Here is a 57,671-nt window from a genome sequence, read left to right on the forward strand (position 1 = left end):
TGCTCGCTTTGAAATCTTATCGACAGACCAAACGGCACAATCTAGTATTGTGCAGTTGACGATCCACGAAGGTCGCAATCATCAAGTCAAAAACATGCTAAAAGCAGTTGGTTTGCCTGTGCAAAAACTAAAACGGGAAAACTATGGTCCGTTAGATTTAAAAGGTCTTCGTCCAGGGGAATACCGAGAGTTGTCGAAGAAAGAAGTCAGCCAGCTGAAAAACAGTGCAAAATAGTTGAAAAGTATCTGAAAACGTAACTATTGTTAATTTTTAGATTTTGTGTATAATAGAACATGTAATAAATAGAATAAAGGTTCGTCTTCAGGGGCAGGGTGCAATTCCCGACCGGTGGTTATAGTCCACGACCTATTTCTTCGGAAATAGCTGAATCGGTGAAATTCCGATACCGACAGTACAGTCTGGATAAAGAAGATAGAGCGTATTTGATTTGCTTATGGCTATTTCGAATGCCCTCTTTTTTCCCTGTGGAAAAAAGAGGGCATTTTTTGTCTGGCGCCGACAAGAAAGCCGAGGAAATTTAATAGGTTCGTTTGAAGAGGAATCCTGAACTTAGGAGGATTTATACTGATGAACAACAAAACAAGAAAAATGGTGACGATCGCCATGTGTGCTGCTATGGGAACAATTTTGCAATTTATCGCTTTTCCAATTTTTCCGGCATTCAGCTTTTTAAAGATCGATTTTAGTGATATTCCCGTGATGATCATGATGTTTTTATTTGGTCCTTGGAGTGGGGTAGTGACTGCCTTCATTCGTTCGGTCCTGCATTTGTTCTTATCTGGTTTTTCACCTGCTGATATGGTGGGAGATACGGCAAGCTTTTTAGCATCATGTGCCTTTACTTTGCCAATGTACTACTTTTTCCGCAAAGGTATCCACACCAAAAACAAAATGGTTGGTGTCATCAGCGGTATCTTGTCGGTAACGATTTTTATGAGTGTGGCGAACCTATTTGTGATCACACCGCTTTATCTACGCTTTTTCGGGGTCACAGCCGATCAATTTTTAGGGATGTCTTTGCCGCAATATGTGGCGATCGGGATTTTACCCTTCAATTTGGTTAAAGGAGCGATCGTCAGTGCCGTCTTTTTAGCACTACATGCCAAACTGCTCCCATGGTTGGCTCGTAAGCAGCCCCATCATTCTGCTATAGGAAAATAAAAAATGAGCCGACTTGCTGTGGCAGACGAAAGGTCTGTTAATGGCAGGTCGACTTTTTTATTTTTCTATAAGGATCGCTCTGGTGGGGCATTTGCGATAAGCAGTTTTGACTTTTTCTTGTTGTTCTTCTATGATAAACTGTTGCCGTGCACTCGGTTCTTGGGCAAATAAAACGATCCCATCTTCATCATAATCGAAGATCTCGGGAGCATAGATCGCACATAGTCCACAAGCAATGCAGCGCTCAGGAACAATTTTACAGCGTTGTGACATTTTTTAGTCCTTTCTGGGAGGAAGATATGGATTCTTTTATTTTAGCGCTGTTTTCTGATACTGACAAGTTGCGTCCATCGACACTTTATCAAATTCTCATTGGTAAGCGCACTAGCTCTGTCTTGAGTTATGCCTTTTTTTATGATCGATTAGGTCTTTTTCAAGCGTTGCCACAGTTGAATGAGAGGGAGTATCAACAGACGATCGCTGACTTGATCCAACAAGGGATGCTAAGTCGAGATTCAGATGGTCTGCTGCTCAAAAGGACCGCTGCAAATTATGAACAGTCAAGAGAAATGTTGTTGCATCATACGGATTATTTTCGGTATGGACGAACGACGGAGGAGGCGTGGCGTTTTGTCCGACTGCTGGTTCAAGCAGCTGCATATCAAGAGGTGACGAATCAGTATATTCCTGTTGAGAACACGCCTTTATATACAGAACCTGTGCGTCGACTGATCCATCAATACCCTGAAATCAAAAAGATCACTCATCGAGAACTTTCGGCAGTTTTTGCCCAACTTCCCGCAGAAGTCGCAGATTTTTTAGCGGGTACCTTATCTGGTCCTGATCTTCTGGGGCAGGCGTTTTTCCAACTTTTGCCAGAATCTGTACAAGGTAAGCCTTGGGACAATCTTTATGTAGGAGCTGCGATCCATCAATTTTTAGCCTTGGTTGAAAAAGAGTCTCAGATGGTTCTGTTTCAAGGATTGTCGCCTTTTCTAAATAGGAATCTGAATCAAAGTATGCTGGAAAGTCGTGCATTGTTCTTGCAAGGAGCTTCTGTTGAGCAGATCATGGAAAAAAGAAGGATCAAACGAGGAACCGTTAATGATCATTTGATTGAGTGGGCACTGCTTGATCCGACATTTCCGTATCAGCGCTTTGATACATCATTGCTGAATAAGCTGCCAGAAACTTCTTGGAAAAACAGCTATCAAGAATTACAGGAGCTTCTTACGACTGATTTTTTGACGATCCGTTTGTTACAGATTGCTCAGAAACGGGGGATTCGATGTTAGAAAACGCACTGAATCAGTACTTTGGCTTCAAAACATTTCGTCAAGGACAAAAAGAAGTCATCGAAAGTGTTTTAGCGCAGCAAGATACGTTAGCGATTTTGCCTACCGGGAATGGCAAAAGTCTCTGTTATCAGCTGCCAGGGTACCTCATAGATGGCATCGTAATCATTATCTCACCGCTTGTTTCTTTAATGGAAGATCAAGTCTATGGCCTACAAAAGCAAGGGGAAAAACGCGCGATTGCGTTTAATAGTCAACTGGACCTTGCCGATCGTCACTATGTGATGCAGCATTTATCGCAGTACAAATTTTTGTTTTTAAGTCCAGAAATGATCGTGCAAGAAGCCATTTTGCAACAACTCGAACGAGCTAAGATCGCTATGCTCGTGGTGGATGAAGCTCATTGTGTTTCCCAATGGGGCATTGATTTTCGACCAGAGTACTTGCAGCTTGGTGAAGTAAAAAAACGGTTGAAGGCACCCGTCACATTAGCATTGACGGCTACTGCCACGGCGCAAGTCGAAGCAGATATTCGGCAAGTGTTGTTAGCAAAGAACGCCAATGTCTACCGTTATTCGATGAACCGCAGAAATATCGGCTTGTTCGTAGAGAGAACGTCAGACAAAGATGCGGCATTGGCAGACTATCTCAGCCGCTTAGGCGGGGCTGGGATCATCTATTGTTCCACAAGAAGCAAAGTCGAAGAAGTCTATAACAAACTGCGTCAGCGCTATTCGGTAGGCTATTATCATGGTGGTCTAGCGAGCGATCAAAGAAAAACGTTGCAGCAGCAGTTTTCTCAGAATAAACTAAAATTGCTCGTCGCAACCAATGCGTTTGGGATGGGGATCAATAAAGAAGATATTCGTTTTGTGATCCATTATGACTTGCCTGATTCGCTGGAAAACTACAGTCAGGAAATCGGTCGAGCAGGCCGCGATGGCAAACAAAGCAGTGCGATCTTGCTTTATCAGGAACACGATGAGCAGATTCACTACTTCTTTCAGCGAGAAAACAAAGAAGAACGCCGTGCTTTAGAACGAATGGATCAGGAAAAGATGAAAGGACCTTTGACACCGCTGCAAGAAAAATGGCAGCTGAAGATGAAGGAGTTGGGGGCTGCGTTTTGGCTGGAAACGCTAAAACAAAACGAACAGCAAAAGCAAGAACAATTACAAAAAATGTTGGCTTATATTCATTTTACCGGCTGTCGTCGCCAGTTTTTATTGGCGCACTTTGGGGAAGAAGCACCAGAAAATCCTTATTGTTGCGACAATGACGGGATCGAATTGGCAGCGGAAGAAGAGCTTTTAGAAAAAAAAGTCATCCTTCATTGGCAAGAACGTTTAATAAAAATTTTTAAAGATATAAATTGAATCGTATTTTGCAGGACAGTTTTTATTTACCTATGGTATAATACATCGGAAGGAAACTAGGAGGGAATACGAGTGAGCAAGAAAGACAATGACTACAATTCAGAAAATCAAGAACCGTGGGAACAACCAATCTATGATACAGAATACGATGATTCTGCATCAAGATCCCAACAAAGAAAACAAAAGCGTGGGAATTCACTCTTTTTGACGATCGTTTTAGTTTTGCTTTTCTTGATCGTGGCAATTCCGGTTGGTGCCGGTATTTGGGTGTTGAATCATAACAGTGATGCCCCGACCGCAGCAAGTTCGAGCAGTACAGTAGAAAGTACGACAGAATCTTCGACAACTGAGTCATCAACAACGGAATCATCAACTGCTGAATCGACAAGTGAAACGAGTTCGTCAACAAGTGAATCAAGTTCTTCATCAAGCAGTAGCAGTTCTGCACCAGCTTCAACAACGCCATCAAGTAGTAGTGAGCCGGCTCAACAGGAAAACAATGCAGGGCAAGACACTACGCAAAATAATCAAGGGCAAGGAGCGACTGGTACCGAGGAATACACGACGGTGCAAGCAGGTGAAGGTCCTGAACAAGTGGCAGCCCGTACAGGCATCTCAGTTGAAACCCTATATCAATTAAATGGGATTGATCCAAACAACTACATGCTATACCCTGGCGACACATTACGAATTAAATAAAAAACCGCTTTGGCGGTTTTTTTTCTTGGTAGGAAGAAGCCAAGGTGAACGATAAGCAGAAACGATGAAGGAATACACATCGTTGGGAAACGAGGAGTAAGAAAAATGAAAAAAATCAACATCGCTATTGATGGTCCGGCGTCATCTGGGAAAAGTACCGTGGCAAAAATCATCGCCAATGATTTAGGGTTTATTTATACAGATACCGGGGCCATGTACCGCAGCATCACGTATTTGGCCTTAAAAAGCGGCTGTTCATTAGAGGATGAAGCGGCGATCGCTGCTTTGATCGATCAATACCCCATCACTTTTGAACCGACTGAACACGGTCAAGAGGTCTTTGCAGGAGGAGAGCAAGTCACAGAAGCGATCCGTCAGCCAGAAGTAACCAACGCAGTTTCGAAGGTATCGGCATACCCTGCGATCCGCGAAAAACTAGTCCAACAACAGCAGATGATCGCTAAAGATGGCGGTGTCGTGATGGATGGCCGCGATATTGGTACGGCGGTTTTACCACAAGCAGAAGTCAAGATTTTTCTGGTAGCAAGTGTGGAAGAACGGGCGCAGCGCCGTTTCAAAGAAAATCAGCAAAAAGGGATCGGTACCGATTATGAAACTTTAAAAGAAGAGATTCAGCAAAGAGATTACTTGGATTCTCATCGGGAAGTCTCCCCTTTGAAACAAGCAACAGATGCCGTTCGAATTGACACCTCCGGTTTAACAATCGAGCAAGTCGTAGAAGCGATCAAAAAAACGATCCAAGAAAAGATCGACTAGCGAAAACAATGGGTGTTCCCCATTGTTTTTTTATTTTTCCTACGAAAAAGATGAAAGCAAGCAAGAAAACAGACGTGAAAAGACTTTTTCAACGAAAAAACCGTAGTTTTTTAGGAAAATAAGAGAAATCGCTTTATTTTTTTTTCATTCTATTTTAAACTAAAAGATGTAGTGCAATTATTGCAGAATTGTTGGTTAGGAGGACATGAGAGATGACAGAATTTGAAAATAATCAGGTTGAGAGTGGAAATGAATCAATGGAAGCCGCTTTAGACAATTTCCAAGAAGTAAAAGTTGGAGATATCGTTAAAGGCGAGGTATTGGCCATTGAGGATAAACAAGCGATCGTAGGGATCGAAGGCGCCGGTGTCGAAGGCGTTGTTCCTGCAAAAGAATTATCGACTTTACCTGTTGAAGACATCAACGAAGCAGTCAAAGTAGGGGATGTCTTAGAATTAGTTGTGATTTCAGCAATTGGGAAAGACAAAGAAAATGGCAGCTATCTCCTTTCTAAACGTCGCTTAGATGCGAAAAAAGTTTGGGAAGATATCGAAAAAGATTTCCAAGAAGGAAAAATCATCGAAGCACCAGTCACCAACGTCGTTAAAGGCGGATTAGTGGTTGACGTAGGGGTTCGTGGGTTTGTTCCAGCATCAATGGTCGAAGATCATTTTGTTGCGGATTTTGAAGATTACAAAGGGAAAACATTGACCTTTAAAATCGTTGAGATCGAACCTTCTGAAAACCGCTTGATCCTTTCTCATAAAGCTGTTGTTGAAGCAGAAAAAGCAAAACAAAAAGAAGCTTTACTAGCTGATTTATATGAAGGACAAGAAGTAGAAGGGAAAGTAGCTCGTTTGACTGACTTTGGTGCCTTCGTGGACCTAGGCGGCATCGATGGACTTGTCCATGTCTCTGAAATTTCACATGGGCATGTTGGCAAACCGAGTGACGTTTTGTCTGTTGGAGATACCGTCAACGTCCGTATCTTATCTGTTGATGCAGACAAAGAACGTGTGTCTCTTTCAATCAAAGACACATTGCCTGGACCTTGGACCAATATTGAAGAGCAAGCGGCTGTTGGCAGTGTCTTAACTGGGACTGTTAAACGTTTGACAAGCTTCGGTGCGTTTGTGGAAGTCTTCCCAGGTGTTGAAGGGCTGATCCATATTTCACAAATCTCCCATAAACACATTGCGACACCACATGAAGTCTTACAAGAAGGCGATGAAGTGCAAGTGAAAGTGCTCGAAGTGAACCCTTCAGAACACCGAATCGCATTAAGTATCAAAGCATTAGAAAAAGCAGAAAATACCAATGAAACACAAGAAGTTTCAGAGGATGATTATCAATTGCCAGAAGAATCAACTGGGTTTACCATGGGTGATATCTTAGGCGATGCCTTAAAAGACAGCGACGAAGAGTAATTGTATGTCATCAGCTTATAACGATTCGATGTTTGAATTTGTTATAAGCTGATTTTTTGTTTGCCGAGAAAGCTTGCAACTTTCCATGGCTTTAGGTAAACTAAGTAAGATTGAATACAAGAAGCAGCGTACAAGGACTGCTTTTTTAAATGGAGGGTAAAAAATGTCAAATCCAACAATAGCGATCGTTGGACGTCCGAATGTGGGGAAATCGACCATTTTCAACCGGATAGCTGGAGAACGAATTTCGATCGTTGAGGATACTCCAGGAGTGACCAGAGATCGTATTTATGCCACTGGTGAATGGCTAGGCCGTGAGTTTAGCGTAATCGATACTGGTGGGATCGATTTAAGTGATGAGCCGTTTATGGATCAAATCAAGCATCAAGCAGAAATCGCCATCGATGAAGCAGATGTCATTGTTTTTATTACGAGTGCTCGTGAAGGAGTAACAGATGCTGACGAGCTTGTGGCTCGTTTGTTATACAAAAGCAACAAACCCGTGATTTTAGCGGTCAACAAAGTTGATAATCCCGAGATGCGCAACGATATCTATGAATTTTATGGTTTAGGTCTGGGCGATCCATACCCAATCTCAGGAAGTCATGGATTAGGGATCGGTGATGTCCTAGATGAAGCAGTCAAACACTTTACCAATGAAGCGGAAGAAGAAGACGATTCCATTATCAAGTTTAGTTTGATCGGTCGACCAAACGTCGGGAAATCCTCCTTGATCAATGCGATTCTTGGAGAAGAGCGAGTAATTGTTTCAGATATCGAAGGAACGACTCGTGATGCGATCGATACCCATTTTACTAGCGAAAGCGGTCAAGAATTTACCATGATCGATACCGCCGGCATGCGTAAAAAAGGGAAGGTCTACGAATCTACTGAAAAATACAGTGTCATGCGAGCAATGCGGGCCATTGAACGCTCAGACGTCGTCTTGATGGTCTTGAACGCCGAAGAAGGAATTCGCGAGCAAGACAAACGGATCGCTGGCTATGCCCATGAAGCAGGCCGTGGAATCATTATCGTTGTCAATAAATGGGATACATTGAAAAAAGAAACGAATACGATGCGTGATTTTGAAGAAGAAATCAGAGATGAATTCCAATATTTGGATTATGCACCAATCATTTTCGTTTCCGCAGTGACGAAACAGCGCTTGAATAAGTTGCCGCAGTTGATCGAAGAAGTCAGCATGAATCAAAACATGCGTATTCCATCTGCGTTGTTGAATGACGTCATTATGGATGCGGTGGCGATCAACCCAACACCAACAGACAAAGGCAAACGTTTGAAGATTTTTTATGCGACGCAAGTGGCTGTCAAACCGCCAACTTTTGTTATTTTTGTCAACGAAGAAGAACTGATGCATTTCTCTTATGCGCGTTTCTTAGAAAATCAAATCCGCAAGGCATTCACTTTTGAAGGAACGCCGATTCGGATCATTCCACGCAGAAGAAAATAGAGATTTTATCATACTTTGTTTCTTTTTACAAAGAAATCTGTCCTTTTCTAGAAAAATGGGAAAAAACCAAAAAAAAACCCCCTAAAAACGTTAAAATCCTTGATATTACAAGGTTCTTATGATAACGTTATATCAGAATATTGATGGTAATCAATATTTGACAAAAACCTTGGACCACTCAAGATTTTTGTTGATGCATGACATCAAAAAAAATATCAGGAGGTGAAACCATCCATGGCAAATAAAGCAGAATTAATCGAAAAAGTTGCAGCAGCTACTGACTTAACTAAGAAAGACGCAACTGCAGCAGTAGACGCTGTATTCTCAACAATTCAAGACGCTTTAGCTAACGGTGAAAAAGTTCAATTGATCGGCTTTGGTAACTTTGAAGTTCGTTCTCGTGCAGAACGCAAAGGACGCAACCCACAAACTGGTGAAGAAATCAAGATCCCTGCTAGCAAAGTACCTGCATTCAAACCAGGTAAAGCTCTTAAAGACGCAGTGAAATAATTGAGTCTTGTAGAAACCCTTGAGTAATCAAGGGTTTTTTCTTTTGTCTAACTAGGAACTGCCACTATGCAGGCGGATCGAATGGGAAAAGAAACGGTTATTATTGTCAGAAAATTCAAAAATATTTTTTGTTTTTCTTTTGGTCTAAAAAAAACAAGGGTTGCTGGCACACTTTAATTCTCAAGCAAGAATAAAGGTGATTTAAAAGTCATTCTTATCAAAAGAAGCAAGCGATTAAATGACATCTGATGTGAGAAAGGGTTCCTTGGAATTGTCATTATTGAAAAAAAATTCAGAAAATTCGTTGACAAGTGATTTTGCAAAGGGTATATTGGTAAACAATTACAAGAACGTTACTATTTCTAATGAAGGAGCCATTTTCTATGCGTAATTTTAATCAATATTTATTAGTCATTATTATTGATACCAGGACTTAGAACACGGAAGCAAAAATTATCCGTTTGTTTGAGTCCTATTTGCGTAAGTAAACTGGGATTCTGGCAAAGCATCCCAGTTTTTTATAACCGGGATGCTTTTTTTTATTCCAAAATGCAGGAGATGATGAGTGTGAGAAGTGATCAAATTAAAAAAGGGATCGATGCAGCGCCAGCTAGGAGTCTGCTCTATGCCACAGGACAAGTTAAAAATATCCATGATATGAACAAGCCATTTATTGCGATATGTAATTCCTATATCGATATCGTGCCTGGGCATGTGCATTTACGGGAGTTAGCAGATATCGCAAAAGAAGCGATTCGTGAAGCTGGCGGCATCCCTTTCGAGTTCAATACAATCGGCGTAGATGATGGCATTGCGATGGGACATATCGGTATGCGATATTCGCTACCTAGCCGAGAATTGATCGCTGATTCTGCAGAAACCGTCATCAATGCCCACTGGTTTGACGGCGTATTTTATATCCCAAATTGTGACAAGATCACTCCTGGCATGATCTTAGCAGCCATGCGGACCAACGTACCAGGAATTTTTTGTTCCGGCGGTCCTATGAAAGCCGGCATTGATCCTCGGGGACATCAAATAACCTTATCTTCCATGTTTGAAGCCGTTGGGACGTACAAGACGGGTAATATGACAAAAGAAGATTTTGAGTTTATGGAACAAAATGCCTGTCCGACTTGCGGCTCCTGCGCAGGGATGTTTACTGCCAATTCGATGAATTGCCTCTTAGAAATCTTAGGATTGGCAATGCCAGGCAATGGTACGATCCTCGCCGTGTCTGAAGAACGACGAGAACTAGTTAGACAAGCCGCCTTTAAGTTGATGGATCTTGTTGAAAAACAAGTGAAACCTCGAGACATCGTGACCAAAGAAGCTATCGATGATGCCTTCGCTTTAGACATGGCGATGGGGGGTTCCACCAACACAGTGCTGCATACCTTAGCGATCGCCAATGAAGCAGAGATCGATTATGACTTAAGACGGGTCAATGAAATCGCTAAAAGAGTGCCTTATCTCTCAAAAATCGCGCCATCATCAGCCTATTCGATGCATGATGTCCATGAAGCCGGTGGGGTTTCAGCAATCATTCGGGAGCTATGTGATATCGAAGGAGCGATTCATCCCGATCGACCGACTGTTACCGGTAAGACGTTACGAGAAAATGTCGCTGAAGCGAAGATCCACAACGAAGAAGTCATCCATCCGAAAGAAAACCCGTATAGTCCAGTTGGCGGTCTATCGATCTTGTACGGAAACATCGCCCCAGAAGGCAGTGTCATCAAAGTTGGCGGGGTCGATCCAAGTGTCCAAGTGTTCAAAGGGAAAGCGATCTGTTTTGATTCTCATGATGAAGCAGTCGCAGCAATCGACAATCATACCGTACAAAAAGGACATGTTGTAGTGATCCGCTATGAAGGCCCGAAAGGGGGGCCGGGAATGCCGGAAATGCTGGCGCCTACCTCAAGTATCGTTGGTCGTGGGTTAGGCAAAGATGTCGCCTTGATTACAGACGGCCGCTTTTCAGGAGCGACGCGGGGGATCGCAGTTGGACATATTTCTCCGGAAGCTGCAGCCGGTGGTCCATTAGGACTAGTCAACGATGGCGATGAGATCATTATTGATTTGCCAAATCGAACGCTAAATCTGCAAGTTTCAGAAGAAGAGCTTGCCAAGCGTGCGCAAGAACGACCGAAGTTTCGTTCAAAAGTAAAAAAAGGATGGCTTGCACGTTATACCGCTTTAGTGACCTCTGCGAATACGGGCGGGATTATGCGAGTACCTGATGAGGAGGAGTAGCAATGGAAAACATCGACTATCAAGCATCGCATCTAAGGACTGGCGCGCAAGTGTTAGTGGACAGCTTGCAAGAGCAAGGCGTCGAAATGATCTTTGGCTACCCGGGTGGCGCCGTCTTACCGTTATATGACCAATTATATGATGCCGCGATTCCGAATATTTTGACGCGTCACGAGCAAGGCGCGATCCACGCCGCTGAAGGCTATGCCAAAGCTACTGGCAATGTTGGGGTCGTTTTAGTGACAAGTGGTCCAGGTGCTACGAATGTCGTCACGGGCATTGCCGATGCTATGAGCGATTCCGTACCGTTGGTGGTTATCACGGGGCAAGTGGCCGTACCAGGAATTGGCAAAGACGCTTTTCAAGAAGCGGATATTCTAGGTATCACGTTGCCGATCACGAAACACAATTACCAAGTCCGTTGTGTGGATGACTTACCGAAAGTGATCGCTGAAGCCTTTCACATCGCTTCAACTGGGCGTAAGGGACCTGTTGTGATCGACCTTCCGAAAGATATTACATTGCAAGAAACCGCTGAAACCTGCTCATTGCCGATCACAAGGAAAAGTTATCAACCGAATGCAGAGCCTTCCCGTCTGCAAATTGAAAAATTGATGCACGTTTTAGAAAAAGCACAGCGACCAGTGGTACTGGCTGGTGCAGGCGTGATCGCGGCTGAAGCTGCGGCTGAATTAAATGCATTTATTGCCAAGTACAAGTTGCCGACAGTCACAACGTTGCTCGGCTTAGGCTTACTGCCAAATGATCATCAATTTTTCTTGGGCATGGGCGGTATGCATGGAACGTATGCGGCGAACATGGCTTTATCAGAAGCCGATTTGATTATCAATATCGGCTCTCGCTTCGATGATCGCTTAGCGACTGCCGGCAGTCAGTTCGGCAAGCAGGCCATCGTTGCTCATATCGACATCGACCCGGTGGAGATTGGCAAGATTGTAGAGACAAAGATCCCAATCGTCGGCGATGCCAAGGCTGCTTTGCAACAGATGCTACGGTATCCGCCAACTAGAGGAACGTGGTCTGCCTGGTCGGATCTATGCCAAACACGGAAGACGGAAAAACCTTATCGCTATGATCGCACTCAAGCACAAGAAATCAAACCGCAAAAAGTCATCGAAGAAGTAGGGCGTTTGACCAAAGGAGAGGCTTACGTCATCACCGATGTTGGGCAGCATCAAATGTGGGTCGCGCAGTATTATCCGTTTCGCTTTCCTAAGCAGTTGATCACCAGTGGCGGACTAGGCACGATGGGCTATGGTATCCCTGCGGGAATTGGCGTCCAATTTGCTCATCCAGAAAAAATGGTCGTGGTGTTTGTTGGCGATGGCGGGTTCCAAATGACAAACCAGGAATTTGCTATTTTGAATGAGTATGGCTTGAATGTCAAATTTGTTTTGTTGAATAATCGTTCGTTAGGAATGGTCCGCCAATGGCAAGAAACATTTCATGGCAAACGACGCTCTGCCTCTGTTTTTGCACAGCAACCTGATTTTGTTAAACTAGCACAAGCTTATGGCATCGAAGGCTGTCGGATCGATGAACCCACTCAGCTTTCTGCTATGCTAGCGGAAGCTTTTGCACATACGGGGCCGCAACTGATCGAAGTAATGGTCTCGCCCTCAGAGCATGTGTTGCCGATGATCCCACCGGGGAAAGCCAATCATGAAATGATGGGGGTCTAAGGGGATGAAACGGGTATTAGCAGCAATCGTCCATAATGAAGCAGGTGTTTTGAGCCGCATCACGAGTGTCTTAAACCGCCGGCAGGTCAATATCGAGAGTATTTCTGTCGGCACAACGGAACGGCCAGAGTTTTCACGAATGACGATCATTGTCAACGTGAACGATTTGGCAGAAACAGAACAAGTGACCAAGCATTTAAATAAACAAATAGATGTCTTGAAGGTTTCTGATATTACAGAAGTTCCTCATATCGAACGAGAGCTGGTGCTGATCAAAGTCAATGCACCAACCACTAGCCGCTCGGAGATCCAAGCAGTGATTGATCCGTTTCGAGCGCACATTGTCGATGTCGCACTGAAAACGATCGTTGTGCAAGTTGCCGGTGATACGAAAAAGGTAGAAGCATGCATCGAAGTTTTGCGTCCCTACGGGATCAAACAGTTGGCACGAACGGGTGTCACTGGCTTTACAAGAGGGTAAGTGCAATTTTGAATTGCTTAAAATAAAGAAAGAATTCGGAGGAAACAAGTATGGTAAAAGTATATTACAACGAGGAAGTTACAGATAATCTAGGAGACAAGAAGATTGCGATCGTCGGCTACGGCTCTCAAGGGCACGCTCATGCGCAAAATTTACGGGACACAGGTCATGAAGTCTTTATCGGCATTCGTGAAGGAAAGTCAGCAGAAGCTGCAAGAAACGACGGATTTGAAGTCTTTCCAGTAGCCGAAGCCACTCAAAAAGCGGACGTAGTCATGATCTTGGCACCCGATGAGATCCAAGGATCGTTGTATAAAAATGAGATCGAACCGAATCTTTCTGCCGGCAATGCATTAGCATTTGCGCATGGTTTTAATATTCATTTTGATGTGATCGCGCCGCCAGAAGAGGTGGATGTGTTCCTAGTTGCGCCTAAAGGACCGGGCCACTTGGTGCGTCGAACCTTTACCGAAGGGTTTGCGGTGCCAGCCTTATTTGCAGTCTATCAAGATGCGACTGGCAACGCACAAGCGACAGCTTTATCTTATGCAAAAGGCATTGGTGCCACACGGGTCGGCGTTTTGGAAACGACCTTTAAAGAAGAGACCGAGACCGATCTTTTCGGGGAACAAGCCGTACTTTGTGGCGGTTTGACCAGCATGATCGAAGCTGGCTTTGAAACATTGGTAGAAGCCGGGTACCAACCGGAATTGGCGTATTTTGAAGTCTGTCATGAATTGAAACTGATCGTTGACTTGATTTATGAAGGAGGATTCAAAAAAATGCGCCATTCGATCTCGAATACGGCAGAGTATGGCGACTACGTTTCCGGTGCTCGGGTGATCACCGCACAAGCCAAAGAAAACATGAAAGCCGTATTGACAGATATCCAAAATGGTCAATTCGCGAAAGGATTCATTGAAGACAATCAAAATGGCTTCCCTGAATTCTATAAAATGCGTGAAGAAAACGGCAACCATCAAATTGAAAAAGTCGGCAGCGAGTTACGGAAAATGATGCCGTTTGTTGCGAAAGATTAGAGGTGGCGCGTTTGTTGGTGACAGTTTCTGCAATCGAACAAGCATATGAACGACTGCGGGGAGCAGTTAGTCATACACCGCTGCAGTATGATCGCTTTTTATCTGAAAAATACCAAGCGACGGTTTTGTTGAAGCGAGAGGACTTGCAAAAAGTCCGCTCCTTCAAATTACGAGGTGCCTACTATGCGATCACCCAAGCAGATCCTGTGCAGACCAGTCGTGGCGTCGTCTGTGCCAGTGCCGGAAATCATGCCCAAGGCGTTGCTTATACCTGCCAAGAACAGCAGATCCATGCGGTCATTTTCATGCCAACAACGACGCCGCAACAAAAAGTCGCGCAAGTTCTCTTTTTCGGCGGCGACTACGTCAAAATCGAATTGGTGGGAGATACCTTTGATGCGGCGGCGCAGGCTGCCAAACAATTTGCAAAAGAAAAGCAAATGGCTTTCATTGCTCCTTTTGATGATCCCAATATTATCGCAGGACAAGGAACAGTAGCCGTGGAAATGTTGGCGGATGCTGAAAAAAAACAAGTATCGATCGATTTGGTGGTGGCAGCCATTGGTGGCGGTGGTTTGATCAGCGGGACCGCAGCCTATTTGAAAGAAAAGCAGCCAAATATAAAAGTTGTTGGAGCAGAACCTGTAGGGGCCGCCTCGATGCAAGCAGCCTTTGATCACCAAGGACCGGTGGCTTTAGAGCATATTGAAACCTTTGTCGATGGTGCGGCAGTCAAACAAGTCGGAGCTCAGACCTATGCCCATGCCAAACGCTATGTGGATCAATTGGTAACGGTGGAAGAAGGTGCAATCTGCCAAACGATTCTAGAATTATACAGCAAACAAGCGATCGTCGCTGAACCAGCTGGTGCCTTGAGCGTGGCAGCTCTGGATGAGATCAAAGAGCAAATCAAAGGCAAGACGGTCGTCTGTATTGTGAGTGGTGGTAACAATGATAGTTCCCGCATGGCAGAGATCGAAGAGAAATCACTGATTTATCAAGGATTGAAACATTATTTTATCGTCAATTTCCCACAACGTCCCGGTGCGTTGAAGGAATTTGTTAGCCATGTATTAGGGCCTGATGATGATATCACGAGGTTTGAATATACGAAAAAAATCAATCGTGGAACAGGACCAGTAATGCTGGGAATCTTGTTGAAACAAAAAAACGATCTACCCGCATTACTGTCACGAATTGAACAGTTTGATCAAGGCTACATCAACCTTCAGCAAAATCAATCACTTTACTCGCTTTTGGTTTAGAAAAAAACATGGTTTCCTTTGTAATACAGGAAACCATGTTTTTTGCTTTTTGGCATAGAATCATGGGACAAATCGGCGAAAATACTTCCTAATGGTTAGCGATTTAGTAGGTGTTTCAACGGCTTCTTGCTATAATAGTAAGTAGTAGCAACAAAGGAGTGAGCCGATGGAAGCTGTTTTTTACAGAAATGAGCAAGAAACCCAGATTTCTTACGGGGAAACATTGGCATCGGTCATGAAAGGACAGTCGATCGAGCCGCAGCAGGTGATCATTTTGACGAATCAGCGTTATTATGACCGCTTTTCAGAAAAAGTAACCCGCCTGTTTTTGCCGCGCGAGGTCAATTGGTATATTTGTACCAACCAAATGTATTGCAACAACTTTAGTGAATTTAAGGCCGCAATGGATTTCTTCGGTCGCTTTTCAAAGCAAGAGCCGCTGCTGATCGTCGGTTTTGGGAATGAAGGCGTGTTGGCATTGAGCAGCTTTATCCACGCGACGTCGGTTCTGACGACACAGCTTTGGCTGATTCCCGTTTCCTTGCGGGCCTTAGCTAAAAGTGTGAAAGAAACAGCGATCGTTGTGAAAAAGCCAGATATCCCGATGCTGGAAAATCCTAATACACCCGAATTTGTTATTTACGATCAGACGATCGCAGAAAAACAGATCGATGGGAAATTGGTCGATTTTTTGACTCTGATTCGTTGTGGCGTGCTTGCCGATAGTGAGTTTTTAAAAGAGCTTTATCGAACCTATCCCAGTCATCAGGCGTTGATGAGACATTCGTTGGCTGCGTATACCGATCGGTTGATCCAACTATACCAGCAATCAGGCAGCGAATTGGAGGAGTTTGGCCAACTCTTTGCTGATGCTGCTTATCGAACGGAAAATGGGCACTTGCTGTCTGATGCGATGAAATTGTTCTTTGGCTTTTTGTTTCATTTTATGTGGACCGTCCAGCAGCAGCAATTGACTGTCGATCTGCCCGTGTTCTGCCAATGGCTTGCCCGATCAGGCTTTCCCATCGAATTGCCCGAGTCTTTTTCATTAAGCGAATATTTCAGTCATGTACTAGAATTGCAGCAAAAAGAAAAAAAACTGTTATTTTTGGCAAAAGTTGGTACAATAGGGGGCAGAACGAAAATCGAGGAAAAAGATCTCGTCCAGACGATGGAGACTTATCAGCGATTAATCAATGAGATTCGAGGGGTTTAAATGGAAACATATAGTGAAAAAATGTTAAAAGCATTAGCCGCGGAAGAACTGGCTGAAGCACAATTAAATTTTACCGAAGCTCTGCAAAAAGATGATGATGAGACATTAGGCGCTTTAGGTGATGAACTATTGCAGATCGGCTTTTTGGAAGAGGCGAAAACGTTATTTGAAACCTTGCAGCAACGACATCCTGATAATGAAGCTTTGCTGCTTCCTTTAGCGGAAATTGCGATGGAAGAAGACCAGATTGAAACAGCCTTCACCTATATCGATCAAATACCACCAACGAGTGAAGCTTATCTGCAAGCCTTGTTATTGAGTGCGGATCTCTATCAACTGATCGGTATTCCGGAAGTCAGCGAAGCCAAATTAAAAGAAGCGCAAAGCCTTGTGCCAGAGGAACCCTTGATTCGTTTTGCCTTAGCTGAGTTAGCTTTTTCAACGGATCGCTATCAAGAAGCTGTTGACCTTTATCAAGGATTGCTGGAAGAAGATATTACGGATATTTCGGGGATTTCGATCGTTGAACGGACCGGAACTTCATTGAGTATGGCAGGTAAGTTTGAAGAGGCGTTGGAATATTTTGAAGCAAGCTTAGAAGACGAACAGACGGACGAGCGTCTCTTCCAAACGGCTTTAGTCTATTTGCAGCTGAAGGAAAATGAACAAGCGATTCGCTACTTGCAGCAGTTGCGGGTCATGAATCCCCAATACCGGGCCTTGTATCTTTATTTGGCTGAAGCATTGCAAGAAGAAGAACAGCTGGAAGAAGCGCAACGTGTGATCGAAGAAGGGATTCATGAAGATCCATATCAAGTGGATTTCTATCATTTTGCTGCCGAGAATGCTTACCGACTTCATGACAGTGAAGCAGCCGAGTCATTTTTACTTAAAGCACTGGAAACTGGTGAAAAAGAAGAGGATACATTACTGACTTTAAGTAATTTATACTTGAATGAAGCGCGTTGGCAAGAAGCGATCTTGGCGATCGAGCGAATGGAAGACAATGAACAGCCTCACGCTTTATGGAATCTAGCGCAAGCCTTCAATGCGTTAGAAGATTTTGACAAAGCAGCAAAATATTACGAAGAAGCCAATGCTGATTTGCACCATGAACCGGCGTTTATGAAGGAATACGGCATTTTCTTACGTGAAGAAGGGCGTTTACCTGAAGCTCTTCATTTGCTACAACATTATTTGGCACACGAACCAGGTGATTTAGAAGTACAGTCGATCGTGGAGGACTTATTAGAAAGATAGGTGAGAGAAATGAACATCAATGTACAAGAAAAGAAAAAGTTTCTTAATTGGTTAGTTTCGACCGTTTCCTTCAGCCGCCGAGAAGTCTCTTGGGTGTTAAACTATCTGGCGAACCATGAAGCGATCTTGGCCAATGTTCATTTTGTAGAAGGGGCAGCCGCAGCCAAACGGGGCTTAAGTGTCCGCAGTACGGAAGTTGGAGGCGAACCCTTTGTCTTGAGTATCGAAGGACAGACCTTTTATGACATTGATCAGATTTTTCACGAGATTCGCATGAATTGGAAACAACCCTTGTATCTTGAATGTCTCTTTCCAGATTCTTGGTCGCAATCCTTTTATTTAGCAGTTTTAGAAGACAATCCTTATGAACGTTGGAACGACCACTTGGATCAAGAAATGACCCAACATGTTACCCAGTACCTTGAAAAAGAAGAAGCAAAAACCAAAATTGATACCTTGTATCGGCAGATCGATCTAGCATTGGAAAATGGGGATCGTGATGCCTTCTTAGAACTTTCCGATGAAGTAAATCGGCACTTGCTCCAACAAAAAGAAGAAAGCCGCTGACAAATAAAAAAGCAGTCCTTTAACCGGGACTGCTTTTTTAGTCTTTATTTTGTTTTAGAGACCGCTGCTTTGCGCTGTAAGAACCGTGACTTAGGTCTTAAGTAGGTAAAGCCTTCGCCTTCGACTTCATGGACATTGATGACAGAAACAAACGCTTGCGGATCAAAGTCATGAACAATGCGCTTGACTTCAGAAATCTCCCGTCCGCTGACCACCATATAAATGATTTGTTTCGATACTCTTGAGTAAGCCCCTTCGCCCTGTAAAAACGTGACACCGCGTTCCAATTCATCCATTAAAACAGGAGCTATCTCTTCGCTATGATTGCTGATCACTAAAATCCCTTTGGCTGAATAGCCGCCGTCTAAGATCGAATCGATCACACGAGTGAAGACATAAGAAAAAATCAAGGTATACATCATGCGGTTCAAATCTATATAGGTCAAAGAAAGCAACAGGACGAACACATCAAAGATCAAAAGCGACCGCCCGATCGTCACCCCAAAGTTTTTCTCTAAAATGCGCGCCAGTACATCGACGCCACCTGTTGTTCCACCGACTTTGTAGACGATCCCACTACCGATCCCTGCAATCAAACCAGCCAAGAGTGCGACGATCAGTAGATCATGCTGTAGATCGATCAACAGGGGAACACTCTGCCAAAATGCCAACCAAAAAGACAAACCAAAGGTTCCTAAAATCGTATACACTAATGAGCGTCGACCAAGAATTTTGCCACCGATCAAAATGATCGGAATATTTAAGATCAATGTACTAATGGCAGGATTGATTCCCCATAAGGCTCGCAGGATCAAGGTGATCCCTGTCACACCGCCTTCTGCTAAGTCATTTGGGATATTTAAATAGACTAGACCGAAGCCATAAATACTCGTACCGAAAATAATCAAAACAATGTCGCGAATCGTTCGCCATGAAAAAAATGCCCGCATCCTGTTTCCTCCGTTATTCAACTTCCACAAGTATCAATGTAGCACGAAATCATTGAATGTACAACAAATCCTGAGGGGGCTCTATCTAGGCAGGCAGCCATTCTTTTGGTAAGATAAACGAGAAAGGGTGAAGAAGATGACAGATAAACGTTCCTTGGCATCGATGCAAGAAGAAGTCGACGCCTATATTCAACAATTTAAAACTGGCTATTTCAGCCCCCTCGCCCAAATGGCTCGTTTGACTGAAGAAGTTGGCGAATTGGCGCGAGAAGTAAATCACTATTACGGGGAAAAAAATAAAAAAAGCGATGAAGTTGAAAAGACCGTGGCAGAAGAACTGGGCGATGTACTCTTTGTGACGATGATCATGGCCAATTCACTAGACATCGACCTGACTGAAGTGTTTGAGGAAAATATGGCAAAATTCAATCAGCGGGATGCGTATCGTTTTGAAAGAAAAGATGGGAAAGTACATGAAGCTGACTAAACTACCAAAAGAATTTGCAGAAGCTGCGCCACTCCTAAAAAAAATCGAAGCCGCGGGCTATGAAGCATACTTCGTTGGCGGCAGCGTGCGGGATACGATTTTAGGCCAGCCGATCCATGATGTCGATATTGCTACCAGTGCATTTCCAGCCGAAATCAAGGCGCTTTTTCCTCGAACCATTGACATTGGTATTGAGCATGGGACGGTACTGGTCTTGTGGGAACAGGCGCAATATGAGATTACCACCTTTCGAACTGAAGCCGCCTATCAGGATTATCGCAGACCTGACAAAGTTGATTTTGTCCGTTCCTTGAAAGAAGATCTAAAGCGGCGGGATTTTACCATCAATGCATTGGCACTTCAAGAAGATGGGGTCATCATTGATCTTTTCGATGGTCTTGCAGATATCGACAATCAGATTTTACGAGCAGTGGGTCACCCGCAGGAACGTTTCCATGAGGATGCCCTACGAATGATGCGGGGGCTGCGTTTTGTCAGTCAATTGGGCTTTGTTTTAGAAACAGAAACATTGGCTGCTATCCATGCGAATCATGCCTTGCTGGGGAAAATCTCTGTTGAACGGATCATGATTGAATTCGTGAAATTGCTGTTAGGCAATCATCGGAACCAAGCACTGCGGGCGCTAGTAGAAACCGAATGCTATATCTATTGCCCAGGCTTACGGGAATACGGTGAGGCGTTACTGCGGATGGCAGACCTGCCAGCGATCCCATTAGAAAACGAAACGACGGCTTGGGTATTGCTCATTGACCAAATCGGTTTAGCTCCTGAGGCAGTCCGCAGCTTTTTAAAAGCTTGGAAATGTTCGAATGACTGCATCCGCCAAGTACAAACGGTCTATCAAGCACTGCTAATGCGTCGGAACGGCGAATGGAACGATCTGCTGTTGTATCAGTTCGGTTTAGAAGCAACCTGTTTAGCTGAAGGATTATTGCGTTATGACAAGCTGCCCAATGATCCTGCAAAAATCAGTCAGCGCTATCAGCAGCTACCGATCCATTCACTGAAGGAGCTGGCGATCAATGGACGTGATTTACTGCAGACAGTTGATCGTTCTTCTGGTCCGTGGCTCAAAGAAGTCTTGGCCGCTGCCGAAGCTGCAGTCATCACACGAAAAATCCCTAATGAAAAAGAAGCACTATTGGCGTTTGCTCAAGCATATTTAGCGAAGGAGGGATAACTGAAGAATGGAAAGCAAAAAAGACTTTCTCGTTGACCTTCAAGACACTGCGGCTGTTTTGGGTTCTGGCGGTTTAGCGGTTTTAGCAACCCCTCGACTGGTCGCAATGGTGGAAAACACCTGTTGGGAAGCCCTTGAGCCTACTTTAGATAAAGGGTTTACCACCGTTGGTACAAAGTTTTCGATCGATCATTTGAAACCTTCGCCAGTCGGAGCGACAATCACAGTTCTTATACAATGGGAAAAAGAACAAGGATTCCAGTTTGATTATCAGGTGACCGATGGGGCGCAACAACTCATTGCCAAAGGGACTCATCAACGAGCGGCGGTGGAAATCTCTCGGTTTATGAAAAAAGTCAACGAAAACCAAAGTTAATTTGTGTCCCAGTAGCGACTATGTGTTAGAATTAAAATGTATTATTAATAAAAAGGAGCGTTTTGTCATGGCTAGAGAAATGAAAGCTTTAAAATTTTATTTCCGTAATGGAGAAACATGGACGATCGAGCGCCGTTACATCGGTGACTTATGGATCAAACAAATCACGACCAGTTTTGGCCGTATCCACGGAAGCGAATTCGTTGAGATTCATCCATGTGCTGGGTTCAAAATTGAAATCTTCCAAGAAGGCGATCATGTGGCAACACATGACATCAACTTAGGCGGACTTGAATTAGGGATGTTTGCTCGTGCGTTGAAATATGAAGATATTGAACGGATGGAAATTCTTTACCGTAACGGTACACCGGATCTTGTTTATTTCCCATACAAGGACAAAGATACGGAAGGATTGGATAATGTATACCAATCAACAAAAATCAGTGAAAAAACGAAGAGTCTGTATATCGTGATCGACCCAAATCAAACGGTTGATGATGTTTATCAAGAACATTTCGAAGAATAAGAAAAACGCAGAACCAGTTGGTTCTGCGTTTTTTTTAGAATGTTTCTTGGAACATATCCGTATACTTTTTTAATAAAAGATAATCTTCGGCATATTCATCCTTTAAAACGATTGTATCGCCAAAGAAACTCTTACGAGCATGTTGAATGATCCGATGCTGAATATCTTTTTCCAGAAGGTAATCGATCTCAGACTGTTTCAGGTTTTGTGCAGCAGTCGCCCGATTCTTTTCTAAATATTGCAGCAAATCGTACTCAAGGTGTCCCGCACCATTGATGACTCGTTTGTATTCGATTTTGTCAATTTTCATCTGCTCACACTCCTTGCTATTAAAGTACCTTAGAAAGAAGTAAAGGGGGAGATGGGGGCCTCGAAATTACATAAATCTTTAAAAAATGGATCGTTTGTTAATGTTATCTTAAGATTTGTCATCGAAAAGGAAAGAAAAACGAGTCAAGTGCCGGTATTTTTTGAACCATCAGCAAACGGTTCTTTTTCTTTTTGCTGATGGACAGGTCCTATGTTGGCGATCCCATCTAGACCACCAGCGTGACCACCGACTAATTTGCTGCGTGCAATGGCACGAGCGCCTTCCATTCGGCTTGTGGCATGAACGATCGAAGTGAAGCCGTATTTCTCACGAATCTTATCGATGATCAAATCTAATTTACGCTGGCGTAATTGCGTTTCTGCTTGCTCAAAAAGATCCAGCTGGACATTTTCTGTATAAACCAATTTTGAATAGGTGATACCGATGTGGCGAACGACTTGCCCGGTATAAAATTTTCGAAAGAGAAATAGGCAATGAGCAACAAGCTTACGTGTATTGTCAGTTGGCGGGATTTTCATTTGTCGGGAAAAGCCAGAGGCAGTTTCACCAAAGGCTACGCCGATGTAAACATTGATACAAGCGGTCTGACAATGATGGCGGCGAATTCGAGCGGCAACTTGCTCTGCCATTTCCTTGATGACGATCTCGATTTCTTCTTGTAAATAATAATTGCGATGTAGGACCTGACTATTGCCGTAGCTTTTTTCCATGACCTGCGGTGTCGGTTCGGCTAAAATGGTGCGGTCAATGCCGTGAGCGTGATGGTAGAGCTGCTCACCAATGATTCCCATGCGACTGCGCAAAAGATCAGGACTGGCATGAGCCAATTGTTCAATAGATTCAATCCCCATCAAGTGAAGTCGTTTTTCTGTGCGTCGACCGATTCCCCAAAACTCAGTCATGGGGCTGATTTGCCAAACTTTTGTCGGGACATCTTCGTAGGTCCATTCGGCAATCAAGGAACGGTTGTGTTTGGATTCGTTATCTAAAGCTAGTTTTGCTAACAAAGGATTGTCACCAATACCGATGGTGACATACAATTTCGTTGTTTCGTAAATGTCTTTTTGAATTTGCTGGGCAATCAGCCAACGTTTTTCTTCGCGAGAAATCGTGTTATCAGGAATGAAAAGATCCAGTGTACGAGTCAGATCCATCATCGTTTCGTCGATTGAATAGAGCAGCAAATCATCTTGTCCAACATATTTGCGAAAGACATCATTGACTTTGGTGTTTTCTTTGATATAAAAACTCATACGTGGCGATGCTTTGTACAAATCGGGATGCGTCGGCAGATTGTCATTGCGGGTCACATTTGAAATTCCTAAAGCCGATTTTGCCTTTGGGGAAGCCGCTAAGATTAAGCCGTTTCCAGTATTGTCAGAATGAGACATGACGACCAGCATCGCTTGGATAGGGTCTAAGCCGCGCGAGATGCATTCGACAGAAGCATAAAAACTTTTGACATCGATAAATAAGATATCGCGTTTTGGCTCGAGCGCATAATTAAAACCACCCATTTTTATCACTCCTTACCGAGATTATACGAACGTTTGTTCTTTTTTGTCAAGCGAACAGGAGCGGATGGGTGGATTTGTTTTTTTATAGAGAGATTATTTTTGGCTTATAATGATGGGAAACGTTGTTTTATAAGGGATACATTCATTTCAGGTTATCAGAATCCGATTGGACATAAAAACGTGATTTTGTCTTTTTACCCGAAGGTGTGATTAAAAAAACAGCCGATCCATTGGACCGACTGTCGTAGCTTAAATCAATTTTCGGCAGGTAGCATTGCAAACAAACTTAAGAGATTGCCGTCTATATCTTTGACGATGGCATAGCGTTGCCCCCAAAAGGCACACCAAGGTTCTTTGAAAGACTGATACCCGGCAGCTACGACTTTTGCATGAAGGGCATCAACCTCTTCAGGGGAATCACATAAAAAGGCTAATTCAATTGTGTCACCAACAGTCATTGGTGCATGTCCGTAGATCCCGGCAACCATCTGGCGGCTATTCAAAGAGATGCGAACCCCGTCGTTTGCTAATTCCATATAATCTTCTGAGTGCTGACCTAATGGTGTGAAGCCAAGTACTTGATAAAAAGCCAGTGCCTGTTCCATGTTTTTTGTGATAATACCAACCATATCTAGTTTCATTGTTTTCTTCCTTTCTTGTGGGAATTCTTTCCATAACAGTCAATGCAGTTGCTAGCAATGAAGATTACCTCGTTTCTGTCAGACGGTAATGGTGCAACCGTTCAGCCAACGTACCAGTGTGTAGTTCAAACAAATGATTGTCATCATCGTAAAAATAAATGGAAGCACCTTCGCCTTTGATACGAGAACGATCTTTTTCGATCTTCAATCCTAGTCCTTGGATGCGCGTAATCAAGGAATCGATTTGAGTTTGATCGATTTTAAAGGCAATATGGTTATACGTTTTCGGCAGCTTCTGGGAGGCATCCTCCATAACAGCAAGCCATAAGCCATCGATCAAAAAGAATTTTTCTGGGAAGTAAGAATGGGACTGGCCTCGGCTATCATAAATTTCCTCTGCTTCAAACAATGTTTCCAGCATCGTTGTCGTCTTTGCTAAATTCTGTACGATCAACGTGATATGGGAAATCTCCATCGCATCAACACTCCTTCGTTATGACGAAATAGGGGAAAGAGAAACAATTAGTATCAAAAGAAGCATTATGTTAGTGATTGTAAAATACCAATAGGAAGAGCAGAACATAAAACAGTGCATCTGTTGTGCAAGGAATAACTTTCTTCTTGTATTTTGTCCAAAAGAAGACATTTATTAAGAAGAGGACAATCACCGTCGGTAGGCTAAAGGTCCAAGCAGGGTGTTTAATGAAAATGAAAAGCATATTTCCAATAAGAGCAAAAAGAAAAGCGCCATAAAACAGACGATAGTTACTAGGTAGATACATAAAATTGCCAAGCATGGGTTCACCTCCTGTAGGCAGTATAGCTTGAAAGGATCGACTGGCACTCAAAGTATATTGAAAGGACAGCTAGAAGAAAAAGCTAGTTCATGTTCTATGTGCCGCCTTTGTTGAACATTAGTTTCTTTTTTACATTATACATTAAAATTTATTTATACGTCGCTTCAAAGAAAAAGTTGGCTCAAAAGTTCAAAGCAAATAAGTGAAAATAGGGGAGTGGTTGTGTAAAGAGGGAAATAAAAATGCAGCAGCTATCATTGCAAAATGTCTGAAAAAAAAGAAGTTCGCAAACGCCTTGGTTATCAGCGTTTGCGAACTTCTTAAATAGCATTATTTTGTTTCGCGGTGTAAAGTAACTTTTCTTTCACGTGGGCAATATTTTTTCTTTTCCAAACGATCAGGATTGTTACGTTTGTTTTTGTTTGATAAGTAGTTGCGTTCTTTACAAGAAGTGCACTCTAATGTGATGTTTACGCGCATGATTTTCCCCCCTAACGATACAAGAATCCTCTAAGAAATCTCTCAGACTAAAATATAATAGCATGTTTTGTGCGGGAATGCTAGCTTTTTCCTGAAATTTGTTAAGTAGTTTTACTTGACGAATTACTTGAAACGCATTAGTCCAATTTGCTCTGGATATCTTCGATCATTTTGGTATAGGCGATAGGACCGTTGTAGAGCCAGCTTGATTCAGGACCGAATTCCCATAAATGATTGTTTTTGACTGCATCAAGATTTTGCCAGACTTGTTCGCTGAAAAAATCAGCGCCTTTATCACTATTCACTAAAATCAAGTAATCGGCATCCAATTCTGCCAATTTTTCCAGAGAAACGGCAGACCAGTCAGCAGTGGCACTTTCACTGATTTCTGAAACAAGCGAGGGAACTTCAAAACCGAGTTCGTGATACAGCAGTTGACCACTTGATTTTGTTTCTGAAACCATGAAGACAGAATTATTGACCACCCATAAAACAGCAATCGACTTGCCTTGGATTTGATCAGCGTACGTTTCCTTGGTAGTAGCGACTAAGTCATCATAATCAGCTTCTACTTGGGCAGCTTCCTCTTCTTTGTGTAAGACCTTTGCGATATCTGTCAGACGTTCACGCCAGGTTACTTCCTCGCCATTTGTGACCACATAGGTCGGCGCGATCTTACTGTACTGATCATATTTGTCGCCTTCCACCATGGAATTGCTATCCATCAGCAGTAGGTCTGGCTCAAAGCTCAAGACATCTTCATAGGGCAGATCATAGTTGATTCTTGGCACATCTGCTAGTTTATCTTGCAAGTATGCTTGATCACTGTCATTGCCGACTGTCCATTGAGCAACCGGGGTTACCCCTAAAGCGACCAAATAATCTTCCAAGTAACTACCGATCACCCGTTGTGGGTTTTCGGGAACAGTGACTTCATTTCCCATCGCATCGGTAAAGGTTGTTGCTATTTCTGAAGAAGTAGTGGCTTTTCCACTGCTATCCGTTGAGTCATTATTCGTACCGCAAGCACCCAGTAGGATAAGGGAGCAGGCTGCTAGCAGGGTAAGCCAAGTACTTCTTTTTGACCATTGTTTCATAGAAAAACTTCCTCCTTTGTTAAAAGATGAGCACTTATCATTTTAATTGAGAATAATTCTCATTTGCTGATTGCTATTATTACGGAGAAACGCTGATTTGTCAATCTTATTTTTTTATTTCCTTTTTTTAGAACTATTGACGAATAGTAGGATTACATTCATAATTGATAAGCATTATCAATCAATTATTTTGGGGACGAATATGGCGAAATTACGAACAGTTGACTTGAGTGTCGGCTATCAAAAACAAAAAATTGTGCAAGATCTAACAATTGAGATTCCAGAAGGGAAAATCATCGGCTTGATTGGCCCGAACGGCAGTGGAAAATCGACATTTTTAAAGGCACTCGCCCGAATTTTACAGCCTTTGTCTGGTGAGGTCCTATTAGATACACAAAACCTCCAGAACATCAAAACCAAAGAAGTGGCTAAAAAGATTGCGCTGCTTTCACAAGTTAGCGATTCATCGATTGGCTTGACGATTCGCGAAATTGTTTCTTACGGTCGTTTCCCCTATCAAAAAGGACTGAATAGTCTATCGGAACAAGATCTTGCAGCGATCGACTGGTCTTTGCAAGCAACTGGTTTGACGGCACTAGCAGAAGAAGTGATCAGTACGCTGTCAGGGGGGCAAAAGCAGCGCGTATGGATCGCCATGGCACTGGCGCAAGATACGGATATCGTGATTTTAGATGAACCAACAACCTTTTTAGATCCTGCACATCAATTAGAAATTTTGCTCTTATTACAGCAAATCAATAAAACCTATGGGAAAACGATCATTATGTCGATTCATGACCTGAATCATGCGTCACGTTTTTCTGATTATATTTACGCATTAAAAGGTGGAGAGCTTTTGGTTTCCGGTACACCGGAAACGGTACTGACCAAAGAATGGCTGCAGCGTTTGTTTGAGATCGATGCCGTGTTAGGTACCTTTCCTAATAGTACAAAGCCGCTGGTCTTGACCTATGAGTTAGGAGCGCAGATATGAAAAAGTTTCCTTGGCTGCTGCTGCTTTTTAGTGGCTGCTTTATTATCTGTTTCTTTTTAGCGATCACTCAAGGAGCAGCGGACCTTTCTTTTGAAACGATCTGGGATGCCGTCTTTGCTTTTGATTATGAGAATCAGCTGCATCAAGTCTTGCGCAATATTCGGTTGCCGCGTGTTTTGGCTGCTTTTCTAGTAGGAAGTTGTTTTGCTGTTACAGGAGCCATCATGCAGGGGATTACGAGAAATCCCTTGGCAGATGGTGGTCTTTTAGGTGTCAATAGTGGGGCTGCCTTGGGACTAGCGATCGCATTTATCCTCTTTCCTAGTGTGCAACCGAGTCAAGCGGCGCTGTTTTCCTTTTTTGGTGCGTTTGCGGCAACTGGGCTGCTTTTTTTACTGACCAGATACGCCAAACTAGGCATGTCGCCCACGGGACTGATTTTGGCTGGTGTGGCATTAAGTTCTTTTTTCTCAGCCATTAGTCAAACTCTGTCATTGCAATTTGATTTAAACCAAGAGATAGCCTTTTGGTTTATCGGTGGTGCGGCGAATGTGACTTGGCAGCAACTGCGTTTTGTGGGCCCCATCTATCTGATCGCCATCGTTTTTGTGCTACGGCTAGGAAAAGCCCTCAATCTGTTAGCACTAGGAGATGACACCGTCATTTCATTAGGCAAGCACCCGCATCTGATTCGGGCATCTGCCTTACTGTTAGTCGTAGTTTTGGCGGGAATGGCGGTTTCGCTTGTAGGACCGGTCAGCTTTGTCGGCTTAATGGTTCCTCATGTCGTGCGGGGGATGGTGGGCAAAAACTACCAATTAATTTTGCCTTTGACGATCATTGGAGGTGGGACCCTAGTGATGGCCGCTGATCTGGCAGGTCGCTTGATCAATCCCCCTTTTGAGACACCCTTTGGGATACTGATGGCATTGATCGGTGTGCCTTTTCTATTGGTCAAGATACGGAGGGAAGACTGATGAAAAAAACACTCTTTGTTTTTTTTCTACTGGTGATGGCCGCTTTTTTAGGAAGTGTCATGGTGGGAAAAACAATCTTAACCTTTCAGACATTAGGGGCAATCTTTCAAGGTACGGCTTCTTCGAGTCAGGTACTGACGTTTACTGAGTTTCGACTACCACGGGCTTGTCTGGCGCTGATCGCCGGCGGTGCCTTTGGTTTTTCTGGTTTTGTCTTGCAGGGGGTGACGAGAAACGAGCTGGCTGATGCAAGTATCGTAGGAATCAACAATGGCGCGGGTCTCTTTGTAATGATCTACTTAGGGGTTTATACCCAAGGATCGCAGCTTTTACCTGTCGTTGGGATCTTCGGTGGCTTGTTGGCTGCTGTACTGGTCTATTTGATTGCCTATAAACACCGCCAATTGTTGTCGATGGAGCGAGTGTTGCTGGCGGGAATCGCCGTCAATGCAGGGTTGGCCGCGGCTACTTTACTTTTTACGGTGGAATTATCAAAAGACCGCTATCGCTTTGTAACAGCATGGCTTTCTGGATCTATCTGGGGAACCTCGTGGCAGCAAATTACCAGTCTGCTTCCTTGGGTCATCGTATTGTCTGTCGCAGCTTTCTGGACCGTACCTAAACTTAATCTGCTTGGTTTTGGTGAGGAACAGGCAATTAGCTTAGGGGTTTCTTTGACACGGTTGCGGACGTGGTTTTTAGTGATTGCGGTTGGTTTGGCTGCCAGTACGGTTGGCTATACCGGTAATTTAGCCTTTGTGGGCTTATTGGCGCCTCATATCGCCAAGGGACTCATCGGCAGAGAATCTCGCAGTGCCTTTTTCTTAGCGGGAATGATCGGCAGTCTGCTGGTCTTAGTAAGTGATACGATCGGTCGTTTACTATTGACAAGCGGTGAGATCCCAGCTGGTATCATCATTTCTATCGTGGGGGCACCGTACTTTGTCTTTTTACTGATCCGGCGTAAAGAAGGATGAGCAGATAGTCATGATCTTGCCAAGAAATCTGCGATTCTAGTTTGCTATTTGGACACAGTTTTTGGTACTATTTCTGAGAGGAGTGATCCAATGGAAAAACCAGTCATTAGAGAGCACATGATCCAAACATTAAAAAAAATGCCGAGCAAACAAAAGCCGCAGAAAGAAACGGTGATTTTGCAGTTGCTGTTTTCTTCTCAGCTTTGGCAAACGGCTAAGTCAGTAGGAGTGATCCGTTCGTTGCCATTTGAATTTGATACAGCGGCTATTTTTGCTAAAGGATTTGAACAAAACAAACGAATCGCAGTGCCGAAAGCACAACAAAAAAAATTGCAGTTTTATCATGTGGAGCCGGCAACGCGTTATGAAACGTCGGCATTTGGGGTTGAAGAGCCGATCAGTGAGCAAGAAGCCCATCACTTGGATTTACTCATTGTTCCCGGCTTGGCTTTTTCGAAAAAAGGCTATCGCATCGGCTTTGGCGGCGGCTATTATGATCGTTTCTTGTCAGCTTTTGATGGCAAGACCGTTTCTTTGGTCTTCGGAGAACAATTCAACGATCAATGGACACCAGATGTATTCGACATTCCAATCGATAAAATCTATACGGATTCGCTTATTCGCACGTAAAGGAGCACGTCAATGAATTCTCAAATGAAAAGATGGCTGAATCAGCCGATCTTCACGTATCTATTTTTAGCTATCCAAACTATTGTGTTTATCTTGGGTTATTTTAGTCCCTCTATTCAATCAGGCGGGGTGATGTTTGGTCCGTTTGTCGTCTATTTAAATGAATATTGGCGTTTCGTTACCCCAATCTTTCTGCATTTCGGGTTGGCACATTTTGCAATCAACTCTGTGATTCTCTATTATATGGGGCAACAAGTAGAAGCCATCTATGGTCATAGCCGTTTTTTTGCCTTGTATTTACTAAGCGGCATCATGGGCAATACCATGAGTTTTGCTTTCAACCAAATAGGGGTTCAATCAGCAGGCGCTAGTACTTCATTATTCGGGCTTTTCGGGGCATTTTTGATTTTAGGTTGGCATTTTAGAAATGATTACCGCATCCAAGCAATGGTACGGCAATTTGCCCTATTCGTTGGATTGAACCTGGTTTTTGGGGTGTTTGATCAAACGATTGATATGTGGGGACACATTGGCGGGATCCTCGGTGGGTTATTGTTAGGGAATCTTTTGGCATTGCCAAAGAACTATGGAAAATATTCGATCCACACCAGAATCCTCTCTGGCGGACTCTTTGTTTTCTTATTGGCTATTTTTGTGATATATGGTTTTAAAAAATATTAATTACTTGTATAATAAGCAGGAAGTGGTTAAATGGAAACGTTATATGACGTACAACAATTACTGAAACAATTTGGTGTTTACGTATATGTCGGCAAGCGGATCTACGATATAGAACTGATGCAAATCGAGTTGAAAAACTTTTATGACAGTCGCTTGATAGATCGGGATGTATATCTGACTGCCCGGCGAATTCTTACGCGGGAGCATCGAATTGAAGAAAGCCGGGAGGAAAACAAGTGATGGACAAAAAAATCATCGGAATTGATTTAGGCGGAACAACTGTGAAATTCGCTATTTTAACGAGCGAAGGCGAGATTCAGCAAAAATGGAGTATTGACACCAATATTCTTGATGAAGGCTCACATATCGTGCCAGAAATCGTGGCATCGATCAATCATCGCCTAGAATTATATGGCTTACAGCCGGAAGCATTTATCGGTATTGGTATGGGGACACCAGGAAGTGTCGACCGTGACAAAGGAACCGTCATAGGTGCCTACAATCTGAACTGGAAAACACTTCAGCCAGTCAAAGAACTGATTGAAAAAGGCACAAAAATCCCATTTGCCATCGATAACGATGCCAATGTAGCAGCTTTAGGTGAGCGTTGGAAAGGGGCAGGGGATAACAATCCTGATGTCATCTTTATCACACTAGGTACAGGTGTTGGCGGCGGTATCATCATGGAAGGGCAATTGCTTCATGGGGTTGCTGGTTGTGCCGGAGAAATCGGTCATATCACTGTTGATCCTGAAGGGTTCGAATGTACTTGCGGCAAACGTGGTTGTTTAGAAACGGTTTCTAGTGCGACGGGTGTTGTGCGAGTTGCTCGACAGTTGGCAGAAGAATATGCTGGCGACTCGGCATTGAAACAACAGCTGGACAATGGGGAAGATGTTTCAAGTAAAGATATTTTTGAAGCGGCTCAAGCAAACGATCCATTTGGCTTGATGGTCGTTGATAAAGTGTGCTTCTACCTTGGGTTGGCATGCGGAAACCTAGGAAACACATTAAATCCATCAAGTATCGTTTTAGGTGGAGGCGTATCAGCAGCCGGTGAATTTTTACGTGAACGGGTTGCTGCCTACTTTGCTCAATTTACCTTCCCACAGGTAACGGAAAGTACTGAAATCAAATTGGCCGAACTTGGGAATGATGCCGGTGTGATTGGGGCAGCATCATTAGCTTTGCAGTTTGCAGCAAAAGCGTAGATGACAAGCTGCTAGGCAATGATAGATTAAAGCAGCATAAATCAAAAAAGAATGTTTGTTACAATAGAGAGGAATAGAAGAAATGACACCAATTATGTGGCTAAACTTGGTTTTGGCATTAATAATCTTAGCAATCGCTTTGAACTGGGCGTATTTTCAAATTATGGGACGCCGTTCAGCAACGATCATCTCAGAAGATGAATTTAAAGCAGGAATGAAGAAAGCCCAAGTGATCGACGTTCGGGAAAAAAATGAATTTGACAGTGGGCATATTTTAGGGGCGCGTAATATTCCCTTTACGGTTTTAACCAATTCCTTCAGCGCATTTCGTAGAGATCAACCAATCTACTTATATGACACGCGTAAATCGTTGAGTATTCGGGCAGCAAATAAATTACGTAAAGAAGGCTTTACCAATGTCTATATCCTAAAAGAAGGGTATGAAGGTTGGAGCGGCAAGACGAAAAAGAAAAATAGTTTATAAAACAGAGAACTCAAGGCAAAAGAACACAAGCAAATTTGAATGAGTGACGAAACACCAAATGGAGTGTTTCAAGTAAGTCATTGTTCAATTTACATTGTGGGCTTTTGCCTTTATTTGAACTTAGGTCTATCGATAAGGAGAGTGTGCGTTGATCAAGCGAAAAAGAATTTATGAAGTGGCGGAAACGACAGATGGCTACCGGGTATTGGTGGATCGCATCTGGCCTAGAGGAATGAAAAAGGAGGCAGCCCAGATTGATCTATGGCTCAAAGCAGTCGCACCAAGTTCTGAATTGCGCAAATGGTTTGGGCATGATCCTGAACGTTTTGACGCCTTTAAAGACCGCTATCTACAAGAATTAGAGAAAGCGCCAGCTAAAGATGCCTTGGCACGGTTAAAAGCGTTGGTTGCTGAACAACAGACCGTGACCTTACTTTACGGAGCGGAAAATGAAGAACAAAATCAAGCCGTGATTTTGCAGGACTTACTGGAGAAGGCAGAATGATTACCTAAAAGAGCCGCCAGCCTATTGAAGGCTGACGGCTCTTTTTTAGCAAATGATTAGCGGGCAACGCTTTTACGCATCGCGCGTTTCCGTTTTTCATCATGATCTGCTTGTTGTTCGTCAATTGGATCAATCACTTGTTTCTTGACCGTCATAACAACACTTGCAGCTGCAGCAACCGTTGCGACTGTTCCTACTAAAAATCCTGAAAGAAATCGTTTCATCATTAAACACCTCGCCTTTAGTTATAGGTTCATTATGAATGAAAACGGAAAAAATATCAAAAAAAATCACTTTTGGGATTGAAAACGCTTGAAATAATTTAGTAAATAATTTACAATAAGTTTACTAAAAAGAAAGCGGGAGTGAGAAAAATGGAGCAATTGCAACAGATATTTATTGATAAATTTGGAACAGCAGGCACAGGCATGTATTTTGCGCCAGGGAGAATCAACTTGATCGGTGAACACACAGATTACAATGGCGGTTATGTTTTCCCGGCGGCAATCACATTAGGGACGTATGCAGTAGCACGAAAACGTGAAGACCAGTTGATCCAACTCTATTCAGAGAATTTTCCAGAAAAAGGCGTGATCTCCTTTCAGTTAGATGAGCTAGATTACCGAAAAGAAGATGATTGGACAAACTATCCGAAAGGGGTCGTTCGTTTCATAAAAGAAGCGGGGCAAGGGATCGATCGTGGCTTTGACATCGCTTTTTATGGCAACATTCCGAATGGCGCAGGTCTTTCTTCTTCTGCATCGATTGAATTGCTGACGGGGGTTTGTCTAAAAGATCTCTTTGATTTAACCCTGAAGACCTTGGACTTAGTTAAAATCGGCAAAAAAGTCGAAAATGAGTTTATTGGCGTTAACTCAGGGATCATGGATCAATTTGCGATCGGAATGGGTCAAAAAGACCATGCATTGCTTTTAGATACGAACACTTTAAATTATGAAGTCGTACCAGCGGCATTTGGTGATTATGTCGTAGCGATCATGAATACCAATAAGCGCCGCGAATTGGCTGATTCTAAATACAATGAACGACGTGCAGAATGTGAAGAAGCATTAGCTCGTTTGCAAAAATCATTAGCCGTTGATTCATTGGGCGCATTGGACGAAGCAACCTTTTTTGCAAATACAGCATTGATCGATGATCCACGCTTGATCAAACGGGCGAAACATGCAGTGACGGAAAACCAACGGACATTAAAAGCAAAAGCCGCTTTGACTGCTGGTGATCTTGAAGAATTCGGCCAGTTGTTAAATGCTTCGCATGCTTCATTGCGGGATGATTATGAAGTGACAGGGCGTGAACTAGATACATTGGTCGCAGCTGCTCAAGCGCATCCTGCTGTTTTAGGTGCGCGGATGACTGGTGCGGGCTTTGGCGGCTGCGGGATCGCATTGGTCAAAGCAAGTGAATGGGCTGATTTTGAAGCGTCCGTCAAAGCAACCTATTTAGCAGAAATCGGCTACGCAACCGACATTTATCAAGCAAGTATTGATGATGGTGCACGAAAACTGTAGAATAAGAAATGATGAAGGAATTTAGAAAGAAGGCTGAAAATATGGCGATTTTAGTATTAGGAGGAGCCGGCTATATCGGTTCTCATGCAGTCGATCAATTGATCGAACAAGGAAAACAAGTAGTTGTCATTGACAATTTGCTGACAGGACATCGCCAAGCGATCCATCCAGCAGCAACCTTTTATGAAGGGGATATTCGCGACAAAGCATTTTTACAATCGGTTTTTGAAAAAGAAACGATCGATGGCGTGATTCACTTTGCTGCTAGCTCTTTGGTGGGTGAATCCGTAGAAAAACCATTGAAATATTTCAACAATAATGTGTATGGGATGCAGGTCCTCTTAGAAGTGATGAAGGAACATCAAGTGAAACATATTGTCTTTTCTTCTACAGCAGCAACCTATGGGGAACCTGATCATAGTCCAATCACGGAAGAAACCCCAACAAATCCTAAAAATCCTTATGGCGAAAGCAAGTTGATCATGGAAAAAATGATGCGTTGGTGCGATGAAGCCTATGGTATGAAGTATGTCGCATTGCGTTATTTCAATGTGGCTGGCGCGAAGTCGGATGCTTCGATCGGTGAAGACCATGATCCAGAAACACACTTAGTACCGATCATCTTACAAGCTGCTTTAGGACAACGAAAAGAAGTCGCGATTTTTGGGGAGGATTACGATACTCCAGATGGGACTTGTGTTCGTGATTATGTCCATGTCGAAGATCTGATCGCTGCTCACCTGTTGGCATTAGAATATTTACAAAAAGGCAATGAGAGCAATGTCTTCAATTTAGGCAGCAATCATGGGTACTCTGTGAAAGAAATGGTGGAAGCGGCCCGCAATGTAACGAAAAAAGAGATCCCAGCCAGAGTGGCGCCTCGCCGTGCCGGTGATCCAAGTACCTTAGTGGCATCGAGTGAAAAAGCACGAAAGGTTTTAGGCTGGAAACCAGTCTATACCGACGTCGAAGCAATCATCGAGACTGCTTGGAATTGGCATGTCAGCCATCCAAATGGGTATCAAGGGCAGGAGGAATAACCAATGACGATCAGCCAAACAATCAGCGATTTCGTCACTTTAGCAATCAAGGCTGGCGGCTGGATGGAAATGGATCGTATTTATTTGCAAAACCGAGTACTAGCTATGATCGGGGAAGCTGTTTTTGAGCCCAGCGAAATTCGTTCTGTTGATCGTTCCTCGATTGAATTGATGGACGAACTGGTGGCATGTGCATTGAGCAATCAGCAAATTGGCGATTCTCACGCAGAAAGAGAAATCTTTGAAGCCCAGTTGATGGACTTTTTGACGCCACCACCTTCAGTAGTCAATGCTTTTTTTGCGCAACATTATGCCAATGATCCTAAAGAAGCGACGGATTATTTCTTTGAGCTGTGCCGTCAAAATGATTACATCAAGACTCGGGCCATCGCTAAAAATATCGTCTTTCCTGTTGATACGGAGTATGGGGAGATCGAGATCACGATCAATTTATCAAAACCTGAAAAAGATCCGAAGCAAATTGCCCAAGAAGGTACCGCTGCTTCTGTAGATTATCCGAAATGTATGTTGTGTTTGGAAAATGAAGGCTACCAAGGAAGGGTCAATTACCCAGCGCGGACCAATCATCGGATCATTCGTATGAATTTGGATAATGAAGCGTGGGGCTTCCAATATTCTCCTTACGCCTATTACAATGAGCATTCGATTTTTCTTTCTTTAGACCATCGGCCTATGAAAATCAATTTGCAAACCTTCGCTCGCTTGTTGCAGATCATTGAAGTGATGCCGCATTATTTTGTCGGGTCCAATGCCGATCTGCCGATCGTTGGGGGTTCGATCTTGTCCCATGACCATTACCAAGGAGGGCGGCATACGTTTGCCATGGCAAAAGCGCCAATCGAACAACACTTTTCTTTGACTGGGTTTCCTGATGTAGCTGCGGGGATCGTGAAGTGGCCAATGTCGGTGATACGATTACAAGCGAAAAACAAACAAAAATTAGCCGCCGCTTGCCAATATGTGTTAGCCCAATGGCAACAGTACTCAGATCCAAGTGTTTCGATCCTTGCTTTTTCAGAAGATGGGACGGCTCATCATACAGTGACACCGATCGCCCGCAAGCAAGGAGAGCTGTTTGAAATGGACTTAGTCTTGCGGGATAATAATGTTTCCAAAGAACATCCTGACGGCATTTTTCATCCACATCAAGAAGTGCAGCATATCAAAAAAGAAAATATCGGATTGATTGAAGTCATGGGTTTGGCAGTTCTCCCACCGCGTTTAGCTCCGGAACTAGAAGAAGTGACTGCTTATCTATTGGATCAGCCCAATCAGATCGCGGCTTACCATATACCGTGGGCAGATGCGATCAAAGCCCAGCACCCAGAATGCAATGCCGAAAACGTGTCGCAGATTTTGCGCAATGCATTAGGAGAAGTCTTTACACAAGTATTGACGCATGCAGGCGTCTTTAAACGAGACCAGACAGGGCAAGCGGCCTTTGCTCGCTTTATAGCTACTTTATAAAAAAGTTCCCCGCAAAAAAAGGAGGCTGGAAGATGGCAACGATTAAAGATATTGCACAACAGGCTGGCGTCTCGCCAGCCACTGTATCACGGGTGCTGAATTACGATTCAGAATTATCGGTCAGTTCTGAAACCAAAGAGAAAATTTTTAAAGCCGCAGAAGCACTCAATTACACAAAACATAAAAAAAAGAGTCAGCCAGAAACCAGTAGTATGCGCTTGATCCAATGGTTTGATACCGAGGAAGAATTAGCGGATCTTTACTATTTAGCGATCCGTATCGGGATTGAAAACAAAACCGAAGAATTAGGGATCCGTTTGCTGAAAGAACCCTATGAAGGATTGTCTGATACCGCCGTCGATGGAACGATCGCGCTAGGGAAATTCGATGATCACCAGATTCGTCAATTGAAAAAAAGCCAATCCAATTTGTTGATGGTCGATTTTGACGCATTGGCCCAGGGCGTCAATTCTCTGGTGGTGGACTTTCAACAAGCGGTCGATTTAGTGATCGATGACTTTATTGCAAAAGGCCACCAAAGGATCGGCTTGTTATCAGGCGTTGAGTTTACCAAGGACCATCACCAAGAAATCGAAGACCCTCGGCGCCGGATTTTTGAGGAACGGCTTCGTCGGTTGAAGTTGCACCACCCGCAATATCATCTCAGCGCACCGTTTACAGTAGAGGGCGGTTATGAGGCGATGAAAGAGTATTTGCAGCAAAACAAAGAGTTGCCAAGTGCCTTATTTGCTTCCAGTGATGCCTTAGCGATTGGCGCTATGCGTGCTTTGCAAGAAAAAAACATCAAGATTCCAGATAAGATCGCAATTATCGGCTTCAATGATGTCAGTGTCGCAAAGTACGTCTTTCCGACTCTGTCAACCATCAAAGTTCATACGGAATGGCTGGGGGAGCTGGCAGTGACGACCTTGCTGGATATCATTACGAATGCAGCACCCGTTCCTCGAAAAGTTACGATCGCAACGGAGCTGATTACGCGCCAATCTTCTTAGCAACCAGTTGAATCATCGGAGGATACCGTTACACACGTCAACTGAGTTTTAATGAAATAACAAAAAAATGAATATCGCCTTACCCGAACCTTTAAACAGCCCCGCTGGTTTGCAACTGCAGCCGTGCTTGCTTTTTTCAAAGGTTCGGGTATTGTTGTCCTATTGCTTTTTTTCTAAACGCAGGCATCTTTTTGGAGACTTGGTTGGGCATTTGATTAGAATATGGTAGAATATGAGAGAGTTTTTTGAATGGGGAGAAGATAGATGAAAACATTAGCGATTGATACCTCAAACCAGACACTGGCGGTTGCGGTGGTCGATGGTCAAGAAGTGTTGGGACAAAGCCAGACGATGGCGATCAAAAACCACAGCACAGCATTGATGCCTGCCATTGATGGATTGATGCAGGCGGTGGGGATGGCCCCTAAAGAGCTGGAGCAAATCGTTGTTGCGAAAGGTCCTGGCTCGTATACGGGTTTGCGCATCGGTGTCACAACAGCAAAAACGCTGGCACAAACATTGAACATCCCGCTGATTGGTGTTTCTAGTTTGAAAGCAGTCGCTGCCAATTGCGTGGGCGTATCGCAAGTGATCGTCCCGTTGTTTGACGCTCGCCGTCAAAATGTCTACGCAGGTGCCTACCAATGGCATAATGGTACCTTAGAAACAAGGATCAAAGACCAGCATATCTCACTGTCTGAGTTATTGACCCAGCTAAAAGCAGTTGATGGTCAAGAAGTGCTATTTGTCGGCGCCGATACCGTCAAATTTAAAGACATGATCGAGGCGGAACTGCCGACAGCCCATATCAATCAAGTGTCGTTATGGAATTACCCGAATGGCGTTGTTTTAGCTGCTCTTGCGAAAGAAGAAGCGCCGGTCGCTTCGATCCATGGTTTTGTACCAGACTATTTAAAATTAGTTGAAGCCGAAGAAAAATGGTTAGCCTCGCATGAACCGGGAGTGGATGCCTATGTTGAAAAAATTTAAAACGATGACGGGAAAGCTGGCTCTTTTCCGTCAGATTCAATACCCAGAGCGTAAAAAAGAGATACGAGGGGAAACGTATGTTGTTCGTGAATTAGTCGGTGATGACATTAAAGAGCTGCTGCAGGTGGAGCGTCTCGTGTATGCTGGGGAACTGCCTTGGACCAAGAGCGCCTTTTTGTCAGAACTTTATTCACGGGTCAAACATCTTTATTTGGGCATCTTGCATAATGAACGGATGATTGGGTTTATCGGGGTGCGGATTTTAGGCGCTGATGCCCATATCACCAATATCGCGATCATTCCTGATTATCAAGGAAAAGGGATCGGTTCTTTCTTGCTAGGAGAAATCGAACGTTATGCGAGGAAAAACAAATGCGACCGTTTGACATTAGAAGTTCGCCTGGGCAATCGTGATGCACAACGTTTGTATCGGACCCTCGGGTTTGTTTCACAGGCGATCAAAACGGCGTATTACACTGAAGGCAATGAAGACGCATTGGATATGGTGAAATTTTTAAATGACTAATGAACAAGCAGATCAAACGATCCCGACACCGCAAATGCTCTGGTCATTGGCGGAACAGAGCTATCCCTTTGGCTCGCCTTGGAATTTGCAGCAATTTCAGCAAGATTTGCAAAACAGCAACAGTCGCTATTTGTTTCGTTATGGAAAAACCAAGCAAGAGCTGATTGGGTTTCTCTGTTTTCAGCAAGTGCTGGATGAAGCAGAGCTGTTTAATGTAGCGGTTTTACCAGCATATCAAGGGCATGGTTTGGCGAAAGAATTGTTGAAACAAATGGAATCGCTCGTGGAACAAACCGATGGTCGGCGGATCTATCTTGAAGTACGTGTGTCGAATTTACAAGCACAGGCCCTTTATTTGCGCATGGGCTATACGGTCATCGGTCGTAGAAAAAAATATTACAGTCATCCTGAAGAGGATGCGTTGATTATGGAAAAGAAAGTAGGCGGAAAAAAATCAAATGAATGAATTGATTTTAGCCATTGAAAGCAGTTGTGATGAAACCAGTGTGGCAGTGATTAAAAACGGCGACACCATTTTAAGTAACATTGTTGCTTCGCAGATCAAGAGCCACCAGCGCTTCGGCGGTGTCGTACCAGAAGTCGCTAGTCGTCACCATGTCGAACAGATTACTTTGTGCATCGACGAAGCATTGACCCAAGCCAACACACAACCAGAAGAATTATCAGCCGTGGCCGTCACCTATGGTCCAGGGTTGGTTGGGGCACTGTTGATTGGGCTTTCTGCAGCGAAAGCCTTTGCGTGGGCCCACGGCTTACCGCTGATTCCGGTCAATCACATGGCAGGACATATTTATGCAGCTCGCCTAGTGAAGCCATTGGTTTTTCCTTTAATGGCATTATTGGTCAGCGGCGGCCACACCGAATTGGTGTATATGGCAGAAGATGGCTCTTTTGAGATCATCGGAGAAACGAGAGATGATGCCGCTGGTGAAGCCTATGACAAAGTCGGTCGAGTTCTCGGTTTGCCTTATCCTAGTGGGAAAGAAATTGATCGCCTTGCACATCTAGGTAGTGATACGTATCACTTTCCTCGAGCAATGATGCAAGAAGATAATTTTGATTTTAGTTTCAGTGGCTTGAAGAGTTCCTTTATCAACTTTGTGCATAATGCACAGCAAAGAGAGGAAGCATTGTCAGTAGAAAATCTAGCAGCCAGTTTTCAAGCCAGCGTAGTCGAAGTATTGGTTCACAAAACAGTGCGGGCATGCCAAGCCTATCCGGTAAAACAACTGATCGTCGCTGGCGGGGTCGCCGCGAATCAAGGCTTGCGTGACGCTTTACAAAAAGCAATGCAGGAATTGCCGGAGGTAGAACTGTTGATTCCACCGTTGCGCCTTTGCGGAGATAATGCGGCCATGATTGGTGCCTATGCCCATGTTGCGTTGAAAAAGCAGCACCTAGCAGACCTTTCATTGAATGCTGATCCAAGTGTCAGCTTTGCCCATAGGATTTCTTAAGATGATTGCACCTAAGATCCGTTCTTAGGTGTTTTTTTTGTTTCATTTATGAGCAAACAGAAGATATAGTTGTATTATATTTCATTATTTGATATTCTGATGTATATTTATTAATTATTTGAGAGGCGGGTATGCAATGACATCAGTTTTTAAAGGACGCAGTTTTTTAGCAGAGAAAGATTTCACAAAAGAAGAACTGCAATATTTAATTGATTTTTCCCAGCACTTAAAAGGGATGAAAGCCAACAATCAACCACATCGCTACTTAGAAGGAAAAAATATTGCACTTTTGTTTGAAAAGAATTCGACACGGACACGAGCAGCCTTTACGGTTGCAGCGGTGGATCTGGGGGCACATCCGGAATTTTTAGGGGCCAATGATATTCAGTTGGGGTCTAAAGAATCCATTGAAGATACCGCCAAAGTATTCGGCCGCATGTTTGACGGGATCGAGTTTCGCGGCTTTAGCCAACAGGTCGTCGAAGATCTGGCCAACTATTCAGGCGTGCCTGTTTGGAATGGCTTAACGGATGACTGGCATCCAACACAAATGATCGCTGACTTTTTAACCATTCAAGAAAACTTCGGTGAACTGACTGGCTTGACCATCGCATACTGCGGGGATGGGCGCAACAATGTCGCCAATTCTTTGTTAGTGACGAGTGCGATTTTAGGGGTCAATATTCATGTCGTCACCCCGAAGGCCTTGCAGCCAGAAGCAAACATTATCGAACAAGCACAAGCCTATGCTCAGCACTCTGGCACAAAGATCCTGGTGACGGATGACGTGGATCAAGGTGTTTTAGGCGCTGATGTCGTGTATACCGATGTTTGGGTTTCAATGGGCGAAGAAGAAAAATTTGAAGAGCGGATCGAACAGCTGCTGCCTTATCAAGTAAACCAATCGTTGATGGAAAAAACGCAAAATGACCAAGTGATTTTTATGCACTGTTTACCGGCTTTTCATGATGAACAAACTATTTATGGCAAAAAAGCAGCGCAGGCGTATGGGATTTCTGAGATGGAAGTCACTGACGAGGTCTTTCGTAGCAAGTATGCTCGTCAATTTGATCAAGCCGAAAATCGTTTGCACTCAATCAAAGCGATCATGGCAGTGACTGCCGGGGATCTATTTATTCCTAAAGTATAAAAATAAAATTTTTGAAAAATGCCAGAATCTCGCTAGCCAAACAAACATTTCTTTGCTATACTTTCTGGGAAGTAAATAGCCTTGATTTGATGAAACAAGAGAAGTAGCGATTCGAGTATCAGTTAGCGAGTTCGGGGTGGTGGAAGCCGAATTGATCAGATTGTGAAACGCACTTGTGAGAATTTGCTAAGCAAACGGAATTCTGCCGTTATCAGAAAAAAGTGGGTCCGAAAAGGACAATCAGAGTGGTACCGCGGGAAATCTCGTCTCTAGTGCAAGTTATGCGCTAGAGGCTTTTTTGTTTTTATCAATCATTTCTTGCATGAAAAACATACAACTGTTTGCTTGCTTCAAACAACGTTTCATCAAAAAATGGGTTCAGTCATTATAGGAGGGATACTATGAATAACAAAGAAATCGTCGCACAAGCGATCCATCAAGTAGTAAAAGAAGATCTATCGATCGAACAAGTTCAGCAATTACTGGAAAATCCAAAGTCAGCCGACCATGGGGATGTGGCATTCCCAGCCTTCTCGCTAGCAAAAGTCTATCGGAAAGCGCCGCAGCAAATTGCCGCAGACTTAGCAGAAAAAATCGATCAAGCGTCTTTTGAAAAAATTGAAGTGGTCGGTCCGTATTTAAACTTCTTTATGGATAAAAAAGCAATCTCTGCCCATGTCTTAGAGCTGGTTCTCAAAGAAAAAAATCATTTTGGCGATCAAACCATCGGCAATCAGCAAGCAGTACCGATCGATATGTCTTCACCAAATATTGCCAAACCCATCTCAATGGGGCATTTGCGTTCCACTGTGATTGGTAACTCGATCGGCTTTATTTTAGAAAAAATCGGTTATCAGCCAATTCGCATCAACCATTTAGGCGACTGGGGCACACAATTTGGGAAATTGATCGTTGCCTATAAGAAGTGGGGGTCAGAAGAAGCGGTCAAAGCGGAACCAATCAACGAACTATTACGTTTGTATGTTGATTTTCATGAAGCAGCCGAGACAGATAAGCAATTAGAAGATGATGCGAGAGCTTGGTTCAAGAAACTAGAAGATGGTGACCAAGAAGCAATGGATTTGTGGCAATGGTTCCGTGATGAATCATTAAAAGAATTCAATAAAATCTATGATATGTTGGAAGTTTCCTTTGATTCATTGAATGGCGAAGCTTTCTATAATGATAAAATGACAGAAGTCGTGGAATTATTAGAAGAAAAACACTTGCTAAAAGAAGACCAAGGGGCAGAGATCGTTGATTTGGCTGCCTATGACTTAAATCCGGCCTTGATCCGCAAATCCGATGGTGCGACCCTTTACATCACGCGGGATATGGCTGCCGCACTGTACCGCAAACGGACCTACAATTTTGCCAAATCATTGTACGTGGTAGGGAATGAACAAAGTTATCACTTCAAACAATTAAAAGCTGTTTTGAAGGAAATGGGCTTTGAGTGGGCAGATGATATGACCCACGTACCATTTGGCTTGATCACCAAAGATGGGAAAAAACTGTCTACAAGAAAAGGCAAGATCGTTCTTTTAGAAGAAGTATTGAATGAAGCGATCGATTCAGCGAAAGAACAAATCACTGAAAAGAACCCAACACTTGAAAACAAAGAAGAAGTAGCAAAACAAGTCGGTGTCGGGGCAGTCGTTTTCCACGATTTGAAAAATGACCGTTTGAATAATTTCGACTTTACGCTAGAAGAAGTTGTCCGTTTCGAAGGAGAGACCGGTCCTTACGTGCAATACTCTCATGCCCGTGCCATGAGCATTCTTGAAAAAGCCGACTTTGATCCTGCTGCTGTCAGCAGTCTGGCGTTGGCAGATACTGAGAGCTGGGAAGTCATCAAGCTGATTCAGCGCTACCCAGAAACGGTCATGCAAGCGGCGGAAAAATATGAACCATCCGTCATTGCCAAACATGCCATCAAATTGGCACAGGCCTTTAACAAGTATTATGCCAATGTGAAAATCTTGGCTGAGGATGCGGAAAAAGACGCACGTCTGTCTCTGGTATATGCCGTAACGACCTTATTAAAAGAAGATTTACGGTTGCTTGGTTTACATGCACCTGACAAAATGTAACAAAAAAAGCTGTGTCACTTGTTTCGACAAGGGCACAGCTTTTTTGTAGTGAAAATACAGATAGGTCACATTTGTTCGGTGTTTTATAAGACCGCGTGGTTTCTGATAAATTGATAAAAAGTTTCAGCGTCTTCGTCGCTGCGGGAAATCACCGCTACTGTATCAAAGCCCGCCAACGAGCAAACTTTTTCTGGCATGGTCACTTCATCGATCGCTGCCGAAAGCAAAGGCGCATTGTCCGCAACGGTATGGATCAACGTCATGAATTGCACACGATCTACTTTAGTGACAACGTCTTCAATCATCTGTATCAAACGCTGCTCTTCTTCTTTTTCATCCTCAGAAGCTTGCATTCCTTGAAAAATGACAAACTTTGTCTGACCTGACTCATCAGGTACTTTCACGATTTTCAAATCACGAATATCCCGAGAGATAGTCGCTTGCGTGGCGGAGACGCCTTGGACTTCCAATTGCTGCAATAATTCTTCTTGCGTGCGTACAGTATGTTCAGTAATGATTTGTCTAATAAGTAAATGGCGATCAGCTTTTCGCATAGGTAAACTCCTTTAAGCATGATTGATTAAGTCAGCCTTATCATAGCAGATAACACCGAAAAAACCTAGATATAATAAGAAAAGAATTAGAACGTTAAAAAAAAGCTGAACCACGAATCGTAGTTTTTCATTTGAATCAGTTGCATTTCTTTTTTAGCTACTGTATACTGTTTAAGGCGTGAGTTTTTCACGTCAATCCCACATCTTGTTCCATCTGCGAAGCGGTGCTGATCGATTCAGTTCTTCAAAGAGTAAAAGAGCAAGAGAGGAAAACAAAAAACCAAATTGGAGGAAACACAACATGGCAGTAATCTCAATGAAACAATTACTAGAAGCCGGCGTACACTTTGGTCACCAAACTCGTCGCTGGAACCCAAAAATGAAGAAATATATCTTCACAGAAAGAAACGGCATCTACATCATTGATTTGCAAAAAACAGTGAAATTAGTAGACGCAGCTTACGACTATATGAAAAATGTTGCTGAAGAAGGCGGCGTTGCATTGTTCGTAGGTACTAAAAAACAAGCACAAGAAGCAATCAAAGAAGAAGCAATCCGTTCAGGTCAATACTATGTTAACCATCGTTGGTTAGGTGGAACTTTGACAAACTGGGAAACAATCCAAAAACGTGTTGCTCGTTTGAAACAAATCAACAAAATGGAAGAAGATGGTACATTTGCTGTTCTTCCTAAAAAAGAAGTCGTTGGCTTGAACAAAGAGCGCGAACGTCTTGAAAAATTCTTAGGCGGTATTGCTGATATGCCAAGAATTCCAGATGTAATGTACGTTGTTGACCCACGTAAAGAACGTATCGCGATCCAAGAAGCACGCAAATTAAATATCCCGATCGTAGCGATGGTCGATACAAACTGTGATCCAGACGAAATCGATGTTGTTATCCCATCAAATGATGACGCTATTCGTGCCGTTAAATTGATCACTGCGAAAATGGCAGATGCTTTCATCGAAGGTAACCAAGGCGAAGACCAAGTAGCAGAAGAAGATTTTGCTGCTGAATCAACAGAAAACGCAACTTCAATCGAAGAAATCGTTGATGTTGTCGAAGGCGACAACGCATCAGCTGAATAATAAATGATGGAGCTGTTTCAAAGGCTAGGCGCCAAGCCTCACTCTCCTTTGAAACAGCTTTTTTTAAAGACAAGCAATCTTGTTTAAAAACATTTAGGAGGAAACAAAAAATGGCAGAAGTAACAGCTAAATTAGTAAAAGAATTACGCGATATGACTGGTGTAGGAATGATGGACGCAAAACGTGCATTAGTTGAAGTAGAAGGCGACATCGAAAAAGCCGTTGACTTATTACGTGAAAAAGGTATGGCAAAAGCTGCGAAGAAAAACGACCGTATTGCTGCTGAAGGTTTAGCATCTGTAGCAATCAACGGCAACACAGCAGCAATCGTTGAAGTGAACTCAGAAACTGACTTCGTTTCTAAAAACGAAATGTTCCAAGACTTAGTAAAAGAAATCGCTGAAGTAATCGCAGCAAACAAACCAGCTGATATGGATGCTGCTTTAAAATTAGAAACTTCTAAAGGCACAATGGATGCTGCGTTGATCGAAGCAACACAAGTAATCGGAGAAAAAATCAGCTTCCGTCGTTTTGAAGTTGTTGAAAAAGATGACAATGCTGCTTTCGGCGGTTACCTACACATGGGCGGACGTATTGCTGTATTGACTGTTATTGAAGGAACAACTGACGAATCAGTTGCGAAAGATGTTGCAATGCACGTTGCAGCGATCAACCCTCGCTACGTGAACGAAGCACAAATCTCTCAAGAAGAATTGGATCATGAAAAACAAGTCTTGACAGAACAAGCATTGAACGAAGGCAAACCAGCGAACATCGTTGAAAAAATGGTTGAAGGACGCTTGAAGAAATTTAAAGCAGAAATCGCTTTGGTTGACCAACCATTCGTTAAAGACCCAGATATGACAGTTGAAAAATATGTTGCATCAAAAGGCGCAACTGTGAAATCTTTTGTCCGCTTTGAAGTCGGCGAAGGTATCGAAAAACGCGAAGACAACTTCGTTGAAGAAGTAATGAGCCAAGTGAAAAAATAATTCTGTTCCTCGAACAGATGGGAACGCATGGAAGTGCGCTCCCTTTTTTTAAGCAAAAACGGTTTTTGAAGAAATAGTGTAGATAATTTTCAACGAAAGAGCACCAATATGCTACAATAGTATTGGAGAATGTACGGAGGAATCATGATGGGCAAACCAAAATATCAACGTGTTGTATTAAAATTAAGTGGTGAAGCATTAGCGGGTGACGAAGGCTTTGGGATCAAACCACCGACGATCCAAGAGATCGTTAAAGAGATCAAGGAAGTCCACGAATTAGGCGTACAGATGGCGATCGTGGTCGGCGGCGGAAACATTTGGCGTGGACAAATCGGCGCGCAAATGGGGATGGAAAGAGCACAAGCTGATTACATGGGCATGTTAGCGACTGTGATGAATGCTTTAGCATTACAAGACACGCTAGAAAATGCTGGTGTACCAACGCGTGTCCAAACTTCGATCGAAATGCGTCAAATCGCAGAGCCTTATATTCGTCGCAGAGCAGAACGTCACTTAGAAAAAGGGCGGGTCGTCATTTTTGCAGGCGGAACCGGAAACCCTTATTTCTCAACTGATACGACCGCAGCCTTACGGGCAGCTGAAATCAACGCTGATGTCATTTTGATGGCGAAAAACAATGTTGATGGCGTCTACTCAGCAGATCCTAAAACGGACCAAAGTGCTGTGAAATTTGAAGAATTGACCCATTTAGAAGTCATTTCTAAAGGATTGCAAGTAATGGATTCAACCGCAAGTTCATTAAGTATGGACAACGATATTCCATTAGTCGTATTCAACTTGAATGAGCATGGAAACATTCGCCGCGCCATTTTAGGTGAACATATTGGAACGACAGTAAGGGGGAAATAACATGGCTGACAAAATTTTAACAGAAGCAAAAGACAAAATGAAAAAAGCAGCAGAAAACTTGCAGCGGGAACTAGGACAAATCCGTGCTGGCCGCGCGAACGCGAGCATCTTAGACCGCGTAATGGTTACTTACTATGGTGTACCAACACCCTTGAACCAAATGGCTTCAATTACGATTCCAGAAGCAAGAATTTTGATGATCACACCTTTTGACAAAACAATGATCCAAGAAGTTGAAAAAGCCATCATGCAAAGTGATATTGGTATCACGCCTGCCAATGACGGAACAGTGATTCGTTTGGTGATTCCTCAATTAACGGAAGAACGCCGTAAAGAATTAGCAAAAGACGTGAAAAAAGAAGCTGAAAATGCGAAAATCGCCGTCCGTAACATTCGTCGGGATGCCATGGAAGCTTACAAGAAACAAGAAAAAGCTGGCGACATCACAGAAGATGATTTGCGGGAATCTGAAAAAGAAGTGCAGACTGCTACAGATAACAGCATCAAAGAAATCGATGCCATCGCAGCTGAAAAAGAACAAGAATTACTTGAAGTTTAAAAGGAATGACGAAGAGTCGCTTCAGCGGCTCTTTTTTTATGGGCGAAACTATCTCATGTACTTGAATATGACAGCTGTTTTTTTGTTTTTTCTTAATATGGAAATCTTTTCTTGGTTTTCATAGGCAAGAAATCTGATTATTGTTATAATGTAAAAGATGAATTTCAAGAATTGGAAGAGGAGCGAATACGATGCTGCGTTTTTTTCCACAAAAAGACAAATATATCAAAGAAGCGGCTGAACATGAATTTGATCCATCACTGCCGATTCCCCAACACATCGCGATCATTATGGATGGTAACGGCAGATGGGCGCAAAATCGGCGCTTGCCAAGAGTAGCTGGCCACAAAGAAGGCATGGAGACGGTAAAGAAAATCACGAAACACGCTTCACACTTAGGTGTGAAGGTATTGACGCTTTATGCATTTTCGACAGAGAATTGGAAACGGCCGAACGAGGAAGTAGACTTTTTGATGCAACTACCAGTCGACTTTTTCGACACCTTTGTTCCTGAGCTAATCAAAGAAAATGTTCAAGTCAAAGTGATGGGGTTCACGGATTCTTTACCCCTACACACGCAAGAAGCGGTCAAGCGAGCGATCGACCAAACCAAAGACAATACGGGAATGATCTTGAATTTTGCTTTGAATTATGGCAGCCGCGCAGAAATTTTGACAGCTGTCCAAGCGCTTTATGAAGAACTCTCGGCTTCCGGCGAAGCCCTACCAGAGCTCACGGAAGACATGCTGGGGACGCATTTGATGACTGGTTTTTTACCAAGCCCTTTGCGGGATCCTGAATTGGTGATTCGAACGAGTGGTGAGGAACGTGTCAGTAATTTCTTGTTATGGCAGATTGCATACAGCGAGTTATTCTTTACGAAGGCGCTCTGGCCTGATTTCGATGCTGCGTTATTAGAGGACGCGATTGGGAGCTTTCAACAACGAAACCGGCGTTTTGGCGGTTTGAAAACAGAGGAGGAAGAAGAGTGAGACAACGTGTAATCACTGCGGTCGTCGCATTAGCCTTTTTCCTGCCAATTATTTATGTTGGCGGTATTGCCGTCGAATTGCTGGCAGCAGCAATGGCAGGAATTGGTGTTTATGAATTATTTCGGATGAAAGGACTAGCTATTTTCAGTTTTGAAGGAATTCTTTCAATCCTCGGAGCGGTGATCTTAGTTTTGCCTCAAGAACGCTGGTTTTTCTTTTTGCCAGAGGGGACAGATAAAAGTGCCTTGTACTATCTGATCGTTCTTTTGTTACTAGGGATCGCAGTTATTTCGAAAAATACGTATACCATCGATGAAGCTGGGTTTCCGGTGATCGTTAGCTTATATACCGGTGTCGGGTTTGAACGTTTCTTGACGGCACGGTCAGCAACGGATGGATTAGTTGTTTTAGTTTTCGGGCTGTTTATCGTGTGGGCAACGGATATTGGGGCTTACATGGTGGGACGGCGTTACGGCCAACGAAAATTATGGCCGGAGATTTCTCCTAATAAAACCATCGAAGGGGCCCTAGGCGGGATTGCTGCTGCGGTGGTCGTAGCTGGTTTGTATCTATTAGCATTTCCTGGGAAAGATTATTTTGGACACGGTAGTGCCATCATGATTTTATTGACGGTCCTCTTTTCGATCGCTGGGCAATTTGGTGATTTAGTGGAATCCGCGATCAAACGTCACTATGGCGTGAAGGATTCAGGGAATATCCTGCCAGGTCACGGAGGAATCTTAGATCGCTTCGACAGCATGTTGTTTGTGTTTCCAATCATGTATTTATTCGGTGTCTTTTAGAAAATTTTTAAGAAGTGCAGGCTTGGCTTGCGCTTCTTTTTTTAAATTCTTGTTACAACGGGAATGTGAGTTCCTCAACGGGAACCGGTGTGATAAAATAAGGAAAGGCTGCCCTGAATGAGAGGGATGCTGTGAAAGAGAGGAACGAGCATGAAAACGATACTTGTATTTATCATTATCTTTTCCGTGGTGGTAGTGATTCACGAATTTGGACACTACTTCTTTGCAAAACGGGCAGGTATTTTAGTAAGAGAGTTTGCCATCGGTATGGGGCCTAAATTGTTCGCGCATCAAGCGAAAGATGGGACGACCTACACGATTCGGATGCTGCCATTAGGCGGGTATGTCCAAATGGCAGGCTGGGGCGAAGATGAGACTGAATTAACGCCTGGCATGCCAGTCTCCTTGGTTCAAGATGCAACTGGCAAAGTCATCAAAATCAATACAAGCAAAAAGATCCAATTGCCGCAAGCGATCCCCATGGAAGTGACCGACTTTGACTTGGAGGAGAAGTTGACGATCACTGGCTTCATCAACGGCAATGAACAAGAAGCGGTTACGTACGCTGTGGATCATGACGCAACGATCATTCATGAAGATGGCGTTGAAGTTCGGATCGCACCAAAAGACGTTCAATTCCAGTCTGCAAAGCTGTGGCAACGAATGCTGACGAATTTTGCAGGACCGATGAATAACTTTATTTTATCCTTGGTTTTATTCACTGGGTTGGTGTTTGCGCAAGGTGGTGTCGCGAATCAAGATGCAACCGTCGTGACAGGAATCGAAGCAGGAACCCCGGCAGCTGAAGCCGGGCTGAAAAATGGCGACGAAATCCTAGCAGTTGAAGGCGTCGATGTTTCCAACTGGTCAGAATTGACGACAGAGATCCAAAAGTACCCAGCTACTAAGATTACTCTAGAAGTCAAACGAGGAGCGGAAACACTTGATTTGACAGCAACTCCTGCGAGTCAAGAATCAGGGGAGACCACGATCGGTTTCTTAGGGATCACGGCTTCGTTAAAAACTGGGATCGGAGACATCTTACTGGGTGGCTTACAAACGACCATTGACAATTCGCTGGTTATTTTTAGAGCAGTCGGCAACTTGATCGCCCAACCAGATATCAATAAATTGGGCGGACCGGTAGCGATTTTCCAACTGTCTTCTCAAGCCGCATCGCAAGGTGTCACAACGGTGATCGCCATGATGGCGATGATTTCCATCAATTTGGGGATCTTTAATTTATTGCCGATTCCTGGATTAGATGGTGGGAAACTGGTTTTAAATATTTTAGAAGGTGTGCGAGGCAAGCCAATCAGTCAAGAAAAAGAAGGCATCATTACCCTGATTGGGTTTGGGTTTTTGATGCTGCTGATGGTTCTCGTTACCTGGAATGATATCCAACGTTTCTTCTTTTAAAAATAAGACGCACAAGCAAATCAATTGTTGATCGGGTGAACATGATTTTTTGTAGCAAAGGAGAAAAAAATGAAACAGTCAAAATGTTTGATTCCGACATTGAGGGAAACCCCCAGCGATGCGGAGACGTTAAGTCATCAACTGTTAGTTAGGGCAGGGTATATTCGACAAGTGGCGGCAGGCATCTATGTCTACTTGCCATTAGCTCAAAGGGTGTTAGAAAAGATCAAACGGGTCATTCGTGAGGAGCTGGCAGAAATCGATGCTGTGGAGATGGCGATGCCTTCTTTGCTTCCGTATGAACCATGGAAGGAGTCTGGACGGGCCTCATTGTATGGTGAGTCTTTGTATCGGTTGACAGATCGAAACGAACGAGAGATCGTTTTAGGGCCCACTCACGAAGAGCCGTTCACGACATTGATCAAAAACGAGATCACGTCTTATAAGCGGCTGCCTTTGAGTTTATATCAGATCCAAACGAAATATCGGGACGAACAGCGGCCGCGTTTTGGATTGATTCGCAGCCGTGAATTTATCATGCAAGATGGCTATTCTTTTCACGCCGATGAAGCCAGCTTAGATCAAACCTATAATCGCTACGAAATGGCTTACCATGCCATATTGAAACGCTGTGGGATCGAGTATCGGGCAGTGGTCGGGGATAATGGCTTGATGGGTGGCCGAGATTCAAAAGAGTTTTTGGCATTGTCTGGAATCGGCGAAGAGCTGATCTGTTATTCGACTGAAAGCGACTATGTCGCCAATTGGAAACTAGCAACTAGTCAGTATATCGCTAAAAAATCTCATGAGACCTACTTAGAGTTACAAAAAGTCGTTCATAAAGAATCATTATCGTTAGAGGAACTGGCGAAAACACACGATACGGATTTGCAAAAAATCGTTCAAGTATTTTTGCTGCTCGTTGACGAGCAAGTCATTATGGTATTGCTTCGAGGTGATCACAGTCTCAATGAAACAAAAATCAAGCATTTTTTAGCGGCTGATCAAGTGAAGGTCCTGACTGCTGAAGAAGCCGAGTCCTATCTGACCAGTGACACACAACTTCGCAGCCCCATTGAGCTTGCTGATTCGATCCAATTGTATGCGGATCAGCATGTCCAAGATATGGCGAATCTGATCGTCCCAGCGGCAGAAAAACAGAGCTATTTTCTCAATGCAAATGTAGGCCGTGATTTTCAACCACTAGCCTTTGCCGATTTTCGCTTGGTTCAAGAAGGCGATCCTTCCCCAGATGGAAAAGGAACCTTAACCTTTACGCGAGGAATCGAAGTTGGGCATATCTTCAAGTTAGGAACCAAGTACAGCGAGGCCCAAGAAGCGACGGTTGTCGATGAAAATGGCGATGAACAACCAATCATCATGGGCTGTTATGGTCTGGGCGTTTCTCGGCTGCTTTCAACAATCGTCGAACAATACGGAAATGAGTTTGGGATCGATTGGCCCCAAGAAATTGCCCCATTTGATGTGCATATCATCCAAACGTCGATTGAAGATAGCTATCAAAATGCCTTAAGTGAAGAAGTAGAAGAAATGATGAACCAAGTCGGCTATCAAGTATTGGTGGATGACCGCAATGAACGTGCAGGGGTCAAATTTGCAGATGCCGATTTGATTGGTTGTCCGATTCGCTTGACCATCGGTAAAAAAGCCGTAGAAGGCATCGTGGAGATCAAAATCAAGCATACTGGCGCAACCGTTGAAGTGAGGAAAGAAGAAGTCGCTTCGACCTTGACGATTTTATTAGCCAGCCAAGAATAAATCGGAACAAATGGTAGATCGAGAGAGGAAATCCTTTCTCGATTTTTTAATGAAAGTGAAGACAAAAAGAGGTATACTAGTGAGTACTGAGAAAAGGAGGATCTTCAATTGTCAAAAGAAAGAGAGACCTTTGAGATATTATTAGACCAAATTGCAGCTGCCCCAAATCTTCGGCAGCATCCGTTGATGCAGACTGCCCAAATCAGACAAGTAACCGTGCATCGACAATCAAAAGCGTGGACGTTTTATTTCCAATTTGAACGTTTATTACCGGTGATGGTGTATCAATCCTTTAAACAACACATTGAACTAGCGTTTAAAGAGATCGCGGAAGTTCGCATTGTCATTGAAGCTCAAGATGGTTCCTTCGATGAGCAGTTCATTCAAGAATACTGGCCATTAGCGTTAGCCAATCAAAATTGTGATCGGCCGTTAGTTCATCAAGTGATTAAAAATCAAATGCCTATGATTCAAGAGAACAAAGTGATTTTACCCGTCAACAATGATGCGGTCATCACGATTTTGCAGCAACAGTACTTACCGATCATTGAGGAAAATTATGGGACTTTCGGGTTTCAAAAATTTCGGATCTTGCCGCAGCTAGACAAAGAACAGGCTGAGGCAGCCTTGAAAGAACTTGAAGCACGAAAAGAAGAACAAACGGCAGCCTTCCAATTGCAAGCCGCTGAGAACTTAATGGCCCACGAGCAACGCAAAAAAGAAGTCAAAACAGTCGAATTTGACGGACCAATTGCCTTGGGACGTAATATTCCTGCCGATGAACCTGTGACACCGATGATCAATATCATTGAGGAAGAACGCAGAGTTACGATCCAAGGGTATGTCTTTGATAAAGAAGTTCGAGAATTGCGTTCAAAACGGAAGATTTTGATTTTGAAAATCACCGACTATACGTCGTCGTTTAGTGTGAAAAAATTCTCCAATAATGAAAAAGATGAACAAGTCTTTGATGCCATTGCTAAAGGTAGTTGGGTCAAAGTGCGTGGTAGTGTTCAAGAAGATACTTTTATGCGAGATCTCGTTATGAATGCGCAAGATTTGCTGGAAGTCAAACACGAGGCCCGCAAAGATTATGCACCTGAAGGCGAAAAACGGGTCGAACTTCACCTGCATTCTAATATGAGTACGATGGATGCAACCAACAATGTGGCAGACTTTGTCGCTCAAGCTGGCAAGTGGGGCCATAAGGCGATTGCGATCACCGATCATGGTGGCGCACAAGGGTTTCCTGATGCCCATCACGCCGGAGAAAAAGCCGGGGTAAAAATTCTTTACGGTGTGGAAGCCAATATCGTGGATGACGGGGTAGCGGTTGCCTATAATCCGAAGCCTGTCCCACTGACTGATGCCACTTATATCGTGTTTGACGTGGAGACCACCGGATTGTCTGCAGTGTACGACACCATCATTGAATTGGCCGCTGTGCGGATGCATAAAGGCAACGTGGAAGGCTCCTTTGATGAATTCATCGATCCTGGCCATCCTTTATCACGAACGACTGTAGAATTGACGGGGATCACCGATGAAATGGTTCGGGGGTCAAAATCGGAAGAAGAAGTCTTACGTTTGTTCCGTGAGTTTTCTGAAGGAGCCATTCTAGTTGCCCACAATGCGTCATTTGATATGGGCTTCTTAAATACAAGTTATCGAAAATACGGTATTCCAGAAGCAGAAAATCCCGTCATTGATACATTGGAACTCGCTCGTTATTTGTATCCAGAGTTTAAGCGATTCGGTTTAGGTGTCCTTTCCAAAAAATTCGGCGTTAGTTTGGAGCAACATCACCGAGCGATCTACGATGCCGAGGCAACCGGTCATTTAGCGTGGATCTTTGTCAAAGAAGCGATGGAAAAACATGACATGCTGCTGCACGAAGATTTGAACCGACACGTTGGGGGCGAGAACTCCTATAAAGCAGCTCGGCCTTTCCATGCCACGATCTTAGCCCGAACACAGGCGGGATTGAAGAATTTATTCAAGCTGATCTCGATGTCGAATGTGAAGTACTTCCATGATAAAGTCCCGCGGATCCCGCGCTCAGAATTGGTGAAATTGCGGGAAGGATTGTTAGTCGGAACCGCTTGTGATAAAGGGGAAGTCTTTGTCGCAATGATGCAAAAAGGGGTCGATGCAGCGCGGGAACTTGCTAAGTTTTATGACTATATCGAAGTCATGCCCAAAGCAGTTTATGCCCATCTCCTAGAAACGGAGCTCGTGAAAAGCGAAAAAGACCTAGAAGACATTATTCGGAATTTGATCCAAATGGGTGAAGAGTTAGGGAAAATCGTTGTTGCTACTGGGAATGCCCACTACCTGAACGAAGAAGATGCCATTTATCGTAAGGTCTTGATCAATTCAATGGGGGGCGCCAATCCCTTGAATCGACATAGTTTACCGGATGTACACTTCCGAACAACCGATGAGATGCTGACCGCTTTTCAGTTTTTAGGTCCAGAAGTAGCGAAAGAAATTGTGGTGACGAACCCAAATAAAATCGCTGATCTCTGTGAAAAAGTCATTCCGGTAAAAGATGATCTGTATACACCAAAGATTCCCGGATCTGAACAAGAGATCACCGACTTGAGTTACAACCGTGCCAAAGAGCTATACGGTGATCCATTACCAGAAATTGTGGAAAAACGTTTGAAAAAAGAGCTTGATTCGATCATTGGGAATGGGTTTTCCGTGATCTATTTGATCTCACAAAAACTGGTTCATAAAAGCAATGAAGACGGCTACTTAGTAGGGTCACGGGGCTCAGTCGGTTCTAGTTTCGTAGCAACGATGACTGGGATCACTGAGGTCAATCCATTAGCCCCTCATTATTATTGTCCCGATTGCCAGTATTCTGAGTTTTACGAAGACGGCTCGTATGGTTCTGGTTATGATATGCCAGAGAAAAAATGTCCAAAATGCGGCACACGTCTGAACAAAGATGGCCATGATATTCCTTTTGAAACCTTCCTTGGTTTCCATGGCGATAAAGTCCCCGATATCGATTTGAACTTCTCTGGGGAATATCAGCCAGAGGCCCATAACTATACGAAAGTGCTCTTCGGCGAAGAATATGTCTATCGTGCCGGAACGATCGGTACAGTAGCCGATAAAACAGCCTTCGGTTTCGTAAAAGGCTTTGAGCGCGATCATAATCTCCATTATCGAGCAGCTGAAGTCGATCGATTGGCTAAGGGTGCAACTGGCGTCAAACGGACAACTGGTCAGCATCCGGGGGGAATCATCGTTATTCCAGACTATATGGATGTCTATGATTTCACGCCGATTCAATACCCAGCAGATGATCAAAATTCAGAATGGAAAACGACCCACTTTGATTTCCATTCCATTCATGACAATATTTTAAAACTGGATATCCTGGGACACGATGACCCAACGGTGATTCGGATGCTGCAGGATTTATCAGGAATCGATCCTAAAACGATCCCCACGGATGATCCGGAAGTGATGCGTATTTTTGGTGGTACGGACGTGCTAGGTGTGACTGAAGAGCAGATCTACTCCAAAACAGGTACATTAGGCATCCCAGAATTTGGGACCCGATTTGTGCGGGGGATGTTGGATCAAACCCATCCATCGACGTTTGCAGAGCTTTTGCAGATCTCTGGTCTTTCCCATGGTACCGATGTATGGTTGGGCAATGCCGAAGAACTGATTCGTCGCGGAGATGCCAGTCTAGCAGAAGTAATCGGCTGTCGGGATGATATCATGGTGTACTTGATCCATGCTGGCTTAGATGACGGGATGGCCTTTAAAATCATGGAGACGGTTCGTAAAGGGCAATGGAACAAGATCCCTGACGACTTGCGGGACACTTACTTGCAAGCGATGCGGGAGAACAATGTCCCTGAATGGTATATCGATTCTTGTTCGAAG

General features: G+C 43.6%; 60 protein-coding genes, 1 riboswitch and 1 other annotated feature (2 of these 62 cut by a window edge). Of the genes, 49 read left to right on the forward strand and 11 right to left on the reverse strand.

Annotated elements, in window-relative coordinates; genetic code table 11:
- Both IGJ74_RS06415 and IGJ74_RS06420 read left to right on the forward strand, forming a co-directional pair.
- A protein-coding gene (locus IGJ74_RS06415; protein WP_218193250.1) for a pseudouridine synthase crosses the window boundary here: on the forward strand, positions 1–235 show its final stretch. It extends 482 nt beyond the left edge of the window; the window shows 235 of its 717 coding nt (coding positions 483–717); its start codon lies off the left edge, out of view; the stop codon is at positions 233–235.
- A 79-nt stretch (positions 236–314) separates the two neighbouring features.
- Positions 315–439, forward strand: a riboswitch (FMN riboswitch).
- Between the two features lie 150 nt (positions 440–589).
- Complete coding sequence (locus IGJ74_RS06420) at positions 590–1,183, forward strand: ECF transporter S component (protein ID WP_016613081.1); 594 nt, start codon at positions 590–592, stop codon at positions 1,181–1,183.
- Positions 1,184–1,240: 57 nt separating this feature from the next.
- Here IGJ74_RS06420 and IGJ74_RS06425 read toward each other — a convergent pair whose 3' ends face one another.
- The gene (locus IGJ74_RS06425; RefSeq protein ID WP_005237096.1) at positions 1,241–1,456 is read right to left on the reverse strand and encodes a ferredoxin; all 216 of its coding nucleotides are present in this window, start codon (positions 1,454–1,456) and stop codon (positions 1,241–1,243) included.
- A gap of 26 nt (positions 1,457–1,482) precedes the next feature.
- Between IGJ74_RS06425 and IGJ74_RS06430 the strand changes: the two genes are divergently transcribed.
- The 15 genes from IGJ74_RS06430 (at position 1,483) to IGJ74_RS06500 (ending at position 18,529) form a co-directional block, all read left to right on the forward strand.
- A complete protein-coding gene (locus IGJ74_RS06430) occupies positions 1,483–2,478 on the forward strand; it encodes a helix-turn-helix domain-containing protein (RefSeq protein ID WP_005237094.1) in 996 nt (331 codons plus the stop codon).
- Positions 2,472–3,854 carry a RecQ family ATP-dependent DNA helicase gene (locus IGJ74_RS06435; RefSeq protein ID WP_218193249.1) on the forward strand — a complete coding sequence of 461 codons (1,383 nt, stop codon included), beginning with the start codon at positions 2,472–2,474 and terminating at the stop codon, positions 3,852–3,854. The genes IGJ74_RS06430 and IGJ74_RS06435 overlap by 7 nt, the downstream gene beginning before the upstream one ends.
- 72 nt (positions 3,855–3,926) lie before the next feature.
- Complete coding sequence (locus tag IGJ74_RS06440; RefSeq protein WP_005237087.1) at positions 3,927–4,553, forward strand: SAG1386/EF1546 family surface-associated protein; 627 nt, start codon at positions 3,927–3,929, stop codon at positions 4,551–4,553.
- 105 nt (positions 4,554–4,658) lie between these two features.
- Positions 4,659–5,330 carry a (d)CMP kinase gene (cmk, locus tag IGJ74_RS06445; RefSeq protein ID WP_005237085.1) on the forward strand — a complete coding sequence of 224 codons (672 nt, stop codon included), beginning with the start codon at positions 4,659–4,661 and terminating at the stop codon, positions 5,328–5,330.
- A gap of 212 nt (positions 5,331–5,542) precedes the next feature.
- Positions 5,543–6,757, forward strand: a complete 1,215-nt coding sequence (gene rpsA / locus IGJ74_RS06450; RefSeq protein ID WP_005229333.1) for a 30S ribosomal protein S1 — start codon at positions 5,543–5,545, stop codon at positions 6,755–6,757.
- A gap of 163 nt (positions 6,758–6,920) precedes the next feature.
- Complete coding sequence (gene der / locus IGJ74_RS06455; RefSeq protein ID WP_005237082.1) at positions 6,921–8,231, forward strand: ribosome biogenesis GTPase Der; 1,311 nt, start codon at positions 6,921–6,923, stop codon at positions 8,229–8,231.
- A 234-nt stretch (positions 8,232–8,465) separates the two neighbouring features.
- Positions 8,466–8,741, forward strand: a complete 276-nt coding sequence (locus tag IGJ74_RS06460; protein WP_003126821.1) for an HU family DNA-binding protein — start codon at positions 8,466–8,468, stop codon at positions 8,739–8,741.
- Positions 8,742–9,308: 567 nt separating this feature from the next.
- Positions 9,309–10,997 (forward strand): dihydroxy-acid dehydratase, encoded by a 1,689-nt coding sequence (ilvD, locus tag IGJ74_RS06465; RefSeq protein ID WP_008381045.1) that lies wholly within the window; start codon positions 9,309–9,311, stop codon positions 10,995–10,997.
- A 2-nt stretch (positions 10,998–10,999) separates the two neighbouring features.
- On the forward strand, positions 11,000–12,700 hold the full coding sequence (gene ilvB, locus IGJ74_RS06470; RefSeq protein ID WP_086316991.1) for a biosynthetic-type acetolactate synthase large subunit: 1,701 nt from the start codon (positions 11,000–11,002) through the stop codon (positions 12,698–12,700).
- A gap of 4 nt (positions 12,701–12,704) precedes the next feature.
- On the forward strand, positions 12,705–13,181 hold the full coding sequence (gene ilvN / locus IGJ74_RS06475; protein WP_005229349.1) for an acetolactate synthase small subunit: 477 nt from the start codon (positions 12,705–12,707) through the stop codon (positions 13,179–13,181).
- A gap of 50 nt (positions 13,182–13,231) precedes the next feature.
- Entirely contained in the window at positions 13,232–14,221 is a 990-nt protein-coding gene (ilvC, locus tag IGJ74_RS06480; protein WP_008381047.1) for a ketol-acid reductoisomerase, read from the forward strand.
- Between the two features lie 11 nt (positions 14,222–14,232).
- Positions 14,233–15,486, forward strand: a complete 1,254-nt coding sequence (ilvA, locus tag IGJ74_RS06485; protein WP_034878691.1) for a threonine ammonia-lyase IlvA — start codon at positions 14,233–14,235, stop codon at positions 15,484–15,486.
- A 166-nt stretch (positions 15,487–15,652) separates the two neighbouring features.
- On the forward strand, positions 15,653–16,702 hold the full coding sequence (locus tag IGJ74_RS06490) for a hypothetical protein (protein ID WP_087664354.1): 1,050 nt from the start codon (positions 15,653–15,655) through the stop codon (positions 16,700–16,702).
- Positions 16,703–17,962 (forward strand): tetratricopeptide repeat protein, encoded by a 1,260-nt coding sequence (locus IGJ74_RS06495; protein WP_218193248.1) that lies wholly within the window; start codon positions 16,703–16,705, stop codon positions 17,960–17,962.
- A gap of 9 nt (positions 17,963–17,971) precedes the next feature.
- Positions 17,972–18,529 carry a YpiB family protein gene (locus IGJ74_RS06500; RefSeq protein WP_008381051.1) on the forward strand — a complete coding sequence of 186 codons (558 nt, stop codon included), beginning with the start codon at positions 17,972–17,974 and terminating at the stop codon, positions 18,527–18,529.
- A gap of 44 nt (positions 18,530–18,573) precedes the next feature.
- Here the strand turns inward: IGJ74_RS06500 and IGJ74_RS06505 are convergent, their stop codons facing one another.
- Entirely contained in the window at positions 18,574–19,479 is a 906-nt protein-coding gene (locus tag IGJ74_RS06505) for a YitT family protein (RefSeq protein ID WP_005237068.1), read from the reverse strand.
- Between the two features lie 136 nt (positions 19,480–19,615).
- Between IGJ74_RS06505 and IGJ74_RS06510 the strand changes: the two genes are divergently transcribed.
- The 4 genes from IGJ74_RS06510 to IGJ74_RS06525 all read left to right on the forward strand — a co-directional run bounded on the left by IGJ74_RS06510 (position 19,616) and on the right by IGJ74_RS06525 (position 22,069).
- Positions 19,616–19,966: a nucleotide pyrophosphohydrolase gene (locus IGJ74_RS06510; RefSeq protein ID WP_008381054.1), complete on the forward strand. Its 351-nt coding sequence runs from the start codon at positions 19,616–19,618 to the stop codon at positions 19,964–19,966.
- Positions 19,953–21,167 carry a CCA tRNA nucleotidyltransferase gene (locus tag IGJ74_RS06515; protein ID WP_086299632.1) on the forward strand — a complete coding sequence of 405 codons (1,215 nt, stop codon included), beginning with the start codon at positions 19,953–19,955 and terminating at the stop codon, positions 21,165–21,167. Before IGJ74_RS06510 ends, IGJ74_RS06515 begins: the two co-directional genes overlap by 14 nt.
- Before the next feature lie 7 nt (positions 21,168–21,174).
- Positions 21,175–21,543, forward strand: coding sequence for a thioesterase family protein (locus IGJ74_RS06520; protein WP_008381059.1), 369 nt, complete (start codon positions 21,175–21,177; stop codon positions 21,541–21,543).
- Between the two features lie 67 nt (positions 21,544–21,610).
- Positions 21,611–22,069, forward strand: coding sequence for a hypothetical protein (locus IGJ74_RS06525; RefSeq protein ID WP_008381061.1), 459 nt, complete (start codon positions 21,611–21,613; stop codon positions 22,067–22,069).
- Positions 22,070–22,103: 34 nt separating this feature from the next.
- Here IGJ74_RS06525 and IGJ74_RS06530 read toward each other — a convergent pair whose 3' ends face one another.
- The 7 genes from IGJ74_RS06530 to IGJ74_RS06560 form a co-directional block, all read right to left on the reverse strand.
- Positions 22,104–22,379, reverse strand: a complete 276-nt coding sequence (locus tag IGJ74_RS06530; protein WP_008381063.1) for a hypothetical protein — start codon at positions 22,377–22,379, stop codon at positions 22,104–22,106.
- Positions 22,380–22,522: 143 nt separating this feature from the next.
- Positions 22,523–23,917: a Y-family DNA polymerase gene (locus IGJ74_RS06535; RefSeq protein WP_016613094.1), complete on the reverse strand. Its 1,395-nt coding sequence runs from the start codon at positions 23,915–23,917 to the stop codon at positions 22,523–22,525.
- Between the two features lie 254 nt (positions 23,918–24,171).
- Positions 24,172–24,558 carry a VOC family protein gene (locus IGJ74_RS06540; protein WP_061053912.1) on the reverse strand — a complete coding sequence of 129 codons (387 nt, stop codon included), beginning with the start codon at positions 24,556–24,558 and terminating at the stop codon, positions 24,172–24,174.
- A gap of 64 nt (positions 24,559–24,622) precedes the next feature.
- Positions 24,623–25,033 carry a FosX/FosE/FosI family fosfomycin resistance hydrolase gene (gene fosX, locus IGJ74_RS06545; RefSeq protein ID WP_194188064.1) on the reverse strand — a complete coding sequence of 137 codons (411 nt, stop codon included), beginning with the start codon at positions 25,031–25,033 and terminating at the stop codon, positions 24,623–24,625.
- A gap of 70 nt (positions 25,034–25,103) precedes the next feature.
- Positions 25,104–25,355, reverse strand: coding sequence for a hypothetical protein (locus IGJ74_RS06550; RefSeq protein WP_194188063.1), 252 nt, complete (start codon positions 25,353–25,355; stop codon positions 25,104–25,106).
- 330 nt (positions 25,356–25,685) lie between these two features.
- Positions 25,686–25,835, reverse strand: coding sequence for a 50S ribosomal protein L33 (rpmG, locus tag IGJ74_RS06555; protein WP_005229384.1), 150 nt, complete (start codon positions 25,833–25,835; stop codon positions 25,686–25,688).
- Positions 25,836–25,972: 137 nt separating this feature from the next.
- Positions 25,973–26,932, reverse strand: a complete 960-nt coding sequence (locus tag IGJ74_RS06560) for an ABC transporter substrate-binding protein (RefSeq protein WP_086372706.1) — start codon at positions 26,930–26,932, stop codon at positions 25,973–25,975.
- Positions 26,933–27,134: 202 nt separating this feature from the next.
- Here IGJ74_RS06560 and IGJ74_RS06565 point away from each other — a divergent pair, with 202 nt between their 5' ends.
- From IGJ74_RS06565 to IGJ74_RS06605, 9 genes are all read left to right on the forward strand, one after another.
- Complete coding sequence (locus IGJ74_RS06565; protein WP_005237041.1) at positions 27,135–27,926, forward strand: ABC transporter ATP-binding protein; 792 nt, start codon at positions 27,135–27,137, stop codon at positions 27,924–27,926.
- A complete protein-coding gene (locus IGJ74_RS06570) occupies positions 27,923–28,903 on the forward strand; it encodes a FecCD family ABC transporter permease (RefSeq protein ID WP_005237040.1) in 981 nt (326 codons plus the stop codon). The genes IGJ74_RS06565 and IGJ74_RS06570 overlap by 4 nt, the downstream gene beginning before the upstream one ends.
- Positions 28,903–29,880 carry a FecCD family ABC transporter permease gene (locus IGJ74_RS06575; protein WP_016621237.1) on the forward strand — a complete coding sequence of 326 codons (978 nt, stop codon included), beginning with the start codon at positions 28,903–28,905 and terminating at the stop codon, positions 29,878–29,880. Before IGJ74_RS06570 ends, IGJ74_RS06575 begins: the two co-directional genes overlap by 1 nt.
- 90 nt (positions 29,881–29,970) lie before the next feature.
- Complete coding sequence (locus IGJ74_RS06580; RefSeq protein ID WP_218193247.1) at positions 29,971–30,510, forward strand: 5-formyltetrahydrofolate cyclo-ligase; 540 nt, start codon at positions 29,971–29,973, stop codon at positions 30,508–30,510.
- A 12-nt stretch (positions 30,511–30,522) separates the two neighbouring features.
- The gene (locus tag IGJ74_RS06585) at positions 30,523–31,191 is read left to right on the forward strand and encodes a rhomboid family intramembrane serine protease (RefSeq protein WP_005237037.1); all 669 of its coding nucleotides are present in this window, start codon (positions 30,523–30,525) and stop codon (positions 31,189–31,191) included.
- 30 nt (positions 31,192–31,221) lie between these two features.
- Positions 31,222–31,431: a YqgQ family protein gene (locus IGJ74_RS06590; RefSeq protein WP_005229394.1), complete on the forward strand. Its 210-nt coding sequence runs from the start codon at positions 31,222–31,224 to the stop codon at positions 31,429–31,431.
- Positions 31,431–32,402: an ROK family glucokinase gene (locus tag IGJ74_RS06595; RefSeq protein ID WP_005229395.1), complete on the forward strand. Its 972-nt coding sequence runs from the start codon at positions 31,431–31,433 to the stop codon at positions 32,400–32,402. Before IGJ74_RS06590 ends, IGJ74_RS06595 begins: the two co-directional genes overlap by 1 nt.
- Before the next feature lie 82 nt (positions 32,403–32,484).
- Positions 32,485–32,886, forward strand: a complete 402-nt coding sequence (locus IGJ74_RS06600) for a rhodanese-like domain-containing protein (RefSeq protein WP_005237036.1) — start codon at positions 32,485–32,487, stop codon at positions 32,884–32,886.
- Between the two features lie 148 nt (positions 32,887–33,034).
- Positions 33,035–33,391, forward strand: coding sequence for a DUF488 domain-containing protein (locus IGJ74_RS06605; RefSeq protein ID WP_218193246.1), 357 nt, complete (start codon positions 33,035–33,037; stop codon positions 33,389–33,391).
- 56 nt (positions 33,392–33,447) lie between these two features.
- Here the strand turns inward: IGJ74_RS06605 and IGJ74_RS06610 are convergent, their stop codons facing one another.
- Entirely contained in the window at positions 33,448–33,615 is a 168-nt protein-coding gene (locus tag IGJ74_RS06610) for a DUF3042 family protein (protein WP_017144401.1), read from the reverse strand.
- 150 nt (positions 33,616–33,765) lie between these two features.
- Between IGJ74_RS06610 and IGJ74_RS06615 the strand changes: the two genes are divergently transcribed.
- The 10 genes from IGJ74_RS06615 to argS all read left to right on the forward strand — a co-directional run bounded on the left by IGJ74_RS06615 (position 33,766) and on the right by argS (position 44,701).
- The gene (locus IGJ74_RS06615; RefSeq protein WP_005237018.1) at positions 33,766–34,923 is read left to right on the forward strand and encodes a galactokinase; all 1,158 of its coding nucleotides are present in this window, start codon (positions 33,766–33,768) and stop codon (positions 34,921–34,923) included.
- Positions 34,924–34,964: 41 nt separating this feature from the next.
- The gene (gene galE / locus IGJ74_RS06620; protein WP_034878687.1) at positions 34,965–35,963 is read left to right on the forward strand and encodes a UDP-glucose 4-epimerase GalE; all 999 of its coding nucleotides are present in this window, start codon (positions 34,965–34,967) and stop codon (positions 35,961–35,963) included.
- Positions 35,964–35,966: 3 nt separating this feature from the next.
- Complete coding sequence (gene galT, locus IGJ74_RS06625) at positions 35,967–37,451, forward strand: UDP-glucose--hexose-1-phosphate uridylyltransferase (RefSeq protein ID WP_016621239.1); 1,485 nt, start codon at positions 35,967–35,969, stop codon at positions 37,449–37,451.
- A 32-nt stretch (positions 37,452–37,483) separates the two neighbouring features.
- Positions 37,484–38,464 (forward strand): LacI family DNA-binding transcriptional regulator, encoded by a 981-nt coding sequence (locus tag IGJ74_RS06630; RefSeq protein ID WP_008381095.1) that lies wholly within the window; start codon positions 37,484–37,486, stop codon positions 38,462–38,464.
- Between the two features lie 264 nt (positions 38,465–38,728).
- Positions 38,729–39,454 (forward strand): tRNA (adenosine(37)-N6)-threonylcarbamoyltransferase complex dimerization subunit type 1 TsaB, encoded by a 726-nt coding sequence (gene tsaB, locus IGJ74_RS06635; RefSeq protein WP_218193245.1) that lies wholly within the window; start codon positions 38,729–38,731, stop codon positions 39,452–39,454.
- Complete coding sequence (gene rimI, locus IGJ74_RS06640) at positions 39,438–39,980, forward strand: ribosomal protein S18-alanine N-acetyltransferase (protein ID WP_005237007.1); 543 nt, start codon at positions 39,438–39,440, stop codon at positions 39,978–39,980. Before tsaB ends, rimI (IGJ74_RS06640) begins: the two co-directional genes overlap by 17 nt.
- The gene (gene rimI, locus IGJ74_RS06645; protein WP_218193244.1) at positions 39,973–40,446 is read left to right on the forward strand and encodes a ribosomal protein S18-alanine N-acetyltransferase; all 474 of its coding nucleotides are present in this window, start codon (positions 39,973–39,975) and stop codon (positions 40,444–40,446) included. Before rimI (IGJ74_RS06640) ends, rimI (IGJ74_RS06645) begins: the two co-directional genes overlap by 8 nt.
- The gene (gene tsaD, locus IGJ74_RS06650) at positions 40,439–41,458 is read left to right on the forward strand and encodes a tRNA (adenosine(37)-N6)-threonylcarbamoyltransferase complex transferase subunit TsaD (RefSeq protein ID WP_218193243.1); all 1,020 of its coding nucleotides are present in this window, start codon (positions 40,439–40,441) and stop codon (positions 41,456–41,458) included. The genes rimI (IGJ74_RS06645) and tsaD overlap by 8 nt, the downstream gene beginning before the upstream one ends.
- 136 nt (positions 41,459–41,594) lie before the next feature.
- Positions 41,595–42,608 (forward strand): ornithine carbamoyltransferase, encoded by a 1,014-nt coding sequence (gene argF, locus IGJ74_RS06655; protein WP_086332205.1) that lies wholly within the window; start codon positions 41,595–41,597, stop codon positions 42,606–42,608.
- Between the two features lie 80 nt (positions 42,609–42,688).
- Positions 42,689–42,882: a binding site (T-box leader), on the forward strand.
- A 127-nt stretch (positions 42,883–43,009) separates the two neighbouring features.
- Entirely contained in the window at positions 43,010–44,701 is a 1,692-nt protein-coding gene (gene argS, locus IGJ74_RS06660; RefSeq protein ID WP_218193242.1) for an arginine--tRNA ligase, read from the forward strand.
- A gap of 83 nt (positions 44,702–44,784) precedes the next feature.
- Here the strand turns inward: argS and IGJ74_RS06665 are convergent, their stop codons facing one another.
- Positions 44,785–45,255 carry an arginine repressor gene (locus IGJ74_RS06665; protein ID WP_005236999.1) on the reverse strand — a complete coding sequence of 157 codons (471 nt, stop codon included), beginning with the start codon at positions 45,253–45,255 and terminating at the stop codon, positions 44,785–44,787.
- Between the two features lie 301 nt (positions 45,256–45,556).
- Here IGJ74_RS06665 and rpsB point away from each other — a divergent pair, with 301 nt between their 5' ends.
- The 9 genes from rpsB to IGJ74_RS06710 form a co-directional block, all read left to right on the forward strand.
- Complete coding sequence (gene rpsB / locus IGJ74_RS06670; protein ID WP_005229426.1) at positions 45,557–46,345, forward strand: 30S ribosomal protein S2; 789 nt, start codon at positions 45,557–45,559, stop codon at positions 46,343–46,345.
- Between the two features lie 110 nt (positions 46,346–46,455).
- The gene (tsf, locus tag IGJ74_RS06675) at positions 46,456–47,337 is read left to right on the forward strand and encodes a translation elongation factor Ts (RefSeq protein WP_218193241.1); all 882 of its coding nucleotides are present in this window, start codon (positions 46,456–46,458) and stop codon (positions 47,335–47,337) included.
- Positions 47,338–47,484: 147 nt separating this feature from the next.
- On the forward strand, positions 47,485–48,207 hold the full coding sequence (pyrH, locus tag IGJ74_RS06680) for a UMP kinase (RefSeq protein ID WP_005229433.1): 723 nt from the start codon (positions 47,485–47,487) through the stop codon (positions 48,205–48,207).
- Between the two features lies 1 nt (position 48,208).
- Positions 48,209–48,766 carry a ribosome recycling factor gene (gene frr, locus IGJ74_RS06685; protein ID WP_005229434.1) on the forward strand — a complete coding sequence of 186 codons (558 nt, stop codon included), beginning with the start codon at positions 48,209–48,211 and terminating at the stop codon, positions 48,764–48,766.
- A gap of 191 nt (positions 48,767–48,957) precedes the next feature.
- On the forward strand, positions 48,958–49,758 hold the full coding sequence (locus tag IGJ74_RS06690) for an isoprenyl transferase (protein WP_005236994.1): 801 nt from the start codon (positions 48,958–48,960) through the stop codon (positions 49,756–49,758).
- Positions 49,755–50,561, forward strand: a complete 807-nt coding sequence (locus IGJ74_RS06695) for a phosphatidate cytidylyltransferase (protein WP_005236992.1) — start codon at positions 49,755–49,757, stop codon at positions 50,559–50,561. Before IGJ74_RS06690 ends, IGJ74_RS06695 begins: the two co-directional genes overlap by 4 nt.
- Positions 50,562–50,711: 150 nt before the next feature.
- Positions 50,712–51,980: an RIP metalloprotease RseP gene (rseP, locus tag IGJ74_RS06700; RefSeq protein ID WP_087664346.1), complete on the forward strand. Its 1,269-nt coding sequence runs from the start codon at positions 50,712–50,714 to the stop codon at positions 51,978–51,980.
- Between the two features lie 69 nt (positions 51,981–52,049).
- Positions 52,050–53,759, forward strand: coding sequence for a proline--tRNA ligase (locus tag IGJ74_RS06705; RefSeq protein ID WP_218193240.1), 1,710 nt, complete (start codon positions 52,050–52,052; stop codon positions 53,757–53,759).
- A 108-nt stretch (positions 53,760–53,867) separates the two neighbouring features.
- Positions 53,868–57,671, forward strand: partial view of a PolC-type DNA polymerase III gene (locus IGJ74_RS06710; protein ID WP_218193239.1) — the 5' portion only. It continues 546 nt past the right edge of the window; the window shows 3,804 of its 4,350 coding nt (coding positions 1–3,804); the start codon lies at positions 53,868–53,870; its stop codon lies off the right edge, out of view.

The sequence above is a fragment of the Enterococcus sp. AZ009 genome, from assembly GCF_050548785.1.
Classification (GTDB): domain Bacteria; phylum Bacillota; class Bacilli; order Lactobacillales; family Enterococcaceae; genus Enterococcus_D; species Enterococcus_D entomosocium.

Coding starts and splice junctions, on each gene's coding strand:
- IGJ74_RS06420 (WP_016613081.1), top strand. CDS start 590: ATGAACAACAAAACAAGAAAAATGGTGACGATCGCCATGTGTGCTGCT.
- IGJ74_RS06425 (WP_005237096.1), bottom strand. CDS start 1,456: ATGTCACAACGCTGTAAAATTGTTCCTGAGCGCTGCATTGCTTGTGGA.
- IGJ74_RS06430 (WP_005237094.1), top strand. CDS start 1,483: ATGGATTCTTTTATTTTAGCGCTGTTTTCTGATACTGACAAGTTGCGT.
- IGJ74_RS06435 (WP_218193249.1), top strand. CDS start 2,472: ATGTTAGAAAACGCACTGAATCAGTACTTTGGCTTCAAAACATTTCGT.
- cmk (WP_005237085.1), top strand. CDS start 4,659: ATGAAAAAAATCAACATCGCTATTGATGGTCCGGCGTCATCTGGGAAA.
- rpsA (WP_005229333.1), top strand. CDS start 5,543: ATGACAGAATTTGAAAATAATCAGGTTGAGAGTGGAAATGAATCAATG.
- der (WP_005237082.1), top strand. CDS start 6,921: ATGTCAAATCCAACAATAGCGATCGTTGGACGTCCGAATGTGGGGAAA.
- IGJ74_RS06460 (WP_003126821.1), top strand. CDS start 8,466: ATGGCAAATAAAGCAGAATTAATCGAAAAAGTTGCAGCAGCTACTGAC.
- ilvB (WP_086316991.1), top strand. CDS start 11,000: ATGGAAAACATCGACTATCAAGCATCGCATCTAAGGACTGGCGCGCAA.
- ilvN (WP_005229349.1), top strand. CDS start 12,705: ATGAAACGGGTATTAGCAGCAATCGTCCATAATGAAGCAGGTGTTTTG.
- ilvC (WP_008381047.1), top strand. CDS start 13,232: ATGGTAAAAGTATATTACAACGAGGAAGTTACAGATAATCTAGGAGAC.
- IGJ74_RS06490 (WP_087664354.1), top strand. CDS start 15,653: ATGGAAGCTGTTTTTTACAGAAATGAGCAAGAAACCCAGATTTCTTAC.
- IGJ74_RS06495 (WP_218193248.1), top strand. CDS start 16,703: ATGGAAACATATAGTGAAAAAATGTTAAAAGCATTAGCCGCGGAAGAA.
- IGJ74_RS06500 (WP_008381051.1), top strand. CDS start 17,972: ATGAACATCAATGTACAAGAAAAGAAAAAGTTTCTTAATTGGTTAGTT.
- IGJ74_RS06505 (WP_005237068.1), bottom strand. CDS start 19,479: ATGCGGGCATTTTTTTCATGGCGAACGATTCGCGACATTGTTTTGATT.
- IGJ74_RS06510 (WP_008381054.1), top strand. CDS start 19,616: ATGACAGATAAACGTTCCTTGGCATCGATGCAAGAAGAAGTCGACGCC.
- IGJ74_RS06515 (WP_086299632.1), top strand. CDS start 19,953: ATGAAGCTGACTAAACTACCAAAAGAATTTGCAGAAGCTGCGCCACTC.
- IGJ74_RS06520 (WP_008381059.1), top strand. CDS start 21,175: ATGGAAAGCAAAAAAGACTTTCTCGTTGACCTTCAAGACACTGCGGCT.
- IGJ74_RS06525 (WP_008381061.1), top strand. CDS start 21,611: ATGGCTAGAGAAATGAAAGCTTTAAAATTTTATTTCCGTAATGGAGAA.
- IGJ74_RS06530 (WP_008381063.1), bottom strand. CDS start 22,379: ATGAAAATTGACAAAATCGAATACAAACGAGTCATCAATGGTGCGGGA.
- IGJ74_RS06535 (WP_016613094.1), bottom strand. CDS start 23,917: ATGGGTGGTTTTAATTATGCGCTCGAGCCAAAACGCGATATCTTATTT.
- IGJ74_RS06540 (WP_061053912.1), bottom strand. CDS start 24,558: ATGAAACTAGATATGGTTGGTATTATCACAAAAAACATGGAACAGGCA.
- fosX (WP_194188064.1), bottom strand. CDS start 25,033: ATGGAGATTTCCCATATCACGTTGATCGTACAGAATTTAGCAAAGACG.
- IGJ74_RS06550 (WP_194188063.1), bottom strand. CDS start 25,355: ATGCTTGGCAATTTTATGTATCTACCTAGTAACTATCGTCTGTTTTAT.
- rpmG (WP_005229384.1), bottom strand. CDS start 25,835: ATGCGCGTAAACATCACATTAGAGTGCACTTCTTGTAAAGAACGCAAC.
- IGJ74_RS06560 (WP_086372706.1), bottom strand. CDS start 26,932: ATGAAACAATGGTCAAAAAGAAGTACTTGGCTTACCCTGCTAGCAGCC.
- IGJ74_RS06565 (WP_005237041.1), top strand. CDS start 27,135: ATGGCGAAATTACGAACAGTTGACTTGAGTGTCGGCTATCAAAAACAA.
- IGJ74_RS06570 (WP_005237040.1), top strand. CDS start 27,923: ATGAAAAAGTTTCCTTGGCTGCTGCTGCTTTTTAGTGGCTGCTTTATT.
- IGJ74_RS06575 (WP_016621237.1), top strand. CDS start 28,903: ATGAAAAAAACACTCTTTGTTTTTTTTCTACTGGTGATGGCCGCTTTT.
- IGJ74_RS06580 (WP_218193247.1), top strand. CDS start 29,971: ATGGAAAAACCAGTCATTAGAGAGCACATGATCCAAACATTAAAAAAA.
- IGJ74_RS06585 (WP_005237037.1), top strand. CDS start 30,523: ATGAATTCTCAAATGAAAAGATGGCTGAATCAGCCGATCTTCACGTAT.
- IGJ74_RS06590 (WP_005229394.1), top strand. CDS start 31,222: ATGGAAACGTTATATGACGTACAACAATTACTGAAACAATTTGGTGTT.
- IGJ74_RS06595 (WP_005229395.1), top strand. CDS start 31,431: ATGGACAAAAAAATCATCGGAATTGATTTAGGCGGAACAACTGTGAAA.
- IGJ74_RS06600 (WP_005237036.1), top strand. CDS start 32,485: ATGACACCAATTATGTGGCTAAACTTGGTTTTGGCATTAATAATCTTA.
- IGJ74_RS06610 (WP_017144401.1), bottom strand. CDS start 33,615: ATGAAACGATTTCTTTCAGGATTTTTAGTAGGAACAGTCGCAACGGTT.
- IGJ74_RS06615 (WP_005237018.1), top strand. CDS start 33,766: ATGGAGCAATTGCAACAGATATTTATTGATAAATTTGGAACAGCAGGC.
- galE (WP_034878687.1), top strand. CDS start 34,965: ATGGCGATTTTAGTATTAGGAGGAGCCGGCTATATCGGTTCTCATGCA.
- galT (WP_016621239.1), top strand. CDS start 35,967: ATGACGATCAGCCAAACAATCAGCGATTTCGTCACTTTAGCAATCAAG.
- IGJ74_RS06630 (WP_008381095.1), top strand. CDS start 37,484: ATGGCAACGATTAAAGATATTGCACAACAGGCTGGCGTCTCGCCAGCC.
- tsaB (WP_218193245.1), top strand. CDS start 38,729: ATGAAAACATTAGCGATTGATACCTCAAACCAGACACTGGCGGTTGCG.
- rimI (WP_005237007.1), top strand. CDS start 39,438: ATGTTGAAAAAATTTAAAACGATGACGGGAAAGCTGGCTCTTTTCCGT.
- rimI (WP_218193244.1), top strand. CDS start 39,973: ATGACTAATGAACAAGCAGATCAAACGATCCCGACACCGCAAATGCTC.
- tsaD (WP_218193243.1), top strand. CDS start 40,439: ATGAATGAATTGATTTTAGCCATTGAAAGCAGTTGTGATGAAACCAGT.
- argF (WP_086332205.1), top strand. CDS start 41,595: ATGACATCAGTTTTTAAAGGACGCAGTTTTTTAGCAGAGAAAGATTTC.
- argS (WP_218193242.1), top strand. CDS start 43,010: ATGAATAACAAAGAAATCGTCGCACAAGCGATCCATCAAGTAGTAAAA.
- IGJ74_RS06665 (WP_005236999.1), bottom strand. CDS start 45,255: ATGCGAAAAGCTGATCGCCATTTACTTATTAGACAAATCATTACTGAA.
- rpsB (WP_005229426.1), top strand. CDS start 45,557: ATGGCAGTAATCTCAATGAAACAATTACTAGAAGCCGGCGTACACTTT.
- tsf (WP_218193241.1), top strand. CDS start 46,456: ATGGCAGAAGTAACAGCTAAATTAGTAAAAGAATTACGCGATATGACT.
- pyrH (WP_005229433.1), top strand. CDS start 47,485: ATGGGCAAACCAAAATATCAACGTGTTGTATTAAAATTAAGTGGTGAA.
- frr (WP_005229434.1), top strand. CDS start 48,209: ATGGCTGACAAAATTTTAACAGAAGCAAAAGACAAAATGAAAAAAGCA.
- IGJ74_RS06690 (WP_005236994.1), top strand. CDS start 48,958: ATGCTGCGTTTTTTTCCACAAAAAGACAAATATATCAAAGAAGCGGCT.
- rseP (WP_087664346.1), top strand. CDS start 50,712: ATGAAAACGATACTTGTATTTATCATTATCTTTTCCGTGGTGGTAGTG.
- IGJ74_RS06705 (WP_218193240.1), top strand. CDS start 52,050: ATGAAACAGTCAAAATGTTTGATTCCGACATTGAGGGAAACCCCCAGC.